Raw genomic sequence first — 55,092 nt, 5'->3', positions numbered from 1 at the left:
CTGGAGCCGGTTGCGGACCTTGCCGTCCTGCATGTCGACGAAGTCGTGCTGGTACCGCAGCGGGATGAAGACCTGGAAGCCCCCGGTCTCGTCCTGCAGCTCACGCAGCCGCAGCACATGGTCCACCCGGTGGCGCGGCTCCTCGATGTGGCCGTACAGCATCGTGCACGGGGTCTTCAGACCCTTCTCGTGCGCGAGCCGGTGGATGCGGGACCAGTCCTCCCAGTGGGTCCGGTGGTCCACAATGTGCTGCCGGACCTCCCAGTCGAAGATCTCCGCACCGCCGCCCGTCAGGGACTCCAGACCCGCGTCGATGAGCTCGTCGAGGATCTCCGACGCGCTCATCCCCGAGATCGTCTCGAAGTGGTGGATCTCCGTGGCCGTGAACGCCTTCAGCGAGACGTCCGGCAGCGCCGCCTTCAGCTCCCGCAGCGACCGCGGGTAGTACCGCCACGGCAGGTTCGGGTGCAGCCCGTTGACGATGTGCAGCTCGGTGAGGTTCTCCGACTCCATCGCCTTCGCGAGCTTGACGGCCTCCTCGATGCGCATCGTGTACGCGTCCTTCTCCCCCGGCTTGCGCTGGAAGGAGCAGTACGCGCAGGAGGCCGTGCACACGTTCGTCATGTTGAGGTGACGGTTGACGTTGAAGTGCACGACGTCGCCGTTCTTGCGGGTGCGCACCTCGTGCGCCAGGCCGCCGAGCCAGGCCAGGTCGTCCGACTCGTACAGCGCGATGCCGTCCTCACGGGTCAGACGGACACCCGCCCTGACCTTCTCCTCCAGCTCGCGCTTGAGCCCGAGATCCATGCCCACACCTTTCTCCGAAGACGTCCCCAACCGTACGACCACGCGCCTACTCCTCTTCGGGCAGCTCCCCGACCCGGTTCTCCCACTTCGTGGAGAGCACGATCGTCGTACGCGTCCGGGAGACCCCCTTCGTGCCGCTGAGGCGCCTGATCATCTTCTCCAGGCCGTCCACGTCGGCCGCGCGCACCTTGAGCATGTACGAGTCCTCGCCGGCGATGAACCAGCAGTCCTCGATCTCCGAGAGGTCCTTCAGCCGCTGCGCCACGTCCTCGTGGTCGGTGGCGTCGGAGAGCGAGATGCCGACCAGGGCGGTGACGCCGAGGCCGAGCGAGGCGGCGTCGACGGTGGCCCGGTAGCCGGTGATGACCCCGGCCGCCTCCAGCCGGTTGATGCGGTCGGTGACACTGGGTCCCGACAGTCCGACGAGGCGTCCCAGCTCCGCGTAGGAGGCCCGGCCGTTCTCCCTGAGGGCCTGGATGAGCTGCCTGTCCACCGCGTCCATTGCGATCGAAGCCTTCCGCTGAAGTTGTGGTTGAAGTCCGATGGGGTTCGTGTGCTGCTCAGCCGTCGCGGTGTGCGCCGCCGCCGAGTTCACCCTGCCAACGGCGGTAGAGCCGGTGCGGCACGCCCGCCGCGTCGAGTACGCGTCCGGCGACGAAGTCCACCAGGTCCTGGATGTGCGTCGCGCCCGCGTAGAAGGCGGGGGAGGCGGGCACGACCGTCGCGCCCGCGTCGTCGAGGGTGACCAGGTGCCGCAGGGTCTGGCCGTTCAGCGGGGTCTCGCGCACGGCCACGATCAGCTTGCGGTCCTCCTTGAGGGTCACGCTCGCCGCCCGTTGCAGCAGGTCCTTCGACAGGCCGAGCGCGACCCCCGCCACGCTCGCCGTCGAGGCGGGCACGATGAGCATGCCCTTGGTGCGGTACGACCCCGAGGAGGGCCCGGCGGCCAGGTCACCGGCGCTCCAGTGCCGCACGGCGTCGATGTCGACCGAGAAGGTGTCCGGCTTGCCGTCGGCGCCCCGGGACAGCCATTCCCGCAGGTCGTCCCGCCAGTGGGCGTCCCGGAAGGAGATCCCGGTCTCGTCCAGCAGCGTGAGCCGGGAGGCCCGGGACACCACGAGATCGACGCTCTCCCCGGCATCGAGGAGCGCCCTCAGCACGGCAGCGGCATACGGGGTGCCGGAGGCCCCGGACACCCCTACGATCCAAGGCGTACGCGGCGTCTCGCCTGGCTTGACTGGGTTCACGACACCGAGCCTATCCGGCGCCGCAGGGTGGGAACCGGTGCAGGGGTGCGGGCCGTTGCACGGAGGGGACGAGCGAGCACTGGGGGTCGCCATGCCGGATCCGCGAGCGGAGTGGTCACAGCGCGATCGCGCGCTGGCCGCGGGCAAGCTGATGCTGGCCTGGGTGGCGCTGCTGTGGCTGCTGGAAGTGGTGGACGTGGCCACCGGCCATGCGCTGGACGGCTTCGGTGTCACCCCGCGCGACCCCTCCGAGCTGGTCGATGTCGTCCCCTCCTCCTTCGTCCACTTCGGCTTCGCCCATCTGGCCGCGAACACCGTGCCGCTGCTGGTCCTCGGCTTCCTCGCCGCGCTCGCGGGGCTGCGCCGGTTCCTGCTGGTCTGCGCGCTGATCATCGTCGTGGACGGCCTGGGCGTCTGGCTCATAGCCCCGGCGCACACCAACACCGCGGGCGCCTCCGGCGTGATCTTCGGTCTGTTCGGCTTCCTCCTGGTCACCGGTTTCGTCGAGCGCCGGCCCCTGGGGGTCCTGGCCGGGGTGCTGATCGCCGCGGTCTGGGGCGGCTCCATCCTCACGGGCCTGGCCCCCACCCAGACGGGCGTCAGCTGGCAGGGCCACCTCATAGGCCTGCTCGCGGGTGTGGCGGCGGCGTTCCTGTTCCGCCGCCGCCCGCAGCCGAACCCCGCGCTCGGCGCGCCGTGATCAGACGGTCAGGCCCCGCACCAGCAGGTCCAGCAGCGCACACACGAACAGCGCGATACCGATGAACCCGTTGACGCTGAAGAACGCGCGGTTGACGCGGGAGAGGTCGTGGGGCCGGACGATCGAGTGCTCGTAGAGGAACGCCCCCGCGACGATCAGCAGGCCCAGCCAGAAGAACGCGCCGGCGCCGGTGGCCAGGGCGTACCAGACGAACAGGGCCGTGGTCAGGGCGTGGCAGACCCGCGCGCCCCAGATCGCCGACGGGATCCCGAAGCGCGCCGGGACGGACATGACGCCGATCTCGCGGTCGGTCTCCACGTCCTGGCAGGCGTAGATCAGGTCGAAGCCGCCGATCCAGATGCCGACGGCGAGTCCGAGGATCACCGCGTCCCAGGACCACTCCCCCGAGATCGCCAGCCAGCCGCCGACCGGGCCCATCGCCTGGGCGAGGCCGAGGATGGCCTGCGGGAAGTTCGTGAACCGCTTGCCGTAGGGGTAGACCACCATCGGGATCACCGCGATGGGGGCCAGGGCCAGGCACAGCGGGTTCAGCAGGGCGGCGGCGGTCAGGAACACGGCCAGGGCGATCAGGGCGCCCGTCCAGGCGTGCTTCACCGACATCGCGCCCGTGACCAGCTCGCGCTGCGCCGTGCGGGGGTTGCGCGCGTCGATCTCGCGGTCGATGATCCGGTTGACCGCCATCGCGAAGGTGCGCAGGCCCACCATGCAGACGGTGACCAGCAGCAGCCGGCCCCAGTGGATGTTCTTGTCCCACTGGAACATCGCGGTGAGCGCGGCGATGTAGGCGAAGGGCAGCGCGAAGACCGAGTGCTCGATCATCACCAGCCGCAGGAACGCCTTGGTGCGTCCCGGCTGGGGGATCGCGGCGGAAGCGGAACTCACAGGCCGTACTCCTTCCAGCGACGGTCCACCTTCGCCGCCGTCTCCGGGTCCGACTCCACCATGTCCGGCCAGCCGCCGTCGCGGGTGTAGCCCTCCTCGGGCCACTTCCTCGTCGCGTCGATACCGGCCTTGCCGCCCCAGAACTGCTGGTAGGAGGCGTGGTCGAGATGGTCGACGGGGCCCTCGACGATGCTCAGGTCGCGGGCGTAGTCCGTGTTGCCCAGCGCCCGCCAGGCGACCTCGTGCAGGTCGTGCACGTCACAGTCGGAGTCGACGACCACGATCAGCTTGGTCAGGGACATCATGTGGGCGCCCCAGATCGCGTGCATGACCTTCTGCGCGTGCTTGGGGTACTTCTTGTCGATCGAGACGATCGCGCAGTTGTGGAAGCCGCCGGCCTCGGGCAGGTGGTAGTCCACGATGTCCGGCACGATGATCTTCAGCAGCGGCAGGAAGAAGCGTTCCGTCGCGCGGCCCAGCGGCCCGTCCTCCGTCGGGGGCCTGCCCACGACGATCGACTGGAGCAGGGGCCGCTTGCGCATCGTGATGCAGTCGATGGTCAGCGCGGGGAAGGGCTCCTGCGGGGTGTAGAAGCCGGTGTGGTCGCCGAAGGGGCCCTCGGGCAGCATCTCGCCCGGCTCCAGCCAGCCCTCGATGACGACCTCGGCCTGCGCGGGCACCTGGAGCGGCACGGTCTTGCAGTCGACCATCTCGATCCGCTTGCCCGCGAGGAACCCGGCGAACAGGTACTCGTCGATGTCCCCGGGCAGCGGGGCGGTCGAGGCGTACGTCACGGCGGGCGGACACCCGAACGCGATCGCGACGGGCAGCCGCTCACCCCTGCGCGCGGCCACCTGATAGTGGTTCCGGCTGTCCTTGTGGATCTGCCAGTGCATGCCGATGGTGCGCTTGTCGTGCCGCTGGAGCCGGTAGAGCCCGAGGTTGCGGACGCCGCTCTCCGGGTCCTTGGTGTGGGTCAGCCCCAGGTTGAAGAACGACCCGCCGTCCTTCGGCCAGGTGAACAGGGCCGGGAGCTGGTCGAGGTCGACGTCGTCCCCGGTCAGGACGACCTCCTGCACGGGGCCGTCCTTCACCCTCTTCGGCGGTACGTGGGTCATCGCACCGAGCTTGCCGAAGGCCTCGCGCACGCCGACGAAGCCGTGCGGCAGCTCGGGCTTCAGCAGCCCGCCGATCCGCTCGGTGATCTCGGCGTACGACTTCAGGCCCAGGGACTTCAGCAGCCGCCGGTCCGTGCCGAACACGTTCATCGCGAGCGGCATGCTCGACCCGCGTACGTTCTCGAAGAGCAGGGCGGGGCCGCCGGACTTCTGCACCCGGTCGACGATCTCACCGACCTCCAGATACGGGTCCACCTCGGCCTTGATGCGCTTGAGGTCGCCCTCGCGCTCCAGCGCCCTGAGCAGGGAGCGAAGATCGTCGTAAGCCATGGGGTCCAGTATCCCCGAGCCGCTACCCTGGCCTGGAACCACCCACCGCTTTCGCTGAGAGGCCGCATGCTCCGGGTACTGATGTTCCTCGTGCCGCTGGCACTCAGCGTGTACGCGTTCATCGACTGCATCAGCACGCAGGACGACCAGATCCGCCACATGCCCAAACCGCTGTGGGCGCTGCTCGTCCTGGTGTTCCCGCTCGTCGGGTCGATCTCCTGGCTGATCGCCGGCAAGAAGCGGGTGCCGGTGGCGGAGCGCCCCCGGCAGTGGGTGGCACCCGACGACAACCCCGACTTCCTGAAGTCCCTCGGCGAGGACAAGGACAAGGACGACGATCCGAGGCGCGACGAGTCCTGAGGGTCCTGCGAAGCTTTCGGGAAACAGGTTGCCCTCGGGTGCACGCATGGTCGTCAATGGTGTTCACAGTGTGACCACCGGCCTTCAGAAGGACGCCATGGAGATCCAGCAGCCACCGGGTCAGTTCGACGTGCCGCCCCCGCCCGCCACTCCACCGCGCGCCATGACCGACGTGGAACTCCGCGTCCACAAGCGCCTGTTATGGGTCGGCGGCGCGGCCTACCCCCTGCGCAACATCGCCCGGGTGTACACCTTCACCCTGCGCCCCAAGCGCAAGGAGGCGGTCTTCCGCTTCCTGACCCGCACCTTGATCATCCTGGCCGTGGGGATCGGCCTGTCGATCATCGGCGGCCTGATCTCCCTGGCGAACAGCTCCAGCGGCCCGTACGAGAGTGAGTCGTCCAGCGGCGGCGGACTGATCGTCTTCGTATGGATCTGCTCCGGCGCGGCGCTGATCTACTTCTTCGTGGAGATGCTCTCCGTCGTCACGGCCCCCTCGCACTACGTCCTCGCCGTCGAGACGGCCGGCCCCTCCACGGCGATGGTGACCAGCCCCGATCCACAGCACCTGGACCGGCTCGTGGGCTATGTCTCGGGAGCGCTGGAGAACCCCGACACCGAGTTCCAGGTGACGGTGGAACGCCTGACGATCAACTCGCCCACGAACTACCACTTCGGTGACAGCGTGAACATGTACGGCGGCAGCGGAAACACGGGGATCGCGGCATGAGCGGAAACAACTACCACTACGGCGACAGCGTCACCATGCACGGCGGCAGCGGCAACACGGGCATCGTGAAGAACGGCTCCCCGGGCGACACGGACCCCGCCCTGCGGCTGGCCCTCGCCCAACTGATCCGCGAGGTCCAGGAGTTGCGCGACCAGCTCCCACAGCCGAGCGCCCAGCTCATCGACGACTCCCTGCCGGTGCTGGCCGCCGACGCCGCACCCCCACAGGAACGCCACCGGGCCCTCCTGGCCGTCGCCGCGATCGCCGCGGCCGTCGGATCGGTAGGACAGCCGGTCGCGGAGGCGGCCAACCGGATCCTGCAGATGGTGAGCGGGCAGTAGGTCATCCGCCCCGGGCGGTCAGCACTCCCGCTTGCCGGTGAGCAGGAAGCGCACGTCACGGCAGAACTTGTCGAACGAGGGCGCCGCCGCGCGCGCCGCGTCGAGGTCGAAGAGCGTGGCGAACGACGGCTGATGAGCGGTCTCCTGGTACGTGGAGCCGCGCGGCATCCGCCGGGAGAGCCACTCCTTGGCACCACGGATCGACTCCGGCTCGGCCGGCGGCGCCAGATCCCCGGGCAGCCCCGCCTTGCCCGCGAGCCCGGCGGCACCGGCCAGGAACCACGCTTCGAACTCCCGGACAGCGGCGACCGCCACGACCGGCACGTGCACGTGGGTGGCCTCCGCGTGGCTGCGCACGCGTTGTGCCACCTGCACGGCGCAGTCGTCGTCGGCGTCGAGCAGAACCACGACGCCCGTCGGTGACGGCATGCGCGTCGTGACGATGGTCAGGGCGCTCTCCAGCACGTCACGCCGGAGCATCCGGTCCCTGGGCACGCGGAAAGGCCGCTGGATCTCGGCGTACGCGCCGGGTACGAGATGAGGCACGAGCCGGTGCAGCAGCCCTTGGAGGGCTCGTTCCTCACCGTGGCCTTCGACGATGGAGGCGATCACCGGGTACGGGGCGCTCACCGCTCGTCCGCCTCCTTTTCCCCGCCCGGCGCGGGGGCCAGTGCCGGGCGCAGTTCTCCGCTGCGCAGGAGTTCGGACAACGTCAGCACGCCGTCCGCCAGGAGTCGGCGTCCCGCCGCGTCGACCGGGCCGATCAGGGTGCCGCTGCCGTCGTCGCGGGCCACCAGCAGATGGGCCGGATCGGCGGCGGCGTTGTCCAGCAGATCCGCGCTCTGCGTCGTCACCATGACCTGGGTGTTGCGTGCGGCGGCGACCAGGGCGTCGTACAGCCCGCCGAGCATCGGCGGATGCAGCGAGATCTCAGGTTCCTCGATGGCGACGAGGGGGATGTCGCCCGTGAGAGCGAGCGGCTGGAACAGGGCGGAAAGGACACCGGCGAGACGCAGGGTCCCTTCGGACAGCGCGCGACGGTCCACCTTGGCGACCTGCCCGTCCGCGCCCAGGAAGCGCCCGACGACGAACGCCAGATCCGCCTCCCGCACCTCCACGCCGTCCAGCCCCATCGCGTTGTCGATCATGGTGGCGACATAACCGTCGAGGGTCTCCTTGACCCAGGGATGCCCGCTGGACAGCGCGTTCAGCACCCGGGCCAGATGCTCCCCGTTCTCGCCGAGGGGACCGCCGCTGCCCGATCGGCGAGGGGTGTCGTCGACCGCGCGCAGCGTGGGCGTGAGGAGCTCGTAGAAGCGCGTGTGGAGCAGGCCCGCGAAGACCTCCCGACCCTCACGGTCGTCCGGGCTCAACCGCGGCAGCAGGATGTCGTCCCTCCACGCGACCGGATGCTCACCCGCCAGTTCCGGGAGGAAGGAGTCCCCTCGCCGAACCCCGTCGACAAGCAGTTCCTCTCTGCGCAACACCGGCGTGAAGTCATCGCCGCCCGGCCGTACGCCGACCTCCAGGCGGTACGTCGCCTCGAACGCCGGAACGCTGAGGCTCAGCTCGATACGGAAGCGGTCGGCCTGCCGACCCGAGACGTCCCGGTGCAGCACCTCCTCAAGACCGCCTCGGGGCTCCAGGGCCCGTCCCGGCGAGGAGCGCAGGGCGTCACGAACGAACCGGATGGCGTCGAGGAAGTTCGACTTGCCCGCCGCGTTCGGCCCGGCCAGGACGGTCAGCGGCCCGAGCGGCACATCGCAGGACGCGATGGAACGGTAGTTCTCCACCCGCACACGGGTCAGGAACACCGGGCTGCGCTCCTGCTCATTGGTCATGCCCGAACCCTATCCAGCGGAAGCGCCCCGACAGCGGAGCGGTGCGCTCACAGGGCGGAGACGAACACCGACCAGGCGTATCGGGTGACGACCAGGACCGGTCCGTCAGGGTTCTTGCTGTCGCGGACGGGGACGGTTTCGGGGTAGCCGGGGGCTATTTCTATGCAGTTGCCAGCGTCGTTGCCGCTGTAGCTGCTCTTGATCCAGGAGATTGCGCCGAGGTCGCGACTGTTCATGGTCCCGCCCATACCCTTCCATCGCCTCCCTGATCAAGGCGGCAGATTGCGGGGCAGACGGAGCGTCAGCCCTGAGCACATCATAGGTCTGGCTATGTTGAGCCCAGGCTCCCGGATCGTTGCTGAAGTAGCCGTGGCTCAGCGACTCCGAGTAGACCCACTGTTCGCCGTTCGGCAACGTGATCAACGACATGGAGCTGCTGGGGCGGATGAGGTCTGACCGGTTAGCCGGGGCCACCTGGATACGGATATTGGGACGTTGCCCGAGGCTCAGCAGGTGCGCGTACTGATCACGCATCACGGCGGAATCGCCCACGGGGCGCAAGCAGCTCTCGTCCAACACGGCCACGTACATCGGCCCACTCCCCGAGAGGAAGCGTTGCTGTCGACTCAGACGTGCCCGGACCCGCTCTTCGAGCAGTTCGCCGCTAGCTCTCTGGGAAAGCAACGCCCGTGCATAGCCCGCGGTCTGCAGCAAGCCCGGCATCACCATTTCCTGGTACTCGTACAACTTGACCGCCTGCGCGTCCATCTGCGCCCTGCGCTGGAACCAATCCGGATGCTCCACCTGCTGGTACCAGTCGATCCGGCCCCACAACCGAAGCAACACCCCACCCGTACCCAATAGTTCGTCACAGGTCTTGGCGAACGTGTCCTGCGGAACCCTCGTACCGCCCTCGACCCGCGCCACGTGCGAGCGGTCGCACGGGATCTGCCTGGCCAGACCCTCCTGCGTGAGCAGCGCGGCCTCACGGAAGTGCCGCAGGACCTCGCCGAAGACCGCCGCCGTACTCGCCCCGCCGTTCCGTCTGCTCACGGCTCCCCCCTCCGTGACAGTGCACCGGTGTCACACGCCAAGCATTGAACCGGACTGTTCCCGTGCGCAACGCTCGATACACCCAGAGTGACGGAGGTACGCGAAATGGAACCGGGAACGCTCGTCTACGACCCGCACACGCGCAAGGTCGGCGAGTACCAGGACAGAACCGGTCCGTACGTGATGCTGCGCCCGGTCGGCGGCGGCAGGGAGTGGCAGGCCGACCCGGCGAAGATCCGGGAGGCCACCCTGGACGAACGGCTCAGCGCGGGCGTACGCGCGCTCAACGACCGTTACCGGGAGCGCCTGTCGGACGATCCGGCCCGGCCACCTTCGCCGGTGCCGGGGTGCGCGACCTGTGAGGAGCTGGCGCTAAGGCGGGACAGGGCGCGGGCCGCGTTCGACGGCAGCGCGGTGACGGACGCCAACGTGCTGCTGCGCCAGCACCAACGTGAGGAACACGGTGGGCAACCGGCCGGGCGCAGGCTCTTCCGGTACGTGCCGTACACGATCGTCCAGGACCCCTCGGCGCAGCCCGAGTACGAGGCGTACTGCGTCTCGGGGGCGGAGCAGGACTGCGGGGCGGGCTCGGGCCCGTGCCAGGCGCCCGGCGAGGTCGAGGAGTGGCAGCGCAGGCACACTCAGGAGACGAGGCACCTGCGCTACCGCCGCAGCTTCGCCGACTACGCGGTGCTGGAGCGTCAGGGCTGACGGAGAAGCGGGCGGCCCCGAGAGCACCTCTCGATTCACCCGGTCAGAAACCCACCCGTCCGGGACGCCCCCGTCCCCGACACCTCCCCCGGGGTGCCCTCCGCCATCACCCGGCCCCCGCCCGCCCCGCCGACCGGCCCGAGGTCGATGAGCCAGTCCGAGGCCCGCATCACGTCCACGTTGTGTTCGATGGTGATGACGGAGTGGCCCGCGTCCACCAGGCGTTGCAGTACCCCGAGGAGTCGTGCCGTGTCCGCCGCGTGCAGGCCGGTCGTCGGCTCGTCGAGGACGTAGAGCGTGCGGCCGGTCGTCCGGCGGCCCAGTTCCTTCGCCAGCTTGAGGCGTTGGGCCTCGCCGCCGGAGAGGGTGGGCGCGGGCTGGCCCAGCGGGAGGTAGCCGAGGCCGACGTCGGCCATGCGGCGCAGCCGGGTGGCGACCGCGGGCACCTCCCGGAACACCTCCAGCGCCTCGTCCACCGTCGCCGCCAGCACCTGCGCGATGTCGTGACCCTCGTATCGGACGCCCAGCACCTCGGGGCGGAACCGCCGGCCCCGGCAGGTCGGGCAGCGCACCTCGACCGCCGGGAGGAAGTGCATGTGCACCGACAGCACCCCGGCGCCCTCGCAGCGCTCGCACCGGCCCCCGGCCGTGTTGAAGCTGAAGTGGCCCGCGGTGAGCGCCCCCTTCGAGCGCGCCGCGAACACCTCCCGGATCGGCGTGAACACCTCCCCGTACGTCGCCGCGTTGGAGCGCGGCATCCGGCTGACCGGCTCCTGGTCGACCGTCACGATCTTGCCCAGGTGCCCCCAGCCGTCGATGCCGTCGTGCTCGGCGGGCAGCTCCCCCGCCCCGTCGAAGTGCCGGCGGGCGGCCCGGCCGAGGATGTCCAGCAGCAGGGTCGACTTGCCCGAGCCGGACGGGCCGGTGACCGTCACCAGCCGCCCCAGCGGGATCCGTACGGTGACGTCCTTGAGGTTGTGGGCCCGGGCTCCCCTGATCAGCAGGGCCGCGTCGGCGTCCCCGCGGCCGCGCGAACGGGGTGCCGGGATCCGGCCCGAGAGGTACGCGCCGGTGACCGAGCCCTCGGTCCGGGCCACCTCCTCGGGTGTGCCCTCGGCGACGATCCGCCCGCCGTCCCGGCCCGCTCCCGGCCCGACGTCCACCACATGGTCGGCGGCCTCCAGCACGTCCAGGTCGTGTTCGATGACCAGCACGGTGTTGCCCAGGTCGCGCAGGCGGCGCAGGACGTCGACCAGGCGGGCGGTGTCCGAGGGGTGCAGGCCGATGGTCGGCTCGTCCAGGACGTAGAGGACGCCGGTGAGACCGGAGCCGAGCAGGGCGGCCAGCCGCAGTCGCTGCGTCTCGCCCGCGGAGAGGCTGGGGGTGGCCTGGCCCAGGGTGAGGTAGCCGACGCCGACGTCCAGCAGGCGGCGGACCCGCTCCTCCAGGTCGGCTACGACCGGCTCCACGAGCAGCCACTCGTCGCCGTCCGACCGCTCGCGCAGGCCGGTCAGCCAGTCGGCGAGGTCGGTCAGGGGGAGCCGGGTGGCCTCGACGACGGTGAGGCCGTGCACGGTCACCGCCCGGGCGGCGGCGCCCAGCCTGGTGCCGTCGCAGTCCGCGCAGGGCTGTTTCACCAGGCCCTGCCGTTCGGCCCGTTCGCGGTACTCGGGGTCGTCGGCGCGGTCGCTGTAGCGGCGCAGCAGGGCCGTCGCGACGCCTTCGAAGCGGCCCGCCGTTACGGTCGCCGGTGGGGCGGTGTCGGGGAAGTGCCGCCGGAACTCGGGGCTTTCCACGCCGTGGAGCAGCAGGTCCCGCTGTCTGGCGTCGAGTTCGCCGAGCGGGGTGTGGGCGTCGAAGGTGAAGCCGTAGTGGCCGGCGGCGGCCCGCAGCACGGGGAGGATCCAGTCGGTGTATTTGGCGTTCCAGCCGTGCACCGCCCCCTGTGCGACCGACTTGGCGTCGTCGGCCAGGCGCCGTACGTCGGGACGGATCACCTCGCCCAGGCCGGTGCAGGCCGGGCAGGCTCCGGCGGGCTTGTTGAAGGAGAAGGAGCCCATGACCAGTTCGGGCACGGGGGCTCCGCAGTGTGGGCAGGGCCGCTGCCCGGGTTCGGCGTCCTCGTCGGCCTCGGCGGTGTCGGCGTGGGAGGGCGGGATGTCCTTGCCGCAGCCGGGGCAGGGGCGGATGCCGATGCGCGACCACAGCAGGCGCAGGTAGGTGAAGACCTCGGTGACCGTGCCGACCGTGGAGCGGGGGCTGCGGTTGGTGAGGTGCTGGTCGACGCTGATGGACGGGGACAGGCCGGTGATGGAGTCGACGGCGGGCTTGCCGACGAGCCCGGTGACCATGCCCAGCGACTCCAGGTACTGCCGCTGGCCCTCCCGGTGGAGGGTGTCGAAGGCGAGGGTGGACTTGCCGGAGCCGGACAGGCCGGTCAGCACGACCAGCTTGTTCTTCGGCAGGGAGAGGGAGACGTTCTTGAGGTTGTGCAGGCGGGCACCGGTGACGCGGATGAAGTCGTCCATTCCTTCAAGTCTTCCATTGAAGTGCTGTGTTGAGACTTGAGCGGGCTTGCAGCGGGGATGGCCCGGATGCTGCTGCGCCCTTCCTGCCGTAACCTTCAAATCGATGACGAACGACCGCCGCCTCCGCCCCGTCGACCTGGCCCGGCTCGCGGGTGTCTCGACGCAGCAGATCCGCAACTACGAGGACGCCGGTGTGCTGCCGCCCGCCGCGCGGACCGAGTCCGGCTACCGCGTCTTCGGGGAGACGCACCGCGGCGCGCTGCTGGCGTACCGGACGCTGATGCGGGGGTACGGGCCGGTGACGGCGGCCGACATCATGCGGGCCCTGCACGCGGGCGACGTCCCGGGCGCGCTCGCGCTGGTCGACGCCGCGCATGCCGCGCTGCACGAGGAGCGGGTGTCGCTGCGGGCGGCGAGCGAGGCCCTTGAACTCCTCGCGGCCGAACCGCCCGCCCCGCTGCCCCGTTCGGGCGGGCTGCGCATCGGCGAGGTGGCGGCGCTGCTGGGCGTACGGACGTCGGCGCTGCGGGTGTGGGAGCAGGCCGGGCTGATCGCTCCGGGCCGGGAGCGCGCGACGGGGTACCGGGTCTACGAGCCTGCCGATGTGCGCGACGCCCGGCTCGTGCACACCCTGCGCCGCAGTCACTATCTGTTCGACCAGATCAGGCCGGTGCTGGAGGGGCTGCGGCGGGAGGGCGGCAGCGCGGCGCTGCGCGCGGCCGTGGCGGCGCGGGGTGAGGCGTTGACGGCCCGCACCCGGGCCATGATCGAGGGCGCGGGAGCCCTGCACGCCTACCTGGAACGGCTCACGGCGGGCGGGCCGGGTTACGGAGCGGCGGAGCCGGGTCATGGATGAGGTCATGGACCAGGCACGGGCACGCACATGGCTCACGACCGCCGTCGAGGAGGCCCGTCGCGGGCTCGCCGAGGGCGGTATCCCGATCGGTGCCGCGCTGTACGGCGCCGACGGCACCCTGCTGGGCCGCGGCCACAACCGCCGTGTCCAGGACGGCGATCCGTCCCTGCACGCGGAGACGGCGGCGTTCCGCGCGGCCGGGCGGCAGCGCGGCTACCGGGGTACGACGATGGTGACGACGCTGTCGCCGTGCTGGTACTGCTCCGGTCTGGTGCGGCAGTTCGGGATCTCCCGGGTGGTGATCGGTGAGGCGGTCACCTTCCACGGCGGCCATGACTGGCTGGCCGAACACGGTGTGGAGATCGTGCTGTTGGACGACGCCGAGTGCGCCGGGCTGATGCGCGACTTCATCGCCGCGCACCCCGCGCTCTGGAACGAGGACATCGGCGTCAACTGAGCACACCGGGCGGGCCCCGTATCGCCGTTCGAGATGCCATCCGTTCCCCTGAAATGTCGCGACACGCGGTGTGGCCGGTGGCGGGCTCGGCATTCCCTTGATCGGGTCTGTCCCAACTGCGAACGGAGACGCCCCGTGCGAATGACCGACATCCAGCGCTGCGAGGTCCGGCCTGGACGACTCGTCGAATGGACGCTCAGTCCGGCGACCGTCGCGACGGCGAAGGCCCTGCCCGAGGACTCCCGGCCACCCGCCTACATCCAGGAGTCCCATCTGCGGACGGCGCGGTCGGTGCGCGAGGACGGGCTGTTCGTGCCGACCTGGATCGGCGCCGCCTTCGACCTGCCGGGCCGGGCCGACCTGGACGCCCTCGGTCAGGCGCTGCGGGCCTGGACGCTGCGGCACGAGACGCTGCGCAGCGGCTTCCGCTGGGCGGGCGGCCCGGGCGACTCGATCCGCCGCTTCACCCTCGACCCGGCGTCGGTCTCCCTGCACCGCGAGGACGCCGGGGAGTTCACCGACCCGGCGGTCCTCGCCCAGCACCTCCAGGACCGTTTCGACACCACCGCCGACGCGCTGCGCTGGCCGAACCTCATCTACACGGCCGTCGTCCGGGACGACTCCACCAGCGTGTACATGGCCTTCGACCACAGCAACGTCGACGCGTTCTCCATCTACCGCATCCCCGCGGAGATCCAGGAGCTGTACACCGCCCAGCTGACCGGCAGCGCCCCGGAGCAGACGCCGGTCTCCAGCTACGTGGACTTCTGCGAGGCCGAGCGGGCGGACGCCGACCGGATCGACGCGGACCACGAGATCGTCGCCCGCTGGCGAGAGTTCATCCGGCGCTGCGACGGGCGGCTGCCGAGCTTCCCCGTCGATCTGGGCCTGGAGCCGGACGGGCCGCTGCCGACCCAGAAGCTGATGCGCGAGATGCTCGTGGACGCCGACGCGGCCGCGGCCTTCGAGGCGTACTGCCGCCCCTTCGGCGGTTCCCTGGTCGGGCTGCTGGCGGCGACGGCCCTGATCGTCCACGAGATCGGCGGCGAGCCCGTCTACCGGACGGTGGTGCCCTTCCACACCCGGGCCAAGTCCGCGTACTCGGACTCGGTGGGCTGGTACGTGGGCGGCGCCCCGATCGAGGTGCCCGTCGCCGACGCGCCCGACTTCCCGGCAGCGCTGCGGACCGTGCGCGCCGCGCTGCACGCCACCCGGCCGCTGGCGCGGATGCCGCTGGCCCGGGTGCTGCGGCTACTCGGCGCGGACTTCCGGCCGACGTCCCCCGACATGTACTCGATCGTGTCGTTCGCCGACGCCCGCTCCATCCCCGAGTCGGAGAGCTGGACCGGGCGCAACGCCTACGGGCTGATCCGGGTGTCCTACGGCGACCAGGTCTGCGCCTGGGTCACCCGGCTCCACGAGGGCCTGTGGTTCGCGGCCCGCTACCCGGACACCGATGTCGCGCACAAGAACCTGCGGCTGTACGCCGACCGGCTGCGCGACATCATCGTGTCGGTCGCGGACCACGCCCCCGCCGCCCGGCGGTGAGTGCCCCGGCGGGGACTACACGTCCGCGTAGGAGTGCTTGCCGGAGACGAAGATGTTCACGCCGTAGTAGTTGAACAGCCAGCAGCCGAAGGCGATGAGGGCCAGGTAGGCGGCCTTGCGGCCCTTCCAGCCGGCCGTCGCGCGGGCGTGCAGGTAACCGGCGTAGGCGACCCAGGTGATGAAGGACCAGGTCTCCTTCGGGTCCCAGCCCCAGTAGCGGCCCCAGGCGTCACCGGCCCAGATGGCGCCCGCGATGATCGTGAACGTCCACAGCGGGAAGACGGCCGCGTTGACGCGGTAGGAGAACTTGTCGAGGGAGGCGGAGGAGGGCAGGCGCTCCAGGACGGAGGTCGCGAAGGTGCCGGGCGTGCCGCCGCTCGCGAGCTTGCTCTCGTAGGAGTCCTTGAAGAGGTACAGGATCGTGGCCATCGCGCCCACGTAGAAGACCGCGCCACAGAAGATCGCCGTCGAGACGTGGATGTACAGCCAGTACGAGTGCAGCGCCGGCACCAGCTGGTCGCTGGCGGTGTAGAGGACCGTGACCGCCAGGCCCAGGTCGAGCAGGACCGAGGTGATCAGGAACAGGCCGAGCCAGCGCACGTTCTTCTTCAGCGCGAGCAGTCCGAGGTACACGCCGACGGCGACCGTGGAGAACGTGATGTTGAACTCGTACATGTTGCCCCACGGGGCGCGCTCCACCGACAGGGCGCGGGTGAGGACTCCGCCGAACTCGATCAGGAAGGCGAGCACCGTGAGGGAGATGGCGATCCGGCCGTACAGGTCGCCCTGCTCGTCCCCGCCGTGCGCCCCGGGGCCGTCCGGCACATCGCGCTGACCGGCCGCGGCCCGCACGGTGACCTTGGGCCGCTCCAGCACGGCGGTGCCGCCGGCCTTGTTCACGGTGACGGCCGGGGCCGCCGCCTTCTTGGCGTCCGTCTTGGCGGTGAGCGCGGCGGCGGTCCGGGCGACCTTGCTGCGGCTGCCGAAGAGCCATTCGGCGATGTACGCGAAGAACGCCAGGGTGTAGACGGCCATCGCGGAGTAGATCAGCACATTGCTGATGCTCGCGAGGTTTTCGTTGGTGGCGGCGGCGAGAGTCACTTCTCAGCCCCTTCGGCAGGTACGGGGGGTTCGGTACCCGGCTCCTGATCGGGGTCGGGGGAATCTGCGGGGTCGTCGGGGACGCCGGGCGCCTGTTCGTAGAGGTCGCCGGCGAGGTGCCCCAGTTCCTCGGGGACCTTGGCGGACTCGCTGCGGCCGAGGCCGGCCATCTCCACGACGGTGACACCGTCGGCGCCCTTGACCGCGCGCACCCAGACGCGGCGGCGCTGGATGAACAGGGAGGCGGCGAGGCCGCCGATCGCGGCGAGGGAACCGGCGAGGGCCCAGCCGCTGCCGGGCTGCTGGACGACCTGGAAGCCGGCCCACTCCTTGATGTCCTTGCCGAAGGTGACCGAACCCGCGCCGTTCGGGAGCTTCATGGTCTCGCCGGGCTTCAGCAGCTTCTTGAACAGCTTGCCCTTGGAGTCCTTGAACTCCTTCATGTTGCTGCGGTCCATCTGGTACACGCTCTGCGGGATGCCGGAGTCGGCCCCGAGGTCGCCGTGGTAGGCGGACAGCGCGAGCATCGGATTGTCCAGCGCGGGGAACTGCGACAGCATCGTGCCGCTGGTGTGGCCGCCGAAGGTCGGCACGAAGAACGCGTTGAAGCCGAGCTGCTCCTTCTCGCCCTTGGCGTTGCGGTAGCCGTCGAGGACCTTGACGACACCGGAGGAGGTGACGTTGCCGTCCAGCGGCAGCAGCGGAACGGCGTCGTCGAAGACGACCTTGCCCTTGGCGTCGCGGACGGTGACGACCGGGGCGTAGCCGTGGCTGACCAGGTAGACCTTGGAGTCCCCGATCTCCAGCGGGTGGTTCACCTCGACGGTGTCGGTCCGGTCCTTGCCGTAGGCGCCCGTGCTGTAGGTGATGTCGGCCTTGTAGACGCGCGGGGTGCCCTTGTTGGGGCCGGTGCGCTCGTAGGTGCCGGTGAACTTCTTCAGGTTGAAGCTGAACGGCACCAGGTCGTCCGACGTGAAGAGGTTGCCGGACTTGAAGTCGTCGTACTGGGTGAGGGTGTTGGAGAAGCCGTCGCCCTCGACGACCAGCTTGTTGCCCTCGGACTTGTACAGCTGGCCCCAGGCGAAGGCGGTCAGCATCACGATTAGGGCGATGTGGAAGACGAGGTTGCCGACCTCGCGCAGATAGCCCTTCTCGGCGGCGACGGCGTCCCCGGTGAGGTGGGCGCGGAAGCGGCGCTTCTTCAGCAGGGCCAGGGCGGCCTGCCGGACCTGCTCGGGTTCGGCCGTGGTGCGCCAGGTGGTGTGGGCGGGCAGCCGGGTCAGCCGCCGGGGCGCGCCGGGCGGCAGGCCGCGCAGCTGGCCGACGAACTGCCAGGTGCGGGGCACGATGCAGCCGATGAGGGAGACGAACAGCAGGATGTAGATCGCGGAGAACCACACCGAGCTGTAGACGTGGAACATGCCGATCTTGTCGTAGACGTCCCCGAGGGTCGGGTGGGCCTTGCGGAAGTCGGCGACCTTGGTCTCGTCCTGGCCGGACTGCGGGATCAGCGAGCCGGGGATCGCGCCGAGGGAGAGCAGCAGGAGCAGCAGCAGGGCGACACGCATGGAGGTCAGCTGCCGCCAGAACCAGCGGGCCCAGCCGATGACGCCCAGGGCGGGCAGGTTGGGCGCGTCCTCCTTGGGGGCGGTGGACAGCTGGGAGCCGGCCTCGCCCAGCTCCTGGTCCTCGGCGGCGGGGGCCGGGCCGGAGGCGGTGGTCTTGCTCATCGATCAGATCCCCACAGTGAAGCCGTCGGACCAGACCTGCATCTCCTGCACGATGCGGTCCCACGCGCCGGTCAGCAGCAGCAGACCGGTCACGATCATCATGGTGCCGCCGATCCGCATCACCCAGACGTAGTGGCGCTTGATCCAGCCGAAGGCTCCGAGGGCCTTGCGGAAGGCGACCGCGGCGAGCACGAAGGGCACACCCAGGCCCAGACAGTACGCGATGGTCAGGACGGCGCCGCGTCCGGCGCTGCCCTGGTCGGAGGAGAGGGCGAGCACGGAGGCGAGGGTGGGTCCGATGCAGGGCGTCCAGCCGATGCCGAACAGCGCGCCGAGCAGGGGCGCGCCCACCAGCCCGGCCACGGGCCGCCGGTGGAAGCGGAACTCCCGCTGGGTGAGCCAGGGCATCAGGCCCATGAAGAAGACGCCCATGAGGATCATGAGGGCGCCGAGCACCTTGGACAGGACGCCCTGCTGTTCCTGGAGCGTCTGTCCGAAGTAGCCGAACAGTGCCCCGGTGGAGACGAACACGGCGGTGAAGCCGAGCACGAACAGGGAGGCGCCCGCGACCATCCGGCCGCGCCGGGCCTCGGCGAGGTCGGTGCCCGCGACGCCCGTCACATAGGACAGGTAACCGGGCACCAGCGGCAGGACGCACGGTGAGAAGAAGGAGACGAGGCCGCCGAGCAGTGCGATCGGCAGGGCCACGAGCAGGGCGCCGTTGAGCACCGTGCCGTTGGGGTCCGCCACCGCGGCGAGGGTGACTGCGCTCACGTCGCTGCTCCACTCACGTCGCTGTTCCGCTCACTGTTGTTCCGCTCACTTCTCGGCGACGACCGGCTTGAGCATCTTCAGCAGCCGTTCCTCGCTGAGCGCGGACAGGGAGCGGGCCGCGATCTTGCCCTCCCGGTCGAGGATGAGCGTGGAGGGGATCGCCTGCGGGTTGAGCGTGCCCTTCTTGAAGCGCAGCAGCAGCTTGCCGGTGGGGTCGTAGAGGCTGGGGTAGGTGATGTCCCAGTCCTTCTCGAAGGCGAGGGCCGCGCCGGTGGAGGTGTCGCGGGTGTTGATGCCGACGAACTGCACGCCCTTGTCCGCGTACGCCTTGGAGACCTTCGCGAAGTACTTGGCCTCGGCGCGGCAGGGGTTGCACCAGGAACCCCACACGTTGAGGACGACGACCTTGCCCTTGTAGTCGGCGACGTCGAGGGTCTTGCCTGCGATGGTCTTGCCGGACAGGTCGGGGGCCGGGGTGCGCTTGCCCTGGGCGGCCGTGGCGACGCCGTCGGTGCCGGTGACGAAGTTGGTGTCGCCGCCCCCGCCCGAGGTGCCGCCGGAGCCGCACGCAGTGACGAGCAGCGCGCTCGCGGCGAGGGAGGCGGTCAGGGCCGCGCTACGGCGGACACGGCGGGCGCGCTCGGTGGCACGGGTCGTGCGGTTCGAACGCTGGGGGGCGCTGTCGGCACTCATGTGAAAAGTTTCGCATGCCCGTTCCGTGGCTCTCGCCCACCCCCCTTGCGGGCGGAAAACCGCATTTCAGGCGGCGTTGCGCGAGGGGTCTTGGCCGGGTGTGGAGGTGCGGCCGGTGAACTCCCGCCAGCCGCCCGCCGGCTGCTGTCCGACGCCGAGCGTGCGGAGCTTTTCGAGCACCTCGGGCTTCTGCGCGTCCAGCCAGTCGGTGAACTGCCGGAAGGAGACGAGACGCACATCCGCGCCCTTGTCCTTCTCGCGCGCGATGTGCTTGAAGGCCTCCTCGACGGCGTCCATGTAGATGCCGCCGTTCCACTGCTCGAAGTGGTTGCCGATGAAGAGAGGTGCCCGGTTTGTCTTGTATGCCCGCTTGAATCCCTGGATGTACGCCTGCGCCGACTGCTTCCGCCAGCCCGGGTAGTTGTGGGCCGGGGCCTTGGTGGAGTTCAGGGACTGGTTGGCGAGCATGTTGTAGTCCATCGACAGGACCTCGAAGCCACGGCCGGGGAAAGGTATCTGCTGGAGGGGCAGGTCCCATATGCCCTGGCGCTTGGTGGGCCAGACCTGGAGGCCGCCGGGCGAGGAGGCGTCGTAGCGCCAGCCGAGCTCACGGGCGGTGGGCAGCAGGTTGTCCTGGCCGAGCAGGCACGGCGTACGGCCGCCGACGAGCTCCTTGTCGTAGTCGAACGGCAGCGACGGCAGGTCGGTCCAGCCGGTGTTGGTGCGCCATTCCTTCACGAAGGACTTGGCCTGGTCGATCTCGCTGCGCCACTGCGCCGGTGTCCAGTTCTTGACCGAGCCGTGGGACTCGCCGCAGAAGTGGCCGTTGAAGTGGGTGCCGATCTCGTGGCCTTCCCGCCACGCCCGGTGGACGTTCTTCAGCGTGTCCTTGATGTGCTCGTCGGTGAGGTAGCCGATGTCGGAGGCGCCGCGGGGGTTGTTGGGCGGGTTGTAGAGGCGCTTCTTCGACTCGGGCAGGAGGTACAGCCCGGACAGGAAGAAGGTCATGCTCGCGCCGTGCTCCTTGGCGAGGTCCAGGAAGCGCGGGAAGAGGCCGTTGCCCACCTCGCCGGCGCCGTCCCAGGAGAACACGACGAACTGCGGCGGGGTCTGCCCCGGCTCCAGCGGCTCGGGCGTGGCGGGCTGGTGGGGCTGCTTGCCGGTGTGGGCGGTGGAGCCGTCGCCGATGGGGCGGGCGGTGGGCTCGGGCTTCGGTTTGGCTCCACCCTGGGCGGAGTCGCCGGAACCGTCGGCGTGGCCGGAGTCGTCCGAGCCCGTGAGGCCGCCGCAGCCGGCGAGTGAGACGGCGGCGGCTCCCGCGCCGAGTCCGAGCATTCCCCTGCGGGAGAGAGCGCGCATGGCATCCCCGATTCGTCACGTCGTGCTGGTCACCCAGTGAGAGGGCGTGACGAAGGGGGAGGTTCCGCTTGTTTGCGCAGATTTCGTAACGAAGTAGTCGTAAGCGATCAGAATGGGTCGAAGGGAAGACGCCTACCCCTTCTGTCGCTGCGGGCGGACGCCTACGCCCCGAAGGCCTTGGCCTGCCCCTTCACCGGCTTGGCCCCGGCGAGGAGATGGGCCGGGACCAGGTCGCGGGCCGGCTCGGTGTAGCCGACGGAGACGATCCGGTCGCCCTGGTACGTGAAGGTCGTCAGCGAGGCGAGCGTGCACTGGCGCTTGCGCGGGTCGTGCCAGAGGCGGCGGCGCTCGACGTACGAGCGGACGATCCAGATGGGCAGCTGGTGGCTGACCACGACCGCCTCGTGCCCCCGGGCCTTGTCCTTCGCCGCGCCCAGCGCGCTCATCATGCGCACGACCTGGTCGACATACGGCTCACCCCAGGACGGCCGGAACGGGTTGACCAGGTGCTTCCAGTTGCCCGGCTTGCGCAGCGCCCCGTCCCCGACGCCGAACGTCTTGCCCTGGAAGATGTTGTCGGCCTCGATCAGCCGCTCGTCGGTCGCCAGATCCAGCCCGTGCGCCTTGGCGATCGGCTCGGCCGTCTCCTGGGCCCGCTCCAGCGGCGAGGCGACGACATGCGTCACATCCCGGCCGGACAGGTGGTCGGCGACCCGGTCGGCCATACGGCGGCCCAGGTCGGAGAGGTGGTAGCCGGGGAGGCGGCCGTAGAGGATGCCGTCCGGGTTGGCGACCTCGCCGTGCCGCATGACGTGGACGACGGTGATGTCCTCGCCGCTGTTGTTCCGCTGGTCGCTCATGCCGTGGCCTCCGCAGCCGCCCGGGCCGCCGCCGGAAGGGCGTCGGCGATCTTCTGTACGGCCCGCTCGTCGTGCGCGGTGGACACGAACCAGGACTCGAAGGAGGACGGCGGCAGGTAGACGCCGTCGGCGAGCAGCGAGTGGAAGAACGCGGTGAAGCGGAACGACTCCTGCGTCTTGGCGTCCTCGTAGTTGCGCACCGGCCGGTCGGTGAAGAACACCGAGAACATGTTGGAGGCGTTCTGGAGCGTGTGCGCCACGCCCTCCTTGGACAGGGCGCCGGTGACGAGCCCCTGGATCTCCTTCGAGACGGCGTCGACCTTGGCGTAGGCGGCGTCGTCGAGGAGGCGCAGCTGAGCGAGACCCGCGGCGGTCGCGACGGGGTTACCGGAGAGGGTGCCGGCCTGGTAGACGGGCCCGGCCGGGGCGAGGTGGGCCATCACGTCCGCCCGTCCGCCGAAGGCCGCCGCCGGGAAGCCGCCGCCCATGACCTTGCCGAAGGTCATCAGGTCCGGGACCACGCCGTCGACCCCGAACCACCCGGCGCGGCTGGTCCGGAAACCGGTCATGACCTCGTCGGAGACGTAGAGCGCGCCGTTCTCGGCGCAGATGTCCTTCAGGCCCTGGTTGAACCCGTCGGCGGGCGGGACGACGCCCATGTTGCCCGGGGAGGCCTCGGTGATCACACAGGCGATCTCGCCGGGATGCGCCCGGAAGGCCTCACGGACGGCGTCGAGGTCGTTGTACGGCAGGACGATCGTGTCGCCGGCCTGCGCGCCGGTGACGCCCGGGGTGTCGGGCAGCGCGAAGGTGGCGACGCCGCTGCCGGCCGCGGCGAGCAGCGAGTCGACGTGCCCGTGGTAGCACCCGGCGAACTTGATCACCTTGGTGCGCCGGGTGAAGCCGCGGGCGAGCCGGATCGCGGACATGGTCGCCTCGGTGCCGCTGGAGACGAGCCGCACCTGCTCCAGCGGCGCGACCCGCGCGACCATCTCCTCGGCGAGCGCGACCTCGCCCTCACCGGGCGTGCCGAAGGACGTACCGCGCGCGACGGCGTCCTGCACGGCGGCGATGACCTCGGGGTGGGAGTGCCCGAGGATCATGGGGCCCCAGGAGCAGACGAGGTCGACGTACTCCCGTCCGTCCGCGTCGGTCAGATAGGGACCGGTGCCGGACACCATGAACCGCGGCGTGCCGCCGACGGCTCGGAAGGCCCGCACCGGGGAGTTCACGCCGCCGGGCGTGACGGCCGCCGCGCGGTCGAACAGAGCCTGCGAGGCCGGTGCTTCATACGGATATGCCAGTTCACTCATGACCTGCGACTTCTCCGACCTTCTCCGACGCTGTCGGGCTCCGGGTGCCAGTGACCTGTTCAGGGTAGGCCAGGGGGGTGCGCGGGCGGGGCAGCGGGACAACCGGCCCCGGGGCCGCCGTCGTCTGAGAGACTGGTCTCTGATACACACAGCTCGAACGGCCCGGGTGGTCGGAGGCTGCGGAGATCCTGCGGACGGATGTTTCAGCGCACGTTTCGGCGGGCGGCCGTGGGGGAGGTCACTGACACGATGATCGGGTTGCGCGGCGGGGGCGACGCGTTCTGGAAAAGCAGTCGGGTGGAGATATGCATCGCGGTGGCGGACTGGGCGAGGGGACCGATGACCTGGGTCCTCGACGTGCCCGGCGGGGAAGGCACCGGCGCGAGGCGGAGGACGCTCAGGAACCGCGTCAGACACAGAGTCGGCCGGGTGAACCGGAGCGGGCCGCCGGACGTACTGAACGCCAGGTGGACGATCTTTCGGCCGGGAGCAGCGGGAATGGTGGTCGGGTGGGGGTGACGTACAAGTACTTCGGTGCGCCCGACGGCGCGACCGCGGCCCGCGTCCCGATCTCCATGCGCCCCGAGGAGCTCGGCGGCGACGAGCTCGGCATGAACGGCATGTTCACGAAGATCAAGCCGGAGACCATGGCGGCGATGGTCCTCACGGGCATCGAGGGCGTCCCCCTGCACAAGGTCCCGCCCCTGGAACTGGTCGTCCTGCACCCCGACTACGCGGTGGTCAAACTCCCCATGACGGTCGTCGACCCGCTGCGCGGCATCGGCGAGGAGGCGGTGGGAGCGGCGGCCTTCATCTGGTCGACGGTCCCGGACCGGGGCGGACCGCGCGACGCGTTCAATGTGTACCAGCTGCTGCACGAGTGGCAGGACTTCAGCCATCGGCTGCACGAGGCGGGGCATCAGCCTTATTGCTTGGTGTGGCCCTGAGCTGGGGTTTCGTGGAGTGCGGGCGGGGTCTTCGGGCCTCGCCCTTTTGCTTGCCGGGGAGAGGCCGTCAGGCGGCCAGGGCACATTGAGGGCACATTGGTTTTGCTGGGGGTGGTGATGTGCCCTGGGCGCCGGGCCGGTCGTCCTCGCCTTCGGCGTCGGCTTCTGCCTCGGCTTCTGTGAAGACGTCGTCGATCGCCTTGCGGGTGCGGGTCTCGCTGGACGGCAGCAGGTGTGTGTACGTCCGGAGCGTGAAGCCCGGGTCCGAGTGGCCGAGGTACTCGGAGAGCGCCTTGATGCTCTCCCCCGCGTCCAGGAGTACGGAAGCGTAGGCGTGCCGGAGGGCGTGCATGCCGTCTTCCGGGGCCGCCTGGAGGTAGCGCGCTCCGCGCTCGCGGGGAGGGATCACGTCGGCGGCGACCAAGGCTCGCCCCGGACACGAGTCGGTGGTGGAGATCCCCCGGCGCATGGTGCAGTTCTTCCTGGAGGTGAAGAAGGGTGACGACGACTCCGGCGTTTGAGGAGCTGTTCCGCGACTGCCAGAGGACCGCGGTCCACCTGGAGATGCGCGACGCCTACATGAGTCGGACCCGGCCTTCATCGACTGGAAGGCCGGACAGGACCTCGACCCCGCAGAGCGCTGGGCCGACTGGCACACCCCTCGACTCCATTGTCGTCCTCGTCAACCACTTCGACGGCGACGGCGAGAACATGGAAGTGGAACTCACCGATGCCCCCGAGGTGGCGAGGCTCTGCGAGTCAGCCTTCGAGGCCGTGTGGCAGCGGGCGACACCTCACGCCCAGTTCGAGTGGGTGGCCAAGTGGTGGCGGCGACTGGATCAGCTCCGGTACCGGGCAACGGTATAGGCGCCCGGGCCAGTCAGGGTGCCACGTTCGAAACCGTCGGTCATTTCGACGACGTCGAAGCCGGCAAGCGTGGCGTACAGATCCAGTTCGCGCGGTGCGAGGACACGTCGGCGGATCACGTCGTGGGCTTCCTCGCCAGAATCGAGCACCCAGCGGCGACGCATTGTGTTGATCTGTGTCCGCAGGTCCCACTCGTAGTTGATGGTCACGCTGGCGGTTCCCAGTCCCGTCGCGATGCTGACGTGCTGCGGTTCGGAGCGCTCGGTGGGGGCTACCGGGCAGCAGAGAAGGAGAAGCGTCCCTGGGCGGGCATGCGCAGCGAAGGTTTGGAACACCGACTGGATGCCTTGGTTGTCGTGCACGTAGGCGAGTGAGTTGCCCAGGCAGGCCAGGACGTCAGCGGTGTGGCCGAGCCGGACGGTGCGCATGTCGCCCGTCCGTACATCCAGCTGGGGCCGCGTCCGCCGTGCGTAGTCGACCAGGCCGGGCTGGAGATCCACCCCGACGCAGTCGTAGTGCTGTGCCAGCAGTTCCAGGTCCCTGCCTGTGCCGCAGCCGAAGTCCAGCAGGGTTCGTGTGTCCGGGCGATGACGGTCGATGAGCTCTCGGCAGATACGGACGCTGTCACTGTCGGACTGCACGGCGTCGTACAGCTCGGGGTCTCGGTAGAAGAGGTTGGACGCTTCCAGGTGATCCGGGTCTGTGATGTGCAGGCTGCTCATGCAAGGCTCCGCAGTCCGACTTCCAGGGCGAGTGTGTCGCACAGCAGGTCGGGCACCACGGCGGCGCGTTCGGCGTGGTCGCGGGCCCGGACAAGGGCGTCGGGATCAACGTAGCCGAGGTCGACCAGCAGCGAGTCGTGGAGCATGTCGTCCAGGAGCGGAAGTCCGTAGGTGCGCAGGCCCGACTCCATGACCGCGAGGAAGTTCTCCGGCTCGGTGGGGGCCGCGACGGACTCCGGCAATCCCGCGCGCCGCAGCCGGTCGCGGAACATCGCCTTGCCGCGCTTGTGCTCGTGGGGCAGTTGTTCCATGAACCGGACCATCCGAGGGTGGGCCAGCGGGGCTACCGGCCAGATGCCGAACCTCAGGTAAGCCGGATTGTGCAGTCCGAAGGCCATGAGCGTGGGCACGGGGAGAACGGGGACGGGGGCAAGGTTCTCGTTCACCTGGGCCAGGGCCTTGGTGGCCTCTTCCCCTAGCCATGGCACGGCTTCGACCGCGGGCAGTTCGGCGTTCGTGCGCGAGTGGTGGGCGTTGACCTCGTCCCCACCGCCTCCCGTGAAGATCACTTCACTGCCGCAGGCGGCCACGTGCCCGCGGACGACGTCGAACGCCTCCTGGTAGAAGGCACCTGCCGGGTCGTGCGGCAGTCTGCGCTCCCGTACTCCACCCGGCACGAACGGCGGATGCTGCATGGCCGGGACGGCGGTGTCCCGTAGTCCCAAGTGGTCCACCAATGCACGGCGCCGATCTCGCTGTAGCCGACCGATCCGGCCGCCCATGAGCAGCCCGAAGGTGTGCACGTAGCCGAAGCCGGCAGCTGGCCCTTGAACGCGCGAGGCTAGAGCGTGAATGGCTGCCCGTCGACGATGCCCGTCTGCAACCGAGTCCCGCCGCTGTGGGTGTCGACCTGCAGCAGGAAGGCGTAGGGACGCTGTCGGCACTTACGCGCGATCCGACGCCAGTTGGCCAGCAGGAAGGTAACACTGGCCTGGGTGGCGGCGTCGCTGCTGCCGGCGCAGATTGTGATCCGCAGTCCTGACACATGCGCCGGGAACGACTGGATGGTCGCGATCTCTGTATCGGGCGAACTGCCCCGGCCCGCGAAGAAGTGCCCGCTCAGCGGTCCCGTCTTGACCCTTAGGCCCCATTCGCCGTCGCCGTTCTGCTGCTCGGGAACTGCCTGGGCGAGCGGGTGCCTGAAGCCCAGTTCCGTCAAATGGTTGTAGACCGGGCCGCCGATCAGCACCAGACTCCGGCCCGCCATATGGCTGGGCAGGTGCGCGAAGGGCTCCGTTGAGGCGGTCGCGGCGGCGAGAGTATTGCTGGACGGGCAGAACTCGGTGCCTTCCACAGGACCGGCCGCACCGATCCGGCCGGACGGCAGGACTGGCCTGCGAGGGCGCAACAGCCGTACCAGAGGATCGGTGAGGGAATCCCGTAGGGCGACCGCGGCTTCGAACTCACGACGGGAGACCACATTGCCGACGAATCCGTTGAGCCGGTAACCGCCGACGGTTCCCCCCTCCCGCACCACCATGTCCGGCAGCACGATAAGCAGTCGGCGACCGTCGGAGGCACCGAGGAGATGCGCCAGACCGCGCGTCTGCCGGCGCAGCAGCACGTAGCCCAGTCCCAGCGCCAGCGCCGACCAGAGCAGGTCGGCCATAAGGTTCTCGAGGATCGCCGTCACTTGCATGCGTACCGTGCCGATATGGGAGGGGTCACCAGATGTCTCCGCTTCGCATATCGGTTGTAAGATCGGCATCGGGGTCGATCGTGCTGTTCGCGGGGAGGCGGAACATGACCGCTCCGCGGTCCGGAGCCTTCGGGCGAGTGACGGGCCCGTCGTCGACGAAGGTTGGCCCTCGCCACTTCTGCCAGCCCTGCCGCTCGTAGAAGGCGTACTTGCTCGCGGCGAAGACGCCGATGTCGTAGTGCAGCCGGATCTCCGCAGTGGCCATGGCCACGACAACACTGCCGAGTCCGCGATGGCGTAGCTTGGGAATCGTGGCCATGGACTCCCCGTACACTCCGTTCAGTTCCCGGGTGCCCTGCCGGAAGTACCGTTGCACCAGGGCACCGTGGCAGACGAGTTCGCCGCGGTAACGCAGCAGGTAGTGCAGGCCGCCGAGGCAGTGTTCCCAAGACGTCTGGCTGTAACGCGGGAACGACTCCTGGAGCATCGCCCGCAGCTCGCTGCGCCCGGTTTTGCCGAGTTCCTCGGTACGACGCACCTCGACAGTGAAGGACATGGTCGCATCGCCTTCTGTTCGGGTCGTCACGCGGCCGTACCGAACGGCAGCGTGAAGCGGAGAGGAGAAAACATCTCGGCGTGGCTGCAGCCAAGACGAGTGCCGTGTAGCAGGGCTCGGGCGCGGACCGACTCGGCCGCCAGTTCCCTGCGGCCGCGGAGCTGAGAAGCGTGCGTGGCGAGAAGGTCGGTCTTTCCCTCAATCACCGAGCCGATGTCAGCTCCGATACCGGAGGACAGCAGGGGTGAGCGCGGCGACTCGAACAGGAGCACGTTCGGCAGGTGCCGGGTCGCGATCCGCACCGCTCGGTGAGTATGCAGGTGGTCCTGATGGGTGTCCTCCGGCAGATGCGTGTAGACGAGGTCCGGCGCACTATTGGCGACTTCCGCCTCAATGCGGGTGACAAGGTCGTGCAGTGGTCCCGGGTAGCCGTCGGGCAGCTCGAGCATCACGGCCTTCGCACCGAGGAACTCCGCAGCCCGAGCCTGTTCGATGGCGCGTTCCACGGCGTCACCGCCCAGCGCCCCGTCGGTGACCACCAACAGCGTGATCGACGCGCCCTGATCCGCATGGCGTAGCAGCGCGCCACCGCAGCCGAACTCGATGTCGTCCGGATGGGCCCCGACTGCCAGCACTCTTTCCCACATGTACGTCCCCCGTCGAGCGCGCAGCCCTAAGTTCCGTGAACGTCACTATGTGCGGGGAAGTGATCCAAATCTCATGCAGTAGATGTAAATACTTGCTATCTACGGCTTTTGGATGATCTATGGGTGCGGCAATAGGCGCTTTGCGGATCCACATGCCGCCGCGTTTACGACCTCTGCACCTGCCCGTCCGCGTCCGGCGCCGCGTCACCGGCCAACCGCCATACGTGTTCGCGTACTTCAGCACAGGCGGTGCGCAGCGCGGCCAGGACCCGCTGTCCACCAGCTGCCAGCTTGCCGATCAGCCGGGAGACCGTCGGGTCGGAGGCCACCGGCCCGAACACGGCTGGCTCCGCCCGCAACATGCCTACATCGGCCAGGCAGTCCCCGCCCAGCACCACTGCGAGCGCGACATCCAGCAGGATCGTGCACCGACCGTGGCTTGCGCTACGGCACCAGCGCCGCTGCTATCGCCGCATCCATACCGGACTTGCGGACCGTCTCGACCAGCAGCACCACCCCGGCCTGCGAAACCACCCCGCGACCGCTGCCCTCGACTCGGACACGTGGATAGGACCCGATACGCTTTTTCACCTGGAAAGTACCTCCGCCGGTGGCGGGAACCAGGACCTGAGCAATCCTCATTCTCACTGGTCAGCGGCACTCTCTGCATTCTTGATCACCAGGCGGACAGCCCGCCTCGTGAAAGCACGAGGCTAACCGCGCAGTTACGAACCGGCCGGACCCGCATCCGTCGCCACAGACATGTCCGCCGGCCATGCTGTCGGGTGCGCTGCAGCCTTCTGTGGCAGACCCTTAGGGCGAGCCCAGTTAGACCCGCCATCGTCCGGCCTACCCAGCCCGAAACGTAGGGGCGGTCAGGCAGCAGCCGGCCCCATGGTGAGCAGCTTGCCCATGGCCGCCAGCACCGACGGCTCGACCCGGTAGTACACCCAGGTGCCGCGCCGCTCAGAGGACAGCAGCCCGACCTCCTTGAGCTTCTTCAGGTGGTGGGAGACGGTCGGCTGGGAAACCCCGACGTCGGAAATGTCGCAGACACACGCCTCACCGGCCGCGTGCGAGGCCACCGCCGAGAACAGGCGTAGCCGCACCGGGTCGCCCAGCGCCTTGAACATCCGCGCGGCCGTCTCGGACTCCGCCGCGGTGAACGGGCGCTCGGTGAGCGGCGGGCAGCATGGCGCAACGGCCTCGGGTCCCTCGGCCTCGATCAGCGGCAGCACCTTCGTGTTCGACATGCATCTATGTTGACATACGTCGAACCAGTGGGCGAGGGGCGTATGGCTCAGCCGCGAGCAATGTGAGCCGCCAGGCGGCGCGCCACGCGGGCGGCGTCCCGGCCGACGCCGCGCAGGGAGTTGGATGACAGGCTGCGCTGCCACTCAAACCCGACGAACACCAGACCCTGGTGGGTGACGGAGATGCCGTCGAGCTGCCGAGGGTGACCGGCGCTGTCGAGTGCGCCGTCCAGCTCGGCGAGGTAGGGCAGGTCCGGCCGGTATCCCGTGGCAAGCAAAATGGTGTCCACCTCCTCCCTCGTCCCGTCCACCCAGGCCACCTTGGCGCCGTCGACGCCGGTGAACAGTTCTCGCCGGTCCGGCGCACCCTTGGCGAGCGCGGCACGGTAACGGCCGTCATCGATGACCAGCTGCGTGGGAGGAGTGCGGACGAAGCGGCCGAGCGGGGCCGCGTCCAGGCCAGTGCGGGAGAGCCAGAAGTGCAGGTCGCGGCCGAGCATGCGCTGCCGGGCGAGTTTCACCGGACTCCGGCTGGCGAGCGTCACCCGGGCCACCTGGGCGAGCTCGGCGGCGATCTGCACCGCAGAGTTTCCCGCTCCGATCACGACGACCCGCTTGCCGGCGAACGGGGCCGGGCTGCGGTAGTCGGCGGCGTGCAGCACCGGGCCGGTGAAGCCGTCCACCCCCGGCAGCGTCGGCCGGTGCGGACGGCCGAAAGTGCCGGAGGCTGCGACCACGGCTCGCGTCGCCAGCCGACCGCCGTCCGCCAGTTCCACTTCGAAGCCGCTGCCAGTCCCATGCACCCCGGTGACGCGGCAACCAGTACGGATGTCGGTGTCCAGCCCCGCGGCGTACGCGGTCAGGTAGGCGATCACGTCGTCCCGGTGCGGGTAGCCGTTCGGATCCGCGCCGGGGAAGGGCATCCCGGGCAGCGAGCTGTAACTGGCGGGCGAGAACAGGGTGAGGCTGTCGTAGTAGTGCGGCCACGACCCGGCCGCCTGCTCTGACGCCTCCAGCACCACCGGCCTGATCCCCCGCCGCAGTAGGGCATGCCCTGTGGCCAGCCCGGACTGCCCGCCGCCAATCACCACGACGTCAGCGTGTTCCATCGAAGAACCCCAAAATTCGATGAATGTCTATGTTGACGCTCATCGAAGCAGGTGCCATGCTGGCCACGCCAGCCATCGACGAATGTCGAAGCAAAGGGGAGTCTCGTGACCGCGTCCACCACCGACCAGCTGCCCGTCGTGGTCATCGGTGCCGGCCCGATCGGCCTGGCCGCCGCCGCCCACCTCGTCGAGCGCGGCATCGAACCCCTGGTCCTCGAAGCCGGACCGTCCGCGGGCACCGCCGTACGCGACTGGGCACACGTGCGGTTGTTCTCACCGTGGGGCGAGGTCACCGACCCGGCCGCCGAGAAGCTACTCGCCCCCACCGGCTGGATGCGCCCTGACGGTGCCGCCTACCCGACCGGCGGCGACTGGGCCGAGCAGTACCTGCAGCCGCTCGCCGCCGTCCTCGGCGACAAGGTGCGCTATGGCGTCACGGTGACCGGCGTCGCCCGCGCGGGCCGCGACCGCATCGTCGACGCCGATCGCGACGAGCAGCCCTTCACCATCCACATCCAGGGGACGGACGGGCGCGAGGAGCGGATCACCGCCCGTGCCGTGATTGATGCCTCCGGCACCTGGTCCACCCCCAGTCCGATGGGCGCCGACGGCCTGCCCGCCCTCGGCGAGAACACGGCTACCGACCGCGTCTCCTACCGCGTCCCCGACCTCAAGGACCCGGCCGTCCGTGCCCGCTACGCGGGCAAGCACACCGCGGTCATCGGCTCCGGCGCCTCCGCCTTCACCGCGCTGGCCCACCTCGCCGACCTGGCCAAGGAGGAGCAGGGCACGCACGCGACGTGGATCTTGCGACGCGGCATCGGCGCAAACACCTTCGGCGGAGGCGAGGCCGACGAGCTGCCCGCGCGCGGCGCCCTGGGCCTGCGCGCCAAGGCCGCCGTCGAGGACGGCCACGCGAGCGCGGCCACCGGCTTCCGTACAGCCACTGTGGACCGTGACGGCGACCAGCTGGTCCTGATCGCCGAGGACGGCCGCCGACTGGACCCGGTCGACGAGGTCATCGTCCTGACCGGATTCCGCCCCGACCTGTCCTTCCTTTCCGAGGTCCGTCTCGGACTGGACGAGCGCCTGCAGGCGCCGACCGCCCTGGCCCCGCTGATCGACCCGAACGTGCACTCCTGCGGAACCGTCTACCCGCACGGCGTGAACGAGCTCTCCCACCCGGAGCAGGGCATCTACCTGGTCGGCATGAAGTCCTACGGCCGCGCCCCCACGTTCCTGGCGATGACCGGTTACGAGCAGGTCCGCTCCATCAGCGCCGCAATCACCGGCGACCGCGAGGCCGCCGAACGTGTCGAGCTGACCCTGCCCGAGACCGGCGTGTGCGGCGGCGCGGGCCTGTACGACGAACCCGACGCGGCCCAGTACAGCCAGGGCGGCGGATGCTGCGGCGCCCCCGCCACCCTGCAGATCGACACCGGAACTTCGACCGCCTCCGGCAGTTGCTGACCCAACAACCACCCATCGAGCAGGAGGTACGCCATGTCCCGCGTTCAGCTGGCCCTCCGCGTCGCGGACCTCGACGCGTCCGTCACCTTCTACAGCAAGCTGTTCGGCACCGAGCCCGCCAAACTCCGTGACGGATACGCCAACTTCGCCATCGCCGAGCCTCCGCTCAAGCTCGTACTGATCGAGGGCCCGGCGGGCGAGGACACCCGCCTGGATCACCTCGGCGTCGAAGTCGATTCGACCGAGGCCGTCCACGCCGCCACCACCCGCCTGAGCGAGGCCGGCCTGGCCACCACCAAGGAGGACAACACCACCTGTTGCTACGCCCTCCAGGACAAGGTCTGGGTGTACGGCCCCGGCCAGGAACCCTGGGAGGTGTACGTGGTCAAGGCCGACGCCGGCACCCTCGCCAAGCAGCAGGGCAGCACCTGTTGCACTAATCCGGCCGATGCCAACACCAAGGAACCGGCCGTCGCAGGCGGCTGCTGCTAACGCCGCCCCCGATGACCAACCTCCGCACCAGCAGGGCCGTGACCGGAACGGGGGATCGGTCACGGCCTCGTGCCGCGCTGTCGGCCCTCTGCCTGACGCAGGTCACCCGCTGCGGCATCGTCTACTACGCCTAATCCGCAGCTGCGTGAGGCGGGCGCCGCTACGACGGAATCTCGCGCCATCTACGCCACGACTCGAGTGAGCCCGGCGACGACGCCCACTACCCGTCCGCCAGCCGAGCAAGGTGCCCTCTGGTGAGAGGCCCCGAGGGCACATCCAGGGCACATGAGCCTGGGAAACGGCGTTGACCCGTGAGAACTGCCGAGAGGAGTCTTCCCAGGTCAAAGCACATTCCCCTGCGAAACACCAGGTCAGCGCCCTCCCATCACCAATCGCTGCACGAGTGGCAGGACTTCAGCCATCGGCTGCACGAGGCGGGGCATCAGCCTTATTGCTTGGTGTGGCCCTGAGCTGGGGTTTCGTGGGGTGCGGGCGGGGTCTTCGGGCCTCGCCCTTTTGCGTGCGGGGAGGGGGCGTCAGGCGGCCAGGGCACATTGGTTTTGCTGGGGGTGGTGATGTGCCCTGGGGCTTGCCGACGCCCATCTCACGTAGCCGTTCCAGGCTCTGGCGGTACGCGGGGTGGGCCGCCTGGGCCGAGTTCAGGTATGGCAGCACAGCGACCGGGATGTCCGTGGCGGGTGCTTCGGCTGCGACTACGACTGCGTTCATTAGGCAAGTGGGTTGTCGGAATCAAGGTTGTCGGGCAGTTCCGGAGTTTCGAAGCGAGCCCGGGATCTTCTGGTGTACTGGCGGCGACTCTCGTCCGGTGGGCTACGCTGCGCGGCATGACTACCGGGACGGCATTGCGCCACACACGGATTGGTGACCCGGTGCTCTTCTGAGCGCCGTACGGGCCGGTGAGGGCCCGTTGTTCGATCGAGGATCTTGCGCTGCTGCGCGGGCTCCGCCTCCTGTCGTGTTGATCACAGCTCGTCACGTCAACCACGACAGGAGAACTCATGCCCACCAAGACGCTGCACATTGCCACCGCGGACGGCCAGGCCGACGCTTTCGCCGCCTTCCCCGACGATGGTGAGCGGCACCCGGGGGTGCTGCTGTACTCGGACGCCTTCGGCTTGCGGCCCGTGCTGGCGGAGATGGCCCGCGAACTGGCCGGGCACGGGTACTACGTGCTCGTCCCCAACTACCTCTACCGGCACGGCCCGGCACCACTGATCGAACTTCCCGAGCACATCGGAGAAGAGGTCCGGCCCGCGGTCATCGCCCAATTGATGCCCTTGATCGAAGCGCACATCGCCGACGAACGTGTCCTGAGCGACGCAGACGCCTACCTCAAGTTCCTCACCGCACAGCCCGAGGTCAGCGCCGGACCTGTCGCGGTGACCGGCTACTGCATCGGCGGCCTCCTGGCGATGCGCACCGCCTCGGCCCACCCCGGCCAGGTGGCCGCCGTCGCCGGATTCCACTGCCCCGTGGTCGCAGACGGGCCCGACGGCCTGCACAGCCTCCTTTCCAAGATCACCGCCCAGGTCCACCTCGGCCACGCCGAAACAGACCTGACGCCCGAGACACTTGGCGAGCTCAATCAGGCCCTGGACACCGCGGGTGTCGGCTACACCTCCGAGATCTATCCCGGCACCGTCCACGGCTTCACCATGGCCGACACCGACGCCTTCAACCCCGCCGCGCTGCAGCGCCACTGGGACCGCCTGCTCCCCCTCCTCAACCGCACCCTGGCCAACCGCTGAGGCTCCGGCTCGGAAACGAAACCTGAAGTACACGGCTCCGGAGTCCCAGGGGTTTCGAAGTCGGTGTGAGGGCGGGCTGAGCCCGCCCTCACGTCCCCGCTGCACCTGCCGAGGAACGGGCCCCAGGGGCCTGTGAGTTGATCAGCGCTGCCAGGATGGAGAGTTGGTGCGGCTGCCAGGCAGTCGCACCACATCCGCGTTCTGGGTGAGTTCTTCCTTCGCCTGTTCCAACTCTGTGGTCGCCGTAGATCCGATGTTCCGCCACTGCTCAAAAGCCGTTCGAGGCGAACACCCGAGCTGGCCACCGGGTTCGCAGCCCCGTACCGGTGGGCAAGGCGTGGCTCTCGGGCACAGATTGGGACACCTGCGGCCCTGAGCCGGGGGCTGTTCGCGGGTTGTGAGGCGGGGGTCTGGGCTCCGCCTTTGTCATGTGAGGTGTCGCTCCACGCCGGCGGCAGCGGCAGGGGCGGCAGCGATGATCACCTCTGTGTCCGGCCGCTGCCGTCCGGCCTCGGTGCCTGGGGTTTGCGGTGCTTGCCGGTGCCGGAGGTGAGCGGCTTCGGCAACGGCGCTGATGGTGGGGGCTCGTTGGCCTCCGGGTACAGGATCGCTTGGGCCTCGGCCAGGCTGTCGGCGAAGCCGTACGGCTCCCAGGTGTGCCCGTTCCAGCGCTCGATGGCGCGGGGCGCACCGGGGTTCACATGTGATGCCCTCGGCCCGTCGCCGGTCACGACCGGCACGGCACGCAGTCGGCCGATCTTCGCGTCACGGCGTTCCGCCCACTCCGTCAGCGGTTCGTCGTCCATCCTGGCGTTCCTCGCGTCGGCGGCGGTTGTCTCAGGAGGGTAGCGGCCATTGCGGACCGCTCCACCGCGCCGGCACCCAACAGACGGTTTCGGGCCGGGTGGGGGGCGGTGCACGCCTGGGGTTCCTGTGAGCGGAACCAGTGTGCTGAGGGCCGCCCGGTGGATCCGTACGGGCCTCAGGACATGGTGCCCCGGCACACTGTTCCCGGGGCCGGGGTGCGGCCCGTGCGCAGGTACTGGTTGACGGCTTCCGTGACGCAGCGGTTCTGCGGGTACGTTCCGTGGCCCTCCTCCTCGGCCGTCAGGAGCACGCCGACACCGTCGCCCAGGGCGCGGGCCATGTTGCGGGCGCCGGGATACGGGGTGGTCGGGTCGCCGGTGCCGCCGACCACCAGGACGGGGGCCGCGCCGGGGGCGTTCACCTGGGGCGTGACGCGCTCGCCGTCGAACGGCCAGTCGTAACAGAGGTAGACGCCGGCGGACCAGGCCGCGCCGAAGACGGGCGAGGCGGCCTCGACGCGGGCCTCGTCCCGGTCGAGGCGTTCGAAGTCGGGGCGCAGGCTGGAGTCCGCGCAGGTGATCGCGGTCCGGGCGACGTGGTTGCTGTCGGGCGGGGTCGCCGCGCGGTCGGCGGCACCCAGGTCGGCCGCGCCGTCGCTCAGCGGACCGCCGTCGTTGTGGTCGATCAGTGCGGTGAGGGCCTTGGCGAGCGGCGACCAGCCGTCCGTGCCGCGGACGAGATGGTCGGCGACGCGGTGCGCGAGATCGTCGGCGTCCAGTTTCCTTCCGCCGCCGGCCGGGGCGGGCTTCTTCTCCAGGCGGTCGGCCAGGCGCGCCATGCGTCGTGCTGCCTCCTCGGGTCCGTCGCCGGTCGGGCAGGGGCGGATACGGGCCGCGCAGTGCGCGGCGAACCGGTCGAACGCCGCCTGGACCGCCTTGACCTGCGACACCTGCTCCTCGCTGAGGTCCTCGGTCGGATCGACGGACGCTTCGAGGACGAGCCGCCCGACGTGCGACGGGTACAGGTGGGCGTAGACCGCGCCGAGCGCCGTTCCGTACGAGACCCCGAAGTAGTGCAGCCGCTCGTCGCCGAGGAGGTAGCGCATCAGGTCGAGGTCGCGCGCGGTGTGCGAGGTGCCGACGTACGGGAGGAGCGCCCCGGAGTGCCGGGCGCAGGCGTCGGCCCCCTCGTAGCCGGTGTCGTCCGCGGTCTTTCCGCAGCGCACGGGGATGGTCGCGCCAACGCCGCGCGGGTCGAAGGAGACCAGGTCGTAGCGGTCGAGGAGCGGCTTGTACTGGTTGAGCCGGTCGGGCAATCCGCTCACGCCGGACACGCCGGGGCCACCGAAGTTGAGGACGAGCGAGCCGATGCGCCGGGCGTTCGGGCCGGTGGCCTTGTGGCGGATCAGGGCGACGTCGATCGTCCTGCCCTCTGGTTTCCGGTGGTCGAGGGGGGTCTTCATGACGGCGCAGTCGTAGCCTGTGCGCGCGGCGGGCGGCGAGGTGCAGCGGGACCAGTGGAGCTGCTGGCCGGTGGTGAGCGCGGTGGGCAGACCGGCGGGCGGGTTGCTCGCGGTGAACTCCGTACGCGGCTCCGCGCTCCGGCCGGGATCATCGCGCTGGAGCCAGGCGCCGACGGCCCCGATCGCGACGAGGACGATCCCGGCGATGATCAGCGCACCGGCCGAGAGGCCAGGTCTGCGGTTTCGTATCGGATGTGCGTCATTCATCGAAATCCCCGCGCTCCCGCCCCTGAAGGCCCGCCCCGTGTTCGCATGCCGTGCCCGCATGCCGTGTTCGCGATCGTCCGCTGCTCGTGATCGTCCGATCGTCGAACGAGTGCAGAGTACAAGCCGTCCACGAACAGCAGCTCGGCTTTGGCCTGATGAGCAATGAGGGCAGCGGATGCCGCGGGGATTTCCCTTGTGGAACTGGCGAGGGCGGCTGGGCTGCGGCATCGGAGTCGTCCGTGGTGCCGGGGTCGGGAGGGGTCGGCGTTGCCCGTTGTCGGCAGCGTTGCCTAGGGTCTTGGTGCCGGTGGTCAACGGGGGCCGTCGACGGTGTACGGAGCGTGCGGGAGGGGTGGGGTGGGCGAGCCGGAGGCGGGGGCGTGGCATCTGGAGGGGTATGCGGAGATCCTGGGTGAGGTGTCCGCGACGGGGCGGCGTCTGACGCGGGACGAGCTCGCCGCCCGGCGCGCCCTGGGTGAGCAGGCCGCGGAGCGCGGGCACAGCCTGCGCGGTCTCGTGCGGGAGCACCTCGCGGCCACCCGGGCCGCCTGGCCCGGACCCCAGGGCTCAGCCGAGAGTGTCCTGGCCGCGGTGGAGCAGGCGGTCGACGCCTTCGCCGAGGGGTACGAGCGGGCGCAGCGTCAGGCCGTGCGCGAAGAGGAGGCCGCGCGCCGGGAGTTCATCGACGACCTGCTCTACGGCCGCAGCGACCTGGGCCGTCTCGCCGAACGCGCCGAGCGCTTCGGTCTCGTGCTGTCCAGCGCACATGCCGTCGCGGTCGCTCAGGGGCGTGAGGCGTACGACGACGTCGCGCCGGTCACCCGCCGTATCGAGGCCGCGCTGATCGCACGGTTCGGCAACCGGCGCATCCTGCTCGCGACCAAGAACGAGCAGCTGGTCTGTATCGCTCCCGGCGACCAGGACGACGTACTCGCCTACTTCGCCAAGCAGGCGCACGTCGCCACGGACGACGGCCGGGTGGCCATCGGCCGCCCCCGGCCCGGCGCCGGTGGCGTGGTGCACTCCTACGAGGAGGCGCTCAGCACCCTCGAACTCGCCGACCGGCTGGGCCTGGACGATCCCGTCGTGCGCGCCGCCGACCTGCTGGTCTACCCGGTTCTCGCCCGTGACCGGCAGGCCATGGCCGACCTCGTGCTCAGCACCCTGGGGCCGCTGACGCGTGCCCGTGGCGGTGCCGAGCCGCTGCTCAACACGCTCCAGGCGTACTTCGACTCGGGCTGCACGGCGGCCGAGGCGGCCCGGCGCCTGGCGCTGAGCGTGCGGGCCCTGACCTACCGGCTGGAGCGCATCCACCAGCTGACCGGCGCCAACCCCGCCGATCCCGTGCACCGTTACACCCTGCAGACAGCCGTCATCGGCGCACGGTTGCTGGACTGGCCCGCCCAGGAGATCTGACGGGTGATCCTTCCCATAGGGAGGGCGTCCGTCAGGCCGTTCCGAGCCCGCTTCCGCCGAAGCGCAGCGGCAGGGCGAGCAGCGCGACCCCCGTGGTGCCCGGTCCGAGAAACCAGACCATGCGCGCTGTCCCCCCTCGCCCGCCGCTGAACTCCGGCTTGACGGAATACTCACACGCGGGCCGGGGCCGTTTCATTGCCGTGTTCCGGCAGTTTTCGCGGGCGTTTGATGCCGGGCTCCTACGCGCTCTCCCCCGGGGCCTGATCGGCCGGTTCGGGCGCGGGTGCCGTCGTTCCCCGGGGGATGACGTGCGTCGGCAGGACGATGTGGCGCTCGGCGTCGCCGCCCGGGCCCCCCGCGTCGCCCGTGCCCGAGCCACCCGCGCCGCCCGAGCCCCCCGCCTCGCCTGTGCCGCCCGCGTCGTCGATGAGTTTCAGGGCCAGCTCCCCCGCCAGCCGGCCCATCTGTGAGGGCGACTGGGCCACCGTCGACAGGTCGAACCAGTCCGCCAGCGGCTGGTCGTCGAAGCCCAGGACGGAGATCTGCTCGGGCACCGCGATCCGGGTCCTGCGCAGGTTCCAGACGAGGGCGACGGCGACCTCGTCCTGCTCGGCGAAGATCGCGGTCGGCGGCTCGCGCAGGCTCAGCAGGGTGCCGAGGGCTTCGGCGGCGGCGCGCTTGCTGCCCGTCCTGGTGGACACCACCAGGTCGTCGTCGAGCGGCACACCCGCCTCGGTGAGCGCCTGCTGGTAGCCCAGCAGGCGTTCGTTGGAGCTGAAGGTGAAGCCGCTCGCACCCTCGGTGGGCACGAAGGCGATGCGCCGGTGGCCGAGGTTGAGCAGGTGCCGGGTGCCGTGCAGGGCGCCGGCGACGTCGTCGACGTAGACGCTCGGGCGTCCGTCGACGTGCTGGCTGACGTAGATCACCGGCATGCCGAGGTCGTCCAGCCGGGCCGTCTCCTCCTCGGTGAGGTCGAAGGAGAACACCAGCAGGGCGTCGGCGTTGCGGCGGGCCGGGAGGGTCTCGAAGAACGCGGTGCGCTCGGTCAGGTCCGGGATCTCGTAGACGTTCAGTTGCAGGCCCGCCGCCCGCAGCAGCGGGGCGAGGCTGGACAGCGCGGAGCCCGTGAACCACGAGTTGAGCGTCGGGACCATCACGGCGACCGTGCCGGTCCTGCCCGTGACCAGGCTCGCGGCCTGGCGGGAGACCGCGAAGTCGATCTCGCGCGCGGCTTTCTCGACCCGGGCGCGCACCTCCGGCGAGACCGTGGACAGGCCGCGCAGCGTGCGGGAGACGGTGGAGGTGGAGACCCCGGCCCGTTCGGCGACGTCGGCCATCGTGGGGTGCCGTTGAGCTGGAGGCATGAGCGGACGTTAGCACAGGGATTCGCTCTCCGGCCCGGCTTCGTGACAGCGCTTTCACCAGGTCTCACTCGTGCTCCCGCATCGATTACCGCCGCGTAACGCATTGACTTCGACTCTGCCCCGCCCCTAGCTTGCAAACGTTGTCCCGACAGGGGTCATCGGTAAGCCAGTGAGTCCTCAGCAACCGGTTTGACCTGCATGTTCACCGAATGATGGCCGTGACAACGCAGTCTCACCACACCTGACACGGTTCCGCACGACCAGGAGAGACAGTGACGACCAGAACCACCAGCAGAGCAGCCGCACTGTCCGCGGCCGGGCTCCTTCTCACCGCCTGCGGCTCCTCCGGGGGTGGCTCCGGGCAGGCCGGGCCGCCGTCGTTCGAAGGGCGCGGTCCCATCACCTACGTGGCCGGCAAGGACACCACCGGCACCGTCCAGCCGATGCTCGACCGCTGGAACCGGGCGCACCCGAAGGAGAAGGTCACCTTCATCCAGCTGCCGACCGACCCGGACGCGCAGCGGCAGCAGATGATCCAGAACGCGGAGACGAAGTCCGACGCCTACACGGTGCTGTCCCTGGACGCCGTGTGGACCTCGGAGTTCGCCGCCCACCGGTGGATCGACCGGCTGCCCGAGAAGCGGTTCCCGCTGGGGAGGATGCTGAAGCCGGTGGTGGAGACCGCGCGCTACCGCGACGGTCTGTACGCGGTACCGGGCAGCTCGGACGGCGGCCTGCTCTACTACCGCACCGACCTGCTGAAGAAGGCGGGCGTCGCCCGGCCCCCCACCACCTGGGCGCAGATGACCGCCGCCTGCGCCAAGGTGAAGAAGCTGTCCGAGGCGCAGGGCATGTCCTGCTACGCGGGGCAGTTCCAGAAGTACGAGGGCCTGACGGTGAACTTCGCCGAGGCGGTGAACTCCGCGGGCGGCACCGTCACCGACGACAGCGGCACGCCGCACGTCGACACCCCCGAGGCGAAGAAGGGCCTGGACTTCCTCGCCGGTTCCTTCGAGGACGGCACCATCCCGAAGGAGGCCATCACCTACCTGGAGGAGGACGGACGGCAGGCCTTCCAGTCCGGCAAGCTCGTGTTCCTGCGCAACTGGCCCTACGCGTACGCCCTGGCGCAGAAGAGCGGCATCAAGGACAAGTTCGCCGTCGCGCCCCTGCCCGGCCTGACCGGGCCCGGCTCCTCCAGTCTCGGCGGCCACAACATGGCCGTCTCCACCACCGCCCGGAACAAGGCGACGGCCCTGGACTTCATCGCCTTCATGTCCAGCGAGGAGAACACCAGGACCTTCCTGGAGAACGCCTCCGTGGCCCCGCCGTACGCCTCCCTCTACGACGACAAGGCGCTCATCGGGCGGTACCCGTACCTGCCGGTGCTCAAGGAGTCCGTCCTGCGGGCCGTCCCGCGCCCCCGGGTGGTGCAGTACGGCGACGTCACGTCGGCGATCCAGCAGGAGACGTACGCCGCGCTGAGCGGGGAGAAGAGCAGCGCGCAGGCGCTTAAGGACCTGCAGAAGGCGCTGAAGAAGGCGGTGGCGCCGTGAGGGCCGGGGTCATGAGCGGGACCGCCGTACCGGCCGAGGTCCGGAGCGAACCGCGGCCGGGGCCGAAGCGGGGCCGGGCGACGGCGGGTGCGGGGCGGCTGGCCGGGCTGCTCGTCTCCCCCACGCTGCTGGTGCTGACCGTCGTCGTGCTCTACCCGACGCTCATGGCGCTCAAGGAGTCGCTGTACGGGCCGAGAGGGCTGGACCCGGCGACCGGGTTCATCAGCGACACCGAGCCGTTCGTAGGGCTGCGCAACTACGCCGAGATCTTCGGCGAGGCCGGGGCGCGCTTCTGGAACGCCTTCTGGAACACCACGTTCTTCACCGTCGTCACCGTCGGCCTGGAGACCGTGATCGGTGTGGCCATGGCGCTGATCATGCACCGGGCGTTCAGGGGCCGGGCGCTGGTGCGGGCCGGGATCCTGGTGCCCTGGGCGGTGCCGACGGCCATCTCCGGGCTGCTGTGGCGGTGGATCTTCAACAGCGACGGCGTCGCCAACGCGCTGCTCGGGCAGCAGATCCTGTGGACCACCGAGGGCTTCCACGCCAAGGTCGCCGTGATCGTCGCCGAGGTGTGGAAGACGGCGCCGTTCATCGGGCTGCTGGTGCTGGCCGGTCTCCAGGTGATCCCCAAGGAGGTGTACGAGGCGGCCCGGATGGACGGGGCGCGGCCGGTGCGGCAGTTCTGGCACATCACCCTGCCGCTGGTGAAACCGGCGCTGCTGGTGGCGGTGCTGTTCCGCTGCATGGACGCGCTGCGGATGTTCGACCTGCCCTACATCCTCGTCGGCGCGCAGAAGCACTCCGTGGAAACGCTGTCGATGCTCGCGCAGAACGAGGCGTCCAACGTCCGCTTCGGACCGGCCTCCGCCTACGCGGTGATCCTCTTCCTCTATGTGTTCCTGATCGCGCTGGCGTTCGTCCGGCTGCTCGGGGCCGATCTCGTCGGCGGCGGGACCGGCGGAAGGCGCCGTCGCAAGGGGGTGGCGGCATGAGGCTCACGGTCGACTGGCGGCGGTGGCTGTCGTACGCGGGGATCGCCGCGGTGGTGGCCTACTGTCTGGCCCCCTTCTACTGGATGCTGGTCTCCAGCCTGCGCCGCACCAGCGACATCTTCGACACCTCGCTCGTGCCGTCCCCGGTGTCCTTCGAGAACTACCGGGCCGTGTTCGACCCGGCGCAGGGCTTCGGGCGGGCGCTGCTCAACAGCCTGATCGTCGCCGGGATCACGACCGCCGCGGCGCTGGTGCTGGCCACGTTCACCGCGTACGCCATGGCCCGGCTGGAGTTCCGCGGCAAGCGGCTGATCCTGACCCTGATCATCGCCACCTCGATGTTCCCGGTGGTGTCGATCGTGGTGCCGCTGCTGAAGCTGTTCACGGACATCGGCTGGATCAACACCTACCAGTCGATGATCGTGCCGAGCATGTCGTTCGCGCTGCCACTGGCGGTGTGGAACCTGACCACGTTCTTCCGGCAGATGCCGGACGAGCTGGAGCACGCCGCGATGGTCGACGGCTGCACCCGCGGTCAGGCCTTCCGCAGGGTCATCGTGCCGCTGGCCGCGCCGGGCATCTTCACCACGGCGATCATCACGTTCATCTGCGCCTGGAACGAGTTCCTCATCGCCCTGTCGATGACCAACAAGCCCGGCATGCAGACCGCCACGGTCGCCATCTCCAAGTTCACCGGCGCGACGACCTACGAGACGCCGTTCGGCAGCCAGATGGCCGCCGGTGTCCTGGTCACCGTCCCGCTGGTCGTCATGGTGCTGCTCTTCCAGCGCCGGATCGTCGCCGGGCTCACCGCCGGTGCGGCCAAGTAGCCCCGTTTCTCTCGTAGTTCCGCCCGTCTCAGAAGGAGCCTCGTGTCCCCCACCGCACCCTGGTGGCGCAGTGCCGTCATCTACCAGGTCTACATCCGCAGCTTCGCCGACGGCAACGGCGACGGGGTCGGCGACATCGCCGGCCTGCGTTCCCGCCTGCCGTATCTGAAGTCGCTGGGCGTGGACGCCGTCTGGATCAACCCCTGGTACAAGTCGCCGATGGCCGACCACGGTTACGACGTCGCCGACTTCCGGGAGATCGACCCGCTGTTCGGCACCCTCGACGACGCCGAGCGGCTCATCGAGGAGGCGCACGAGCTGGGGATCCGGGTGATCCCCGACATCGTGCCGAACCACACCTCCGACCGGCACGCCTGGTTCCGGGCGGCGCTGGAGGCGGGCCCCGGCAGCCCCGAGCGCGAGCGCTATGTCTTCCGGTCCGGGCGCGGACCCGACGGGGACCGGCCGCCGAACGACTGGGTGTCCTGCTTCGGCGGCCCGGCCTGGACCCGGCTGCCCGACGGGGAGTGGTACCTGCACCTGTTCGCGCCCGAGCAGCCCGACCTGAACTGGGAACACCCCGAGGTGCGGGCCGAGTTCGAGTCGATCCTGCGGTTCTGGTTCGCCCGGGGCGTCGACGGTTTCCGTATCGACGTCGCCCACGGGCTGATCAAGCACCCGGAGCTGCCCGACCTGCCGCCACGCCGGGACCCCGACGACGAGGGGCCCCGCCCCCACCTGGACCATCCGCACTGGGACCGCGACGAGGTGCACGCGATCTACCGGTCCTGGCGCAAGGTCGCCGACGAGTTCCCCGGCGACCGCTCCTTCGTCGCCGAGGCGTGGGCGGACACCCCCGAACGGCTCGCGGCGTACGTCCGCCCCGACGGGCTGCACACCGCCTTCAACTTCGACTTCCTGATGTCGAGCTGGAACCCGAAGGAACTGCGCTCGGTCATCGACGGCTCGCTCTCCATGCTCGGCGCGGTGGGCGCACCCGCCACCTGGGTGCTGTCCAACCACGACGTCATGCGCCACCCCAGCCGCTACGGCCGCCGCACGGCCAGGCGCTGGGTGGCCAACGAGAGCTACCGGCCCGACGGGCACCTGGACTTCGCCCTCGGCACCCGGCGGGCCCGGGCCGCCGCCCTGCTGATGCTGGCCCTGCCCGGCGGCGCCTACGTCTACCAAGGCGAGGAACTGGGCCTGCCCGAGGTCGAGGACCTGCCCGAGTCCGTCCTCCAGGACCCCACCTGGGAGCGATCCGGCCACACCGACCGCGGCCGCGACGGCTGCCGTGTCCCGATCCCCTGGTCGGGCCGCACCGCGCCCTACGGCTTCGGCACGGGCGAGCCCTGGCTGCCCCAGCCGGACTCCTGGGCGGATCACACCGTGGAGCGGCAGACGGGCGACCCGGACTCGATGCTGGAGCTGTACAGGGAGGCCCTGCGAATCCGGCGTGGCCATCCCGCCCTCGGGGACGGCGCGATGACCTGGCTGGACGCGCCGGAAGGGGTGCTGGCCTTCGCCCGTGAACCCGGGCTGGTCTGCGTGGTCAACCTCTCGGCCGAGCCGTACGACCTGCCGGCGCACTCGGCCGTGCTGCTGGCCTCGGGCCCACTCCAGGACGGCCGGCTGGAGACGGACCGGGCGGTGTGGCTGGCGGTCTGACCGCGCCGGGCGGCTCGGTCCGAGAGTGCGGGCGGCACGGTCCGAGAGTGCCGGGCGGCACGGTCCCAGAGTGCGGGCGGCTCGGTCCGAGAGTGCCGGGCGCCGCCCTGCACAACCCTGCACTGCACGCCTATGACCCTTCCGGGCGCACGGTATGCGCCAGCACAGTCGTGTCGATTCTGCGTCCAGCCCCCGTACGAACGACTTCGAGGAAGGCCCGTATGCGAACCGAGTTGGACACTCCCCAGCAGACCCTCAGCGCGGCCGCCCTGCTGCAGGGCGCCCGCAGTGCCGTGGAGCAGAGCTACCCCTGCGACGACTCGCTCGCCCGGGCCGCGCTGCATCTCATCGAGTGCGCCACGGATGTCGTGGTGCGGCTGCCCGAGCGCGATCTGGCCGCCGCCCGGGACGCGGTGGGCGCGGCCCGGGCGGCCGTGGTGACGGCGACCGTGGCCGTGCGTGAGATCCACGACCGGGAGCGCGGCGTGCAGGTCGCCGCCCCCGCCGGCCCCGGAAGGGTGGTCTGCGGACTCGACCGATAGGCGTTGTATTCAACGAAGTTGCCCCGTCGCCGGGGAGCGGTTCTCAGCCGCCGGCGACGGGGCTCTTCGCATATGCCGGAAGGTTCCTGCAAGGGATTCCCACCTTCGCACTGCACAAGTGTGACCTTATTGCGGAGCAGTCACGTCCGAAGAATGGACATTGCGAGCGGGGGAGCCGCTCAAAACACCGGACGAGAAAGAGGAACGAAATGCTCCGCACGATCTCCCTTCACCTGGCCGCCACCCGCGCCCGCGGTCTGCGCACCCTGACCGCCGTGGCCGCCGCCGGCCTCCTCGCCGCCGTCGCCGTCCCCGCGGTCACCGGTCCGGCCGGTGCCCCCGCCGCCACCACGGTCGTCGCGGGCGAGTCGCCCGACGACCACGGCTGGGACTGACCCACACGTCCGCAGCCCATCGACAGCAAGCCAGGTCAACGGAGGGAAACGCAATGACGATCAGCCCGGCCATCGAAACCGCCCCCGACGAGAGCGCGGTCCTCGCCCCCGAGATCGAGCTGCGCAGCGAGATCACGGTCGAGCTCGTCGATCACACCGCGTCCGACCTCGGCGTGGTCCGCGCGGCACGCGTGTCGACGGCCGGCGAGGAGGCGCACCGCGAGGAACGCGGCGACGATTACATAGGCGGCCTCATCCGATATCTCATGCGCAGCCGCCACGGCAGCCCTTTCGAGCACAACTCCATGACTTTCCTGGTGCACGCGCCGATTTTCACGATCCGGCACATGATGCGGCACCGAATGTGGTCCTTCAACGAGGAGAGTGCCCGTTACAAGGACCTGAAGAGCGTGTTTTACGTACCGGACCGCGAGCGTGCCCTGAAGCAGATCGGCAAGCCGGGCCACTACCAGTACGTGCCGGGCGACGAGCAGGACTACGACCTGGTGAGCACCGCCACGAGTGAGGCGTACCGCGCCGCGTTCCGCGAGTACCAGCGGATGCTGGACGCCGGCATCGCCCGCGAACTGGCCCGTGTGGTGCTCCCGGTGGCGACGTACTCCACCGTCTACGCGACCTGCAACGCCCGTTCCCTGATGCATTTCCTGGGCCTGCGCACCAACCGCGCCGACGCCGCGTACATCTCGCACCCGCAGCGCGAGATCGAGGTCGTGGCCGAGCAGATGGAGGAGCAGTTCGCCCGTCTGATGCCGCTGACCCACGAGGCGTTCGAGAAGTTCGGCCGGGTCAGCCCCTGACCCGGAGGGGGTCCCTGCCATGCGTATCACCGTCTACGCGGGATCGGCCCTGGGCAACCGGCCGGTCTACCGGGAAGCGGCGGCCGTGTTCGCCAAGGAGATGGTCGCCGCCGGCCACGAGATCGTCTACGGCGGCGGAGCGGCGGGCCTCATGGGTGTGGTCGCCGACTCCGCGCTGGCCGCCGGCGGCCGGGTCACCGGCGTCATGCCGACCCATCTCGTCGACGCCGAGGTCGCCCACCGGGGCCTGACCGAACTGCACGTCGTCGACACCATGCACCAGCGCAAGCAGCTCATGGCCGACCTCGGGGACGCGTTCATCGCGCTGCCGGGCGGGGTGGGCACCGCCGAGGAGATCCTCGAGGTGTGGGCCTGGCTGGTGCTCGGCACCCACCACAAGCCCGTCACGCTGCTGAACGTCGAGGGCTACTGGGACCGGCTGCTGCGCATGACCTGCCGTATGTCCCTCAGCGGCTTCCTGCGCGAGGAGGAGCTCGGCAGCCTCGCGCCCGTCGCGGACGCGGCCGAGTTCCTCCGCCTCGTGCGGGACTGGGAGCCCCCGCCGCCGCGCTGGGGCTGACCGACACCCTTCGCCAGGGCTGAAATCGAGAGTAGGAGCGATGTCGCTACTGAATGCTGAGAGCGCGGTCGGCCGGACCGCCGAGGTGACCGTGGTCGAGGGCTACGTCCCGGTGATCGACCTGAGTTCGGCGCGGTCGTCGGCCGCGGCGGACCGCCGGCTCGGCGCCGTGATCGACGAGGTCTGCCGCACCAGCGGTTTCCTCGTGATCGTCGGGCACGGGGTGCCGCAGGACGCCATCCGGGACATGTACCGGGCCACTCGCGAGTTCTTCGCGCTGCCCGCCGAGGAGAAGGCGAAGCTGCTGGCGGTCCCGGAGGACCCGCTGATGCGCGGCTTCGGCCGCAAGGGCAGTCTCGCCGCCTCCAACTCCGACGCCGAGGTGGAGCGCGAGCGCAGCCTGCCCGACGTCTCGGAGACCTTCACGATCAACCGGCTCGGTGAGCCGGACGGCCAGGACCGTCTGCCCTCCGACGCCGACCCGGCGCTGGCCACCCCGAACCGCTGGCCCGAGCTGCCCGGCTTCGCCGAGGCGTACCGGTCGTACTACGGGGCGATGGAGGTCCTGGCCGCCGACATCATGCGGCTGTTCGCGCTCGCCCTCGACCTGCCCGAGGACTGGTTCGACGACAAGATCGACCGGCACATGACGAACCTGACGGCCAACTACTACCCCCGGCAGACCGTGGCGCCGGCCCCGGGCCAGCTGCGTAAGGGCATCCACAGCGACTGGGGAAGCCTGACGATCCTGTACCAGGACGACGGCCCCGGCGGCCTCCAGGTCCTGGACAAGAACGGCGACTGGCTCGACGTGCCGTACATCGAGGGCTCGTTCGTGGTCAACATCGGCGACCTGATGGCCATCTGGACCAACAACCGCTGGGTGAGCACGGTCCACCGGGTGGTGAACCCGCCGCGCGAACTGGCCGACAGGGAACGGTATTCGGTGCCGTTCTTCCACCAGCCGTCCTACGCTGCGCTGATCGAGTGCATCCCCACCTGTACCGGGCCGGACAACCCGCCCAGGCACGCGTCGGTACGGTCCGGCGACTACATCACCGGGAAGTTCAGCAGGGCGTACGGCGGTTGACGGTGGAGCCCGCACGCCCGGCGGTGGTACCGGTGAGAGCAAGGTGAGATGACGTGGCCAGAGCAGCTCTGCTTCTCGGCGTCGAGAACACGGCGGCCGAGTGCATCGTGCGGGCGGCGCGACGCCTCGATGTGAGCGTGCACGCCGCGACACACCGGGACCTGTACCAGCGGTGCCGTCCCGGGACCCGCGGCGAGCTGGGCGGGGTGGTCTTCACGGACTTCCGCTCCGCCGACCAGGCCGTCGACCAACTCGCCGACTACTGCGACCGGCAGGGCATCGGGGCGGTGGCGGTCAGCGGGGCGCAGTTCTCGCCGCTGGCCGCCGCCCTCGCCGTACGGCTGGGCGCGCCGGGGCACTCCGTGAGCCTGGCGGCGGCCAGCCGTCACAAGTGGCAGATGGCGCAGGCGTTGCAGCGGAGCGGGGTGCCCAGCGCGCGCACCGTCGCCCTGGTCTCCTTCGAGGCCGCCGAGCAGCGCCTGGCCGCGGCCGGCCTGGACTACCCCGTGGTGGTCAAGCCGGTGGAGAACACCGGGTCGGTGGGCGTGAGCGTGATGGACGGACCCGGGGAGCTCCGGCCGGCCCTGCGCCGGGCGCTGAACCACTCCTCGGACGCTACCTACGGCCTGGCCTACGACACGGTGGCCCTCGCCCAGGAGTATCTGGAGGGCCCGGAGTACAGCATGGTGAGCGTGCTGCACTCGGGGAACTGCACCCACTCGGTGCTGACCCGGAAGTACACGACCGAGGGCCGGGAGCGGGAGGAGACCGGGTACACCGTGCCGCACGGCCTGGACGAGCGGACGGCGGCCCGGGCGGCCGGCACCGTACTGCGGGGTCTGCGGGCGCTCGGGCTGCGGGACGGTATCGCGCACACCGACCTGAAGCTGACGGCGGACGGACCGGTGCTCATCGAGATCGACGCGGGCCCGCCCGACGGGGCCGTGCTCCAGGCGATCCAGCACGCCACCGGGGTCGACCTGGCCGAGGCGTACGTGCAGGCCGTGCTCGGTGAGGAGCCGGCGGCGCGGCCGGTGCGCCCGGGCGCCGCCGCGCTGCGTTTCATCAACACCTCGGCGCACGGCACCTTCCGGGGCCTGAAGGGGCTCGTCCTGAACCCGCATCTGGCCGCCGCGCGTTCCTACGTCGACCCGGGCGAGCTGGTCGGCGGGGCGGCGGCGACGCACACCCGGGTGGGCCATGTGATCGTCACGGCGGACGCTCCGGCGGAGGCCGACCGGCGGGCCGAGGCCGTCATGACACTGGTCGACTGCGACGTGGAGGCCTGAGCCCAGCTCGCACCGGCATCCGGTCGGCGGCGGCCCACCCCCTTTGATTCGTACACCAGTTCGTGGCCGTCGTCGTGCGGCATGACGGAAACCGGAGAGATCCCATGAAGGACACCGAAGGTCCGGCGCACAGAAGGCTGGGCGTGGGGTGGCGGCTGCACGGTGACGGGCGGGCGCCCGGGCCCGGAGCGGCGGTGCTGCCGCACGAGCGTCTGTCCTGGCCCCGCACCCTGGGCCTGGGTGCCCAGCACGTAGTGGCGATGTTCGGGGCGACGTTCGTCTTCCCCGTGGTGATGGGCCTGGACCCGAACCTCGCCATCATGATGTCGGGTGTGGCGACCGTGCTGTTCCTGCTCGTGGTGCAGGGCCGGGTGCCGAGCTATCTGGGCACCAGCGCCTCGTTCGTCGGCGGGGTCGCCGCGATCCGCGCGGCGGGCGGCACCACGGCCGAGGTCACCGGCGCGATCGTCGTCGCGGGCCTGGTCCTCGCGGGTGTCGGGCTGCTCGTCCACCGTATGGGTCCTGGCCTGGTCAACCGGGCGTTCCCGCCCGTGGTGGCCGGTGCGGTGGTGCTGCTGATCGGGCTCAGTCTGGCCCCGGTGGTGGCGGACATCTACTGGCCGCAGGACCAGTGGACGGCGCTCGCCACGATGGGTGTGGTCATCGCGGCGGGCGTGCTGCTGAGCGGCTTCTGGAGCCGGCTCGCCGTGTTCGTCGGACTCGTCTTCGGCTACGTCCTGTCCTGGGTCCTTGACCGGGTGGCCGGCCCCATCACCGCGCCCGGCCCGGACGGCAAGGTCACCACGCACGAGCGGGTGCAGCTGGACTCGGTCGCCTCCGCCGACTGGTTCGGGCTGCCCACCCTGCACTCCCCGTCCTTCAGCATCTCCGCGGCGCTGCTGGTGCTGCCCGGCGTGATCGCGCTGATCGCGGAGAACACCGGGCACGTCAAGGCGGTGGGCGAGATGACCGGCGAGAACCTCGACCCGGTGCTGGGGCGTGCCGTGCTCGGCGACGGCCTGGCCACCGCGGTCTCCGCGGCGGTCGGCGGCCCGCCCACGACGACGTACGCGGAGAACATCGGCGTGATGGCGGCGACCCGGGTCTACTCCACCGCCGCGTACTGGGCGGCCGCGGGCGCGGCCCTGGCGTTCGGGCTCTGCCCCAAGTTCGGCGCGCTGATCGCGGCCACGCCCGGCGGGGTGCTGGGCGGCATCACGGTGGTGCTGTACGGGATGATCGGGCTGCTCGGCGCGAAGATCTGGATCAAGGCGCGGGTGGACTTCTCGGACCCGGTCAACCTGGTCCCGATCGCGGCCGGTTCGGTCCTCGGCATCGGCGGGGTCACGGTCACCCTGGGCGATTTCTCGGTCGGCGGCATCGCACTGGGCACGGTGGTGACGCTGCTGGGCTACCACCTGCTCGCGGCGGGGCGCCGGTGGGGGACGGAGACGCCAGTTCCGGCCGCGGATCCGGTGTCGGAACCGGAGTTCGACCCCGCGTCGGCGTCGACGCCGTCCGCCGGGGCCGACCCGGCACAGCTCCGGCCGACGGCGGGGACCCGACCGTAGAAGCCACGGGCCCCGGCGAAACCGGCCGCCGGCAACGACGCCGTGAACGCGACCGCCCACCGGGAACCGGCCGAGATCCCGCGGGCCGAACCCCTCGCCCCCAGTCGTAGCCCCCCCCCAGTGGTAGCCCCCCCCCCCGGCCGACCGCCGGAAACCGGCCGCATGACCCGTAGCCGACGCCGGAAACCGGCCGCATGAGCTGCGCCCCACCGCCGGAACCGTCGGAGATCGCGCAAGCCGCGTCCATCGTTCGGCGTGGGCGGAGGGTCGCGGGCGGCCGGGGCCGTCTCGGTCGAACCCGTACCCCTCAGGGCCGCGAGCGTCTCTTCGCTCGCGGCCTTCGGTGTGCCCGGGGCTCACAGCCCCGGCATGTCTCCCGGGTCCGTCGAGCGGGCCGCCAGCATGCCCAGTTGGTAGCCGAGCTGGAACCGGGTCTCCGCCTTGAGTTCGGACTTCAGCTTGGCGAGGTGGGTGGCGTAGGCCCGCGTGCTCAAGCCGATCCGCTTGGCGATCGCCGTGTCGCTGTCGCCGTTGATCAGGCAGCGGATGATGGTCTCGCGCAGCACCCCGCTGATGTGGCTGGACTCGTTCGGCGTACGGGAGCCCTCGAAGGGCTTCGCCCGCACCCAGTTGCGCTCGAACACGCCCACGAGGAACCGTACGACGGCCGGCTCCCGGATGATCACCGCCTGGTCGCGTTCGTTGTCGGCCGGGATGAAGGCCACGCTGCGGTCGATGACGATGAGCCGGTCGAACAGCTCGTCCATGGTCCGCACCTGCGCGCCGAGCGCGGTCATGTCGGCCACGTACTGCCGGGTCGGGCTGTCGTGCCAGGCCGTGTGCTGGTACAGGGTGCGGACCTCCACACCCCGGCCGAGCAGCTCGGCCGTCTGGATCCGCACCTTCTCCAGCGTGTCCTTGGGCCGCCCGCCACCGGGCTGCGCGGTGAACAGCTCCTTGGTGGCCTGCTGCACCGACTCGTTGACGATCGCGCTGATCGCGGCCTTGCCCTCGATACGGACGATGGGCTCGCCGTCCTGGGGGCGCGGGCCCCTGCGCGACTCGGCGATCAGTGGCTGCAACAGGTCGGTCAGGCTGCGGGCCTCGTCCAGCATGGTCAGGGCCGTGGACCGCAGCAGCGCCCCGAGCCGGGCCTCCACCACGCCGGGGTCGACGACGGACACCTGCTCGGGTGCGGCCGGATCCTGACTGACCATGCCCATCGCCAACAGCTCGCCGAGCGTGCCCTCGTCGAGGTCGCGGTCCTCCCGGCGGACCGGATCGGTACTGCCGCCCGACTGCCCGTGCCATTCCTTGCGCAGCAACTCGACGTAGGTCGAGCGGGCTTTGGTGCTGGGTATCGGGACCACGGACTTTGCTGGACTCATCGCCAACTCCCCCGGAGTGAGGTCGGTAGTCGCAAACCCGCGAGAGTGTAACCCCTTCCCACCTGTCCGCGTGCAGACAATCGCGCAGCGTAACGCCCGGGCCGTGTTCCGGCGGACCGGCGACTTCCGGTCAGCCCGACGGGTCCACCGTCCGCTCCCCGGGCCCCCCGTGCTCCCCCGGCGTGTCCTCTCCGGCCCCGTCCTCCAGGGGCAGCCCCAGACGCCAGGCGCGGTATCCGGCCTGGAACCTGCTCTCCGCGTCGAGTTCGTCGGTGATGTCCCGCAGATGGCGGCGCAGGGTGCGGGGTGCCATGCCGAGGCGGCGGGCGATCACGTCGTCCTTGAGGCCGGCCGCCATCAGCCGCAGGATGGCCAGTTTCAGATCGTCGGAGGCCAGCCGGTCCTGGGCGCTCTCGCCCTGCTCGGTCAGCCGTCCGCCGTTCACCTCGTCGAGGTCGAAGGGCCGGCCGGACCGCCACAGCGTCTCGAACATCCGGTAGAGGAAGCCCACCACGGTCGGGTCGGTGACGATCGACGCGCCCGGCGGGCGGCCCTCCACCCGGGGCTGCGGAACGAACGCGGTCTCCCGGTCGAAGATGATGACCCGGTCGAACACCTCGGCGGTGGTGCGGATTCGCGCGCCCGCCGCCGACACGGCACGCACATACGTCTGGGTCGTGAGGCTGGCCCGCGCGGTGTGCTGGTAGAGCGTGCGCACCCGCACCCCCCGCTCCAGCATCCCGACGCTCTCGGCGACGATCCCGTGCAGCGTGTTGGGGCTGCGGCCGCCGCCGGGCTGGATGCTGACCATCTCCTCCGTGCACAGCCGGGTCATCGCCGACAGCTCCCGCCGGACCTCGGCGGGGCTGTCCACCTGCCGGAGCCGGTCGGACCTGCGCCCGCTGCGGGAGTGCTCGGCGAACAGCGCGGCCAGCGGCCGGAGTCGGGTGTGCAGCCGGGTCAACTCCCGCTGGCGTTCGCGTATCTCGCGTTCCAGCGGGGCCCGTGCGGTCACCTCGGCGACGGTGGGGTCCACCGCGGTCCACGCGCCGTCCTCGCCGAGCCGCTGAAGCAGACCGTGCCGTGCCAGGTCGTCGAGGGCTATGCTCAACTCCCCTTCGGACATGCTCAGTTCGGCGGCGGCTGCACCGGGGTCATGGAGCGCGCCGTGGCGCAGGGTCCACTCGTAGAGCAGCAGCGAGCCCTGCCGGAGCGCCGGTTCCGGCTCCCGCTGCTGTGTTCCCGAACGCTCCATCGTCGGCTTCCTCTTCCGGTCAGGCCACCTTGGGCCACCGATTATCTCTCCGTTCGGCGCGGGAACGCTGCCAGAATCCTCGTATCGCGCTGCACGAATCGGCATGGCTGTGCGGCCATGGCCCCCCGAAAGGGTGAAGAATGCGCCGAATCGCTTTCCTGCGATCCATCGAGATTCAGCAGACCAAGCCTTATCTCACAAGTCTTGAGTCGCGGTTCGAACGGGAGGGAATAGAAGCCAAGCTCTTTTACACGGACGGCGATTGCGGACCGGAGGACTTTCCGGGTGCGGCCGAGAAGCTGCCCGGTGACATCTCGCCGGCGGAGCTCGCCAAGAAGGTGATCGACTGGTCCGCCGACGGCGTGGTGTCGCTGTCCATAGCGGACGAGAACGCCCTGCGTGACGCGGTGGTGAAGCGGATCCTGGAGCCGGTCGGCATCCCCATGGTCGGCCACGGCCTGGCCGCCGTGCACCTCGCCTCCAACAAGTGGGAGACGAAGGGCCTGCTGCGGGAGCACGGCTTCGACATACCCGGCGGCATCCTCGTCGACAGCGATGTGCTGGCCGGCCGCGGACTGCGGATCCCCGCCTATGTCGACTCCATTCTGATGCAGGCTTCCGACCTCGGATATCCGTTGATCAGCAAGCCGTTGTGGGACTGCATGGGTGTCGGCATGGTGGCGATATCCGACGAGAGTGAACTCCAGGACCATCTGGCCCGGCCGCACGACGGCAATTTCATTCTGGAGCAGTGCGTCTCCGGGGAGATCTGCTCGGTGGAAGTCGTGGGCGCCCACGGCACCTACGTGGTGCAGCCCCGGGTCTGGCAGGGCCCGGCCGAGGCCGGACCGGTCTTCAACTTCGGCCGGCTGCGCTACGCCGCCCCGCGCCCCGAGCACGACGAG

General features: G+C 70.1%; 54 protein-coding genes and 4 pseudogenes (2 of these 58 only partly in view). 26 read left to right on the top strand and 32 right to left on the bottom strand.

Going from position 1 to position 55,092, the window contains the following annotated elements; translation table 11 throughout:
* The 3 genes in view from mqnE to ACFZDE_RS10065 are tightly spaced (at most 58 nt apart) and all read right to left on the bottom strand, a layout consistent with a single transcriptional unit that may run on beyond the window.
* Positions 1 to 807: the 5' portion of an aminofutalosine synthase MqnE gene (mqnE, locus tag ACFZDE_RS10075; RefSeq protein ID WP_390992675.1), read on the bottom strand. Its footprint begins 357 nt before the window's first position; 807 of the gene's 1,164 nt are visible here — the first part of the coding sequence; it begins with the start codon at positions 805 to 807; its stop codon lies off the left edge, out of view.
* 46 nt (positions 808 to 853) lie between these two features.
* On the bottom strand, positions 854 to 1,309 hold the full coding sequence (locus tag ACFZDE_RS10070; protein ID WP_030840157.1) for an Lrp/AsnC family transcriptional regulator: 456 nt from the start codon (positions 1,307 to 1,309) through the stop codon (positions 854 to 856).
* A 58-nt stretch (positions 1,310 to 1,367) separates the two neighbouring features.
* A complete protein-coding gene (locus ACFZDE_RS10065; protein WP_391199147.1) occupies positions 1,368 to 2,054 on the bottom strand; it encodes a UbiX family flavin prenyltransferase in 687 nt (228 codons plus the stop codon).
* 91 nt (positions 2,055 to 2,145) lie between these two features.
* Between ACFZDE_RS10065 and ACFZDE_RS10060 the strand changes: the two genes are divergently transcribed.
* Entirely contained in the window at positions 2,146 to 2,754 is a 609-nt protein-coding gene (locus tag ACFZDE_RS10060) for a rhomboid family intramembrane serine protease (protein WP_391199145.1), read from the top strand.
* Here the strand turns inward: ACFZDE_RS10060 and mqnP are convergent, their stop codons facing one another.
* Both mqnP and ACFZDE_RS10050 read right to left on the bottom strand, forming a co-directional pair.
* A complete protein-coding gene (mqnP, locus tag ACFZDE_RS10055; protein WP_190901796.1) occupies positions 2,755 to 3,657 on the bottom strand; it encodes a menaquinone biosynthesis prenyltransferase MqnP in 903 nt (300 codons plus the stop codon).
* Positions 3,654 to 5,105, bottom strand: a complete 1,452-nt coding sequence (locus ACFZDE_RS10050; protein WP_391199143.1) for a menaquinone biosynthesis decarboxylase — start codon at positions 5,103 to 5,105, stop codon at positions 3,654 to 3,656. The genes mqnP and ACFZDE_RS10050 overlap by 4 nt, the downstream gene beginning before the upstream one ends.
* A gap of 66 nt (positions 5,106 to 5,171) precedes the next feature.
* Here ACFZDE_RS10050 and ACFZDE_RS10045 point away from each other — a divergent pair, with 66 nt between their 5' ends.
* From ACFZDE_RS10045 to ACFZDE_RS10035, 3 genes are all read left to right on the top strand, one after another.
* A complete protein-coding gene (locus ACFZDE_RS10045; RefSeq protein ID WP_390992665.1) occupies positions 5,172 to 5,465 on the top strand; it encodes a PLDc N-terminal domain-containing protein in 294 nt (97 codons plus the stop codon).
* 70 nt (positions 5,466 to 5,535) lie between these two features.
* Entirely contained in the window at positions 5,536 to 6,195 is a 660-nt protein-coding gene (locus ACFZDE_RS10040) for a DUF6232 family protein (RefSeq protein ID WP_391199141.1), read from the top strand.
* Entirely contained in the window at positions 6,192 to 6,536 is a 345-nt protein-coding gene (locus ACFZDE_RS10035) for a hypothetical protein (RefSeq protein WP_390992659.1), read from the top strand. Before ACFZDE_RS10040 ends, ACFZDE_RS10035 begins: the two co-directional genes overlap by 4 nt.
* An 18-nt stretch (positions 6,537 to 6,554) precedes the next feature.
* Here the strand turns inward: ACFZDE_RS10035 and ACFZDE_RS10030 are convergent, their stop codons facing one another.
* From ACFZDE_RS10030 to ACFZDE_RS10015, 4 genes are read right to left on the bottom strand one after another with little or no spacing between them, the layout of a single operon-like run.
* The gene (locus tag ACFZDE_RS10030) at positions 6,555 to 7,166 is read right to left on the bottom strand and encodes a DUF4276 family protein (protein WP_391199138.1); all 612 of its coding nucleotides are present in this window, start codon (positions 7,164 to 7,166) and stop codon (positions 6,555 to 6,557) included.
* Positions 7,163 to 8,377 (bottom strand): AAA family ATPase, encoded by a 1,215-nt coding sequence (locus ACFZDE_RS10025; protein WP_391199137.1) that lies wholly within the window; start codon positions 8,375 to 8,377, stop codon positions 7,163 to 7,165. The genes ACFZDE_RS10030 and ACFZDE_RS10025 overlap by 4 nt, the downstream gene beginning before the upstream one ends.
* 47 nt (positions 8,378 to 8,424) lie before the next feature.
* The gene (locus tag ACFZDE_RS10020) at positions 8,425 to 8,535 is read right to left on the bottom strand and encodes a DUF397 domain-containing protein (RefSeq protein ID WP_391199885.1); all 111 of its coding nucleotides are present in this window, start codon (positions 8,533 to 8,535) and stop codon (positions 8,425 to 8,427) included.
* Positions 8,483 to 9,430: a Scr1 family TA system antitoxin-like transcriptional regulator gene (locus tag ACFZDE_RS10015; RefSeq protein ID WP_391199134.1), complete on the bottom strand. Its 948-nt coding sequence runs from the start codon at positions 9,428 to 9,430 to the stop codon at positions 8,483 to 8,485. The genes ACFZDE_RS10020 and ACFZDE_RS10015 overlap by 53 nt, the downstream gene beginning before the upstream one ends.
* A 105-nt stretch (positions 9,431 to 9,535) precedes the next feature.
* On the opposite strand from ACFZDE_RS10015, the gene ACFZDE_RS10010 reads away from it, so the two are divergent.
* Complete coding sequence (locus ACFZDE_RS10010; protein ID WP_391199131.1) at positions 9,536 to 10,141, top strand: hypothetical protein; 606 nt, start codon at positions 9,536 to 9,538, stop codon at positions 10,139 to 10,141.
* Between the two features lie 35 nt (positions 10,142 to 10,176).
* On the opposite strand, the gene uvrA is transcribed toward ACFZDE_RS10010, so the two are convergent.
* The gene (gene uvrA / locus ACFZDE_RS10005) at positions 10,177 to 12,669 is read right to left on the bottom strand and encodes an excinuclease ABC subunit UvrA (protein ID WP_391199130.1); all 2,493 of its coding nucleotides are present in this window, start codon (positions 12,667 to 12,669) and stop codon (positions 10,177 to 10,179) included.
* Positions 12,670 to 12,772: 103 nt separating this feature from the next.
* On the opposite strand from uvrA, the gene ACFZDE_RS10000 reads away from it, so the two are divergent.
* The 3 genes from ACFZDE_RS10000 (at position 12,773) to ACFZDE_RS09990 (ending at position 15,530) form a co-directional block, all read left to right on the top strand.
* Complete coding sequence (locus ACFZDE_RS10000) at positions 12,773 to 13,525, top strand: MerR family transcriptional regulator (RefSeq protein ID WP_391199128.1); 753 nt, start codon at positions 12,773 to 12,775, stop codon at positions 13,523 to 13,525.
* Positions 13,518 to 13,982, top strand: coding sequence for a deaminase (locus ACFZDE_RS09995; protein ID WP_391199125.1), 465 nt, complete (start codon positions 13,518 to 13,520; stop codon positions 13,980 to 13,982). Before ACFZDE_RS10000 ends, ACFZDE_RS09995 begins: the two co-directional genes overlap by 8 nt.
* A gap of 135 nt (positions 13,983 to 14,117) precedes the next feature.
* Positions 14,118 to 15,530, top strand: a complete 1,413-nt coding sequence (locus tag ACFZDE_RS09990; protein ID WP_391199122.1) for a condensation domain-containing protein — start codon at positions 14,118 to 14,120, stop codon at positions 15,528 to 15,530.
* A gap of 15 nt (positions 15,531 to 15,545) precedes the next feature.
* On the opposite strand, the gene ccsB is transcribed toward ACFZDE_RS09990, so the two are convergent.
* From ccsB to hemL, 7 genes are all read right to left on the bottom strand, one after another.
* Positions 15,546 to 16,631, bottom strand: a complete 1,086-nt coding sequence (gene ccsB / locus ACFZDE_RS09985; RefSeq protein WP_391199120.1) for a c-type cytochrome biogenesis protein CcsB — start codon at positions 16,629 to 16,631, stop codon at positions 15,546 to 15,548.
* Positions 16,628 to 18,361: a cytochrome c biogenesis protein ResB gene (locus ACFZDE_RS09980; protein WP_391199117.1), complete on the bottom strand. Its 1,734-nt coding sequence runs from the start codon at positions 18,359 to 18,361 to the stop codon at positions 16,628 to 16,630. Before ACFZDE_RS09980 ends, ccsB begins: the two co-directional genes overlap by 4 nt.
* A 3-nt stretch (positions 18,362 to 18,364) precedes the next feature.
* A complete protein-coding gene (locus tag ACFZDE_RS09975) occupies positions 18,365 to 19,135 on the bottom strand; it encodes a cytochrome c biogenesis protein CcdA (protein ID WP_391199115.1) in 771 nt (256 codons plus the stop codon).
* 45 nt (positions 19,136 to 19,180) lie between these two features.
* A complete protein-coding gene (locus ACFZDE_RS09970) occupies positions 19,181 to 19,828 on the bottom strand; it encodes a redoxin domain-containing protein (RefSeq protein ID WP_390992631.1) in 648 nt (215 codons plus the stop codon).
* A gap of 66 nt (positions 19,829 to 19,894) precedes the next feature.
* Entirely contained in the window at positions 19,895 to 21,187 is a 1,293-nt protein-coding gene (locus ACFZDE_RS09965; RefSeq protein WP_391199112.1) for a polysaccharide deacetylase family protein, read from the bottom strand.
* Positions 21,188 to 21,348: 161 nt separating this feature from the next.
* Complete coding sequence (locus ACFZDE_RS09960; RefSeq protein WP_391199110.1) at positions 21,349 to 22,047, bottom strand: histidine phosphatase family protein; 699 nt, start codon at positions 22,045 to 22,047, stop codon at positions 21,349 to 21,351.
* Complete coding sequence (gene hemL, locus ACFZDE_RS09955) at positions 22,044 to 23,360, bottom strand: glutamate-1-semialdehyde 2,1-aminomutase (RefSeq protein WP_391199109.1); 1,317 nt, start codon at positions 23,358 to 23,360, stop codon at positions 22,044 to 22,046. Before hemL ends, ACFZDE_RS09960 begins: the two co-directional genes overlap by 4 nt.
* A 509-nt stretch (positions 23,361 to 23,869) precedes the next feature.
* On the opposite strand from hemL, the gene ACFZDE_RS09950 reads away from it, so the two are divergent.
* Positions 23,870 to 24,307, top strand: coding sequence for a hypothetical protein (locus tag ACFZDE_RS09950; protein ID WP_003974483.1), 438 nt, complete (start codon positions 23,870 to 23,872; stop codon positions 24,305 to 24,307).
* A gap of 67 nt (positions 24,308 to 24,374) precedes the next feature.
* Here the strand turns inward: ACFZDE_RS09950 and ACFZDE_RS09945 are convergent.
* Positions 24,375 to 24,737, bottom strand: a pseudogene (locus ACFZDE_RS09945) (tyrosine-type recombinase/integrase); the annotation flags it as partial.
* Between the two features lie 68 nt (positions 24,738 to 24,805).
* Here ACFZDE_RS09945 and ACFZDE_RS09940 point away from each other — a divergent pair.
* Positions 24,806 to 25,174, top strand: a pseudogene (locus ACFZDE_RS09940) (DUF6879 family protein).
* Here ACFZDE_RS09940 and ACFZDE_RS09935 read toward each other — a convergent pair.
* The 8 genes and pseudogenes from ACFZDE_RS09935 to ACFZDE_RS09900 form a co-directional block, all read right to left on the bottom strand.
* The gene (locus ACFZDE_RS09935; protein ID WP_391199106.1) at positions 25,147 to 25,896 is read right to left on the bottom strand and encodes a methyltransferase domain-containing protein; all 750 of its coding nucleotides are present in this window, start codon (positions 25,894 to 25,896) and stop codon (positions 25,147 to 25,149) included. The pseudogene ACFZDE_RS09940 and the gene ACFZDE_RS09935 overlap by 28 nt on opposite strands.
* A complete protein-coding gene (locus ACFZDE_RS09930) occupies positions 25,893 to 26,621 on the bottom strand; it encodes a hypothetical protein (protein WP_391199105.1) in 729 nt (242 codons plus the stop codon). The genes ACFZDE_RS09935 and ACFZDE_RS09930 overlap by 4 nt, the downstream gene beginning before the upstream one ends.
* A 116-nt stretch (positions 26,622 to 26,737) precedes the next feature.
* Positions 26,738 to 27,589, bottom strand: coding sequence for a hypothetical protein (locus tag ACFZDE_RS09925; RefSeq protein ID WP_390992607.1), 852 nt, complete (start codon positions 27,587 to 27,589; stop codon positions 26,738 to 26,740).
* A 31-nt stretch (positions 27,590 to 27,620) separates the two neighbouring features.
* Positions 27,621 to 28,151, bottom strand: a complete 531-nt coding sequence (locus tag ACFZDE_RS09920; RefSeq protein WP_390992604.1) for a GNAT family N-acetyltransferase — start codon at positions 28,149 to 28,151, stop codon at positions 27,621 to 27,623.
* Positions 28,152 to 28,177: 26 nt separating this feature from the next.
* Positions 28,178 to 28,798 (bottom strand): PIG-L family deacetylase, encoded by a 621-nt coding sequence (locus ACFZDE_RS09915; RefSeq protein ID WP_391199102.1) that lies wholly within the window; start codon positions 28,796 to 28,798, stop codon positions 28,178 to 28,180.
* A gap of 176 nt (positions 28,799 to 28,974) precedes the next feature.
* Positions 28,975 to 29,389: pseudogene (locus tag ACFZDE_RS09910) on the bottom strand (transposase); the annotation flags it as partial.
* 284 nt (positions 29,390 to 29,673) lie between these two features.
* On the bottom strand, positions 29,674 to 30,051 hold the full coding sequence (locus ACFZDE_RS09905) for a metalloregulator ArsR/SmtB family transcription factor (protein ID WP_391199099.1): 378 nt from the start codon (positions 30,049 to 30,051) through the stop codon (positions 29,674 to 29,676).
* 47 nt (positions 30,052 to 30,098) lie between these two features.
* Complete coding sequence (locus ACFZDE_RS09900; RefSeq protein WP_391199096.1) at positions 30,099 to 31,160, bottom strand: NAD(P)-binding domain-containing protein; 1,062 nt, start codon at positions 31,158 to 31,160, stop codon at positions 30,099 to 30,101.
* 105 nt (positions 31,161 to 31,265) lie between these two features.
* Here ACFZDE_RS09900 and ACFZDE_RS09895 point away from each other — a divergent pair, with 105 nt between their 5' ends.
* Entirely contained in the window at positions 31,266 to 32,630 is a 1,365-nt protein-coding gene (locus tag ACFZDE_RS09895) for an FAD-dependent oxidoreductase (protein WP_391199094.1), read from the top strand.
* Between the two features lie 33 nt (positions 32,631 to 32,663).
* Positions 32,664 to 33,122 carry an ArsI/CadI family heavy metal resistance metalloenzyme gene (locus ACFZDE_RS09890; protein ID WP_391199091.1) on the top strand — a complete coding sequence of 153 codons (459 nt, stop codon included), beginning with the start codon at positions 32,664 to 32,666 and terminating at the stop codon, positions 33,120 to 33,122.
* 594 nt (positions 33,123 to 33,716) lie between these two features.
* Here the strand turns inward: ACFZDE_RS09890 and ACFZDE_RS09885 are convergent.
* Positions 33,717 to 33,830 (bottom strand): annotated as a pseudogene (locus tag ACFZDE_RS09885) (flavoprotein); the annotation flags it as partial.
* A gap of 311 nt (positions 33,831 to 34,141) precedes the next feature.
* Here ACFZDE_RS09885 and ACFZDE_RS09880 point away from each other — a divergent pair.
* Positions 34,142 to 34,891, top strand: a complete 750-nt coding sequence (locus ACFZDE_RS09880) for a dienelactone hydrolase family protein (RefSeq protein WP_391199088.1) — start codon at positions 34,142 to 34,144, stop codon at positions 34,889 to 34,891.
* A gap of 479 nt (positions 34,892 to 35,370) precedes the next feature.
* Here the strand turns inward: ACFZDE_RS09880 and ACFZDE_RS09875 are convergent, their stop codons facing one another.
* Both ACFZDE_RS09875 and ACFZDE_RS09870 read right to left on the bottom strand, forming a co-directional pair.
* On the bottom strand, positions 35,371 to 35,697 hold the full coding sequence (locus ACFZDE_RS09875) for a DUF6087 family protein (RefSeq protein WP_391199086.1): 327 nt from the start codon (positions 35,695 to 35,697) through the stop codon (positions 35,371 to 35,373).
* A 176-nt stretch (positions 35,698 to 35,873) separates the two neighbouring features.
* Positions 35,874 to 37,427 carry an alpha/beta fold hydrolase gene (locus tag ACFZDE_RS09870; RefSeq protein ID WP_391199084.1) on the bottom strand — a complete coding sequence of 518 codons (1,554 nt, stop codon included), beginning with the start codon at positions 37,425 to 37,427 and terminating at the stop codon, positions 35,874 to 35,876.
* A gap of 357 nt (positions 37,428 to 37,784) precedes the next feature.
* Here ACFZDE_RS09870 and ACFZDE_RS09865 point away from each other — a divergent pair, with 357 nt between their 5' ends.
* Positions 37,785 to 38,843 carry a helix-turn-helix domain-containing protein gene (locus tag ACFZDE_RS09865; protein ID WP_391199082.1) on the top strand — a complete coding sequence of 353 codons (1,059 nt, stop codon included), beginning with the start codon at positions 37,785 to 37,787 and terminating at the stop codon, positions 38,841 to 38,843.
* A gap of 239 nt (positions 38,844 to 39,082) precedes the next feature.
* Here the strand turns inward: ACFZDE_RS09865 and ACFZDE_RS09860 are convergent, their stop codons facing one another.
* Positions 39,083 to 40,180 (bottom strand): substrate-binding domain-containing protein, encoded by a 1,098-nt coding sequence (locus ACFZDE_RS09860; RefSeq protein WP_391199883.1) that lies wholly within the window; start codon positions 40,178 to 40,180, stop codon positions 39,083 to 39,085.
* Between the two features lie 299 nt (positions 40,181 to 40,479).
* Between ACFZDE_RS09860 and ACFZDE_RS09855 the strand changes: the two genes are divergently transcribed.
* From ACFZDE_RS09855 to ACFZDE_RS09805, 11 genes are all read left to right on the top strand, one after another.
* Positions 40,480 to 41,763 (top strand): extracellular solute-binding protein, encoded by a 1,284-nt coding sequence (locus ACFZDE_RS09855; RefSeq protein WP_391199080.1) that lies wholly within the window; start codon positions 40,480 to 40,482, stop codon positions 41,761 to 41,763.
* A gap of 11 nt (positions 41,764 to 41,774) precedes the next feature.
* The gene (locus ACFZDE_RS09850) at positions 41,775 to 42,758 is read left to right on the top strand and encodes an ABC transporter permease subunit (RefSeq protein ID WP_390992574.1); all 984 of its coding nucleotides are present in this window, start codon (positions 41,775 to 41,777) and stop codon (positions 42,756 to 42,758) included.
* Positions 42,755 to 43,588, top strand: a complete 834-nt coding sequence (locus ACFZDE_RS09845) for an ABC transporter permease subunit (RefSeq protein ID WP_390992572.1) — start codon at positions 42,755 to 42,757, stop codon at positions 43,586 to 43,588. Before ACFZDE_RS09850 ends, ACFZDE_RS09845 begins: the two co-directional genes overlap by 4 nt.
* Positions 43,589 to 43,630: 42 nt before the next feature.
* Positions 43,631 to 45,259: an alpha-amylase family glycosyl hydrolase gene (locus tag ACFZDE_RS09840; protein WP_391199077.1), complete on the top strand. Its 1,629-nt coding sequence runs from the start codon at positions 43,631 to 43,633 to the stop codon at positions 45,257 to 45,259.
* 221 nt (positions 45,260 to 45,480) lie between these two features.
* Positions 45,481 to 45,801 (top strand): hypothetical protein, encoded by a 321-nt coding sequence (locus ACFZDE_RS09835; protein ID WP_391199074.1) that lies wholly within the window; start codon positions 45,481 to 45,483, stop codon positions 45,799 to 45,801.
* A 209-nt stretch (positions 45,802 to 46,010) separates the two neighbouring features.
* Positions 46,011 to 46,196: a hypothetical protein gene (locus tag ACFZDE_RS09830; protein ID WP_390992565.1), complete on the top strand. Its 186-nt coding sequence runs from the start codon at positions 46,011 to 46,013 to the stop codon at positions 46,194 to 46,196.
* Positions 46,197 to 46,249: 53 nt separating this feature from the next.
* Positions 46,250 to 47,014 (top strand): FAD-dependent thymidylate synthase, encoded by a 765-nt coding sequence (gene thyX / locus ACFZDE_RS09825; RefSeq protein ID WP_390992562.1) that lies wholly within the window; start codon positions 46,250 to 46,252, stop codon positions 47,012 to 47,014.
* 19 nt (positions 47,015 to 47,033) lie between these two features.
* A complete protein-coding gene (locus ACFZDE_RS09820; RefSeq protein WP_390992560.1) occupies positions 47,034 to 47,594 on the top strand; it encodes a TIGR00730 family Rossman fold protein in 561 nt (186 codons plus the stop codon).
* Between the two features lie 40 nt (positions 47,595 to 47,634).
* On the top strand, positions 47,635 to 48,684 hold the full coding sequence (locus ACFZDE_RS09815; protein ID WP_391199071.1) for a 2-oxoglutarate and iron-dependent oxygenase domain-containing protein: 1,050 nt from the start codon (positions 47,635 to 47,637) through the stop codon (positions 48,682 to 48,684).
* 53 nt (positions 48,685 to 48,737) lie between these two features.
* Entirely contained in the window at positions 48,738 to 49,973 is a 1,236-nt protein-coding gene (locus ACFZDE_RS09810; protein WP_391199068.1) for an ATP-grasp domain-containing protein, read from the top strand.
* A 104-nt stretch (positions 49,974 to 50,077) separates the two neighbouring features.
* Positions 50,078 to 51,544, top strand: coding sequence for a solute carrier family 23 protein (locus ACFZDE_RS09805; RefSeq protein ID WP_391199065.1), 1,467 nt, complete (start codon positions 50,078 to 50,080; stop codon positions 51,542 to 51,544).
* Positions 51,545 to 51,900: 356 nt separating this feature from the next.
* On the opposite strand, the gene ACFZDE_RS09800 is transcribed toward ACFZDE_RS09805, so the two are convergent.
* Positions 51,901 to 52,932, bottom strand: a complete 1,032-nt coding sequence (locus ACFZDE_RS09800) for a LuxR family transcriptional regulator (protein ID WP_391199063.1) — start codon at positions 52,930 to 52,932, stop codon at positions 51,901 to 51,903.
* Positions 52,933 to 53,062: 130 nt separating this feature from the next.
* Positions 53,063 to 54,187 carry a LuxR C-terminal-related transcriptional regulator gene (locus ACFZDE_RS09795; RefSeq protein WP_391199060.1) on the bottom strand — a complete coding sequence of 375 codons (1,125 nt, stop codon included), beginning with the start codon at positions 54,185 to 54,187 and terminating at the stop codon, positions 53,063 to 53,065.
* Positions 54,188 to 54,327: 140 nt separating this feature from the next.
* Between ACFZDE_RS09795 and ACFZDE_RS09790 the strand changes: the two genes are divergently transcribed.
* Positions 54,328 to 55,092 carry the 5' portion of an ATP-grasp domain-containing protein gene (locus ACFZDE_RS09790; protein WP_391199058.1) on the top strand. Its footprint extends 519 nt past the window's final position, so the window shows 765 of its 1,284 coding nt (coding positions 1–765); the start codon lies at positions 54,328 to 54,330; its stop codon lies beyond the right edge, outside the window.

Origin of the sequence: Streptomyces sp. NPDC007929 (genome assembly GCF_042959065.1) — a bacterium.
GTDB lineage: Bacteria > Actinomycetota > Actinomycetes > Streptomycetales > Streptomycetaceae > Streptomyces.
Note: the sequence above shows the minus strand (reverse complement) of the source record. Positions and strands in the feature narration are given on the sequence as shown.

Excerpts from the sequence above, each read along its gene's own strand:
- ACFZDE_RS09835 (WP_391199074.1), top strand. The coding sequence starts at position 45,481 with ATGCGAACCGAGTTGGACACTCCCCAGCAGACCCTCAGCGCGGCCGCC.
- hemL (WP_391199109.1), bottom strand. The coding sequence starts at position 23,360 with ATGAGTGAACTGGCATATCCGTATGAAGCACCGGCCTCGCAGGCTCTG.
- ACFZDE_RS09900 (WP_391199096.1), bottom strand. The coding sequence starts at position 31,160 with ATGGAACACGCTGACGTCGTGGTGATTGGCGGCGGGCAGTCCGGGCTG.
- ACFZDE_RS09845 (WP_390992572.1), top strand. The coding sequence starts at position 42,755 with ATGAGGCTCACGGTCGACTGGCGGCGGTGGCTGTCGTACGCGGGGATC.
- ACFZDE_RS10035 (WP_390992659.1), top strand. The coding sequence starts at position 6,192 with ATGAGCGGAAACAACTACCACTACGGCGACAGCGTCACCATGCACGGC.
- ACFZDE_RS09820 (WP_390992560.1), top strand. The coding sequence starts at position 47,034 with ATGCGTATCACCGTCTACGCGGGATCGGCCCTGGGCAACCGGCCGGTC.
- ACFZDE_RS10000 (WP_391199128.1), top strand. The coding sequence starts at position 12,773 with ATGACGAACGACCGCCGCCTCCGCCCCGTCGACCTGGCCCGGCTCGCG.
- ACFZDE_RS09815 (WP_391199071.1), top strand. The coding sequence starts at position 47,635 with ATGTCGCTACTGAATGCTGAGAGCGCGGTCGGCCGGACCGCCGAGGTG.
- ACFZDE_RS10070 (WP_030840157.1), bottom strand. The coding sequence starts at position 1,309 with ATGGACGCGGTGGACAGGCAGCTCATCCAGGCCCTCAGGGAGAACGGC.
- thyX (WP_390992562.1), top strand. The coding sequence starts at position 46,250 with ATGACGATCAGCCCGGCCATCGAAACCGCCCCCGACGAGAGCGCGGTC.
- ACFZDE_RS09860 (WP_391199883.1), bottom strand. The coding sequence starts at position 40,180 with ATGGCCGACGTCGCCGAACGGGCCGGGGTCTCCACCTCCACCGTCTCC.
- ACFZDE_RS09875 (WP_391199086.1), bottom strand. The coding sequence starts at position 35,697 with ATGGACGACGAACCGCTGACGGAGTGGGCGGAACGCCGTGACGCGAAG.
- ACFZDE_RS09915 (WP_391199102.1), bottom strand. The coding sequence starts at position 28,798 with ATGTGGGAAAGAGTGCTGGCAGTCGGGGCCCATCCGGACGACATCGAG.
- ACFZDE_RS09970 (WP_390992631.1), bottom strand. The coding sequence starts at position 19,828 with ATGAGTGCCGACAGCGCCCCCCAGCGTTCGAACCGCACGACCCGTGCC.
- ACFZDE_RS10010 (WP_391199131.1), top strand. The coding sequence starts at position 9,536 with ATGGAACCGGGAACGCTCGTCTACGACCCGCACACGCGCAAGGTCGGC.
- ACFZDE_RS10060 (WP_391199145.1), top strand. The coding sequence starts at position 2,146 with ATGCCGGATCCGCGAGCGGAGTGGTCACAGCGCGATCGCGCGCTGGCC.
- ACFZDE_RS10025 (WP_391199137.1), bottom strand. The coding sequence starts at position 8,377 with ATGACCAATGAGCAGGAGCGCAGCCCGGTGTTCCTGACCCGTGTGCGG.
- ACFZDE_RS09880 (WP_391199088.1), top strand. The coding sequence starts at position 34,142 with ATGCCCACCAAGACGCTGCACATTGCCACCGCGGACGGCCAGGCCGAC.
- ACFZDE_RS09800 (WP_391199063.1), bottom strand. The coding sequence starts at position 52,932 with ATGAGTCCAGCAAAGTCCGTGGTCCCGATACCCAGCACCAAAGCCCGC.
- ACFZDE_RS09980 (WP_391199117.1), bottom strand. The coding sequence starts at position 18,361 with ATGAGCAAGACCACCGCCTCCGGCCCGGCCCCCGCCGCCGAGGACCAG.
- ACFZDE_RS09890 (WP_391199091.1), top strand. The coding sequence starts at position 32,664 with ATGTCCCGCGTTCAGCTGGCCCTCCGCGTCGCGGACCTCGACGCGTCC.
- ACFZDE_RS09870 (WP_391199084.1), bottom strand. The coding sequence starts at position 37,427 with ATGAATGACGCACATCCGATACGAAACCGCAGACCTGGCCTCTCGGCC.
- ACFZDE_RS09935 (WP_391199106.1), bottom strand. The coding sequence starts at position 25,896 with ATGAGCAGCCTGCACATCACAGACCCGGATCACCTGGAAGCGTCCAAC.
- ACFZDE_RS09850 (WP_390992574.1), top strand. The coding sequence starts at position 41,775 with ATGAGCGGGACCGCCGTACCGGCCGAGGTCCGGAGCGAACCGCGGCCG.
- ACFZDE_RS09805 (WP_391199065.1), top strand. The coding sequence starts at position 50,078 with ATGAAGGACACCGAAGGTCCGGCGCACAGAAGGCTGGGCGTGGGGTGG.
- ACFZDE_RS09830 (WP_390992565.1), top strand. The coding sequence starts at position 46,011 with ATGCTCCGCACGATCTCCCTTCACCTGGCCGCCACCCGCGCCCGCGGT.
- ACFZDE_RS09995 (WP_391199125.1), top strand. The coding sequence starts at position 13,518 with ATGGATGAGGTCATGGACCAGGCACGGGCACGCACATGGCTCACGACC.
- ACFZDE_RS09905 (WP_391199099.1), bottom strand. The coding sequence starts at position 30,051 with ATGTCGAACACGAAGGTGCTGCCGCTGATCGAGGCCGAGGGACCCGAG.
- ACFZDE_RS10045 (WP_390992665.1), top strand. The coding sequence starts at position 5,172 with ATGCTCCGGGTACTGATGTTCCTCGTGCCGCTGGCACTCAGCGTGTAC.
- uvrA (WP_391199130.1), bottom strand. The coding sequence starts at position 12,669 with ATGGACGACTTCATCCGCGTCACCGGTGCCCGCCTGCACAACCTCAAG.
- ACFZDE_RS09965 (WP_391199112.1), bottom strand. The coding sequence starts at position 21,187 with ATGCGCGCTCTCTCCCGCAGGGGAATGCTCGGACTCGGCGCGGGAGCC.
- ACFZDE_RS09960 (WP_391199110.1), bottom strand. The coding sequence starts at position 22,047 with ATGAGCGACCAGCGGAACAACAGCGGCGAGGACATCACCGTCGTCCAC.
- ACFZDE_RS10050 (WP_391199143.1), bottom strand. The coding sequence starts at position 5,105 with ATGGCTTACGACGATCTTCGCTCCCTGCTCAGGGCGCTGGAGCGCGAG.
- ACFZDE_RS09920 (WP_390992604.1), bottom strand. The coding sequence starts at position 28,151 with ATGTCCTTCACTGTCGAGGTGCGTCGTACCGAGGAACTCGGCAAAACC.
- ACFZDE_RS09795 (WP_391199060.1), bottom strand. The coding sequence starts at position 54,187 with ATGGAGCGTTCGGGAACACAGCAGCGGGAGCCGGAACCGGCGCTCCGG.